The sequence below is a fragment of the Halococcus sediminicola genome, from assembly GCF_000755245.1.
Classification (GTDB): Archaea; Halobacteriota; Halobacteria; order Halobacteriales; family Halococcaceae; genus Halococcus; species Halococcus sediminicola.
On record NZ_BBMP01000007.1, the window covers coordinates 335,191 to 390,629 of the forward strand.

The window sequence follows — 55,439 nt, forward strand, 5'->3', positions numbered from 1 at the left end:
TTCAGTCGCCACCGACATCACCCCGCGGCGTCGGCGGTTGGTCGTCGGGACTCGCCTCCTCGTCGAAGATGACGAGCGCGTAGTCCTCCCACGTGCGGATCGGTTCGACGAGCGATTCCCGATCCCGACCGGTGATGCCGTGGACGTAGAGCGTGTTCGTCTCTTCGTTGTAATCCATCGTCAGCGTGCCTGGCGTGAGCGTGATGGAGTTGGCAATGGTGGTGATGGCAGCATCCGTCTCGACGCGCAGCGGTATCGCCACCACGTCGGGGTCGATGGGCAGCGACGGCGAGAGCACGCGATAGACCACGTCGAGGTTCGCCACGAGGAGTTCCCTGACGAAGACGAGCAGGTAGGCCACCGTCGAGGGAACCACTCGTAGGGTGCCCGCGAACGCGAACTCGCTGGCGTAGAAGCGCCGGAAGACGTAGGCGAGCGGCACGCCGACGGCGAGTCCGATGAGGAACTCCTCGGCGAGGCGCTCGGGCGTGAGTACGACGCCGCGGACGAACAGCCATAACACCGCGAGCACTACCCCGACGACCGGCCAGCGTCTCATCGACTTGCCCCCAGAACCGCATCGACGTAGGCCTGTCTGTCGAGCGTGACCTCGGCGGCGGCCTCGGCCGCGCGCAATACGGGGTCGAAGCCGATTCCGACGACGACCAAGAGAGCCGCGAGCGCGACGACGACCGCCACGAGCGTCGGCGAATAGGTCGCCGTCCGCACGCCCTCGGATTCGGAGCCCCAGAAGCCGCGGTTCCACGCCCGCGAGAAGTACGCGATGGTCAGGATCGCGCCCACAAGCGAGAGACCGACCGCGAGCGCGCCGCCCCGGCCTCCCATCGCGCCGGCGTGAGCCGTCGTCCGGAAGACGAGTAGCTTGCCGAAAAAGCCCGACAGTGGCGGGATGCCGATGAGCGAGAGCGCGCCGAGGAAGAAGGCAATCGAGAGTAGCGGCGTGCGCGCCGCGAGACCGCCGATGCGCTCGAAGCGAATCGAGCCGACGGCCTCTTTGATAGTTCCGCTTGCGAGAAACAGCATCGACTTCGTGAGACCGTGATTCAGCGCGTAGACGAGCGCGGCCGCGACCGCGAGCGCGCGCACCCCCGGCACCGTGGCCGCGACCGCCAAGGGAAGCACGACGAACCCGATCTGCCCGATGGAGGAGTAGGCGAGCACGCCGTCGAGGCCGTTGCGGCTCACCGCACCCACACCCCCGAGCAGGATGCTGCCGGCGGCCATGACGAACATGACGGGACCGAAAAACGAGAGGAAGTCGTCGCCGACGAAGCCCGGCAGTCCGAGTCCGGCGGGCAGGGTCGCGGCGGCGAAGACGGTGAAGTAGAGCCGGATGATGGCGTAGATGCCCACTTTCTTGACGACGCCGGCGAGCATCGCCGTGACGGGCGCGGGCGCGGCGCGGTAGGCGGCCGGCACCCAGAACTGGAACGGGACGATCCCCGCCTTGAGCGCGAACACACAGAACAACAGGACCGTGAGTCCGAGCACCGGCACCGGGTCGACGCCGTACTGGGCGGGATTGGCGAGTCGGCGAGCCATGTCAGCCATGTTCAGGGTACCGACCGTGGCGTAGAGCCCGCCGATGGCGAGCAGCATGAGTGCACTCCCCAAGAGATTGAGTACGGTGTAAGTCAGCGCCGCGCGGGTGTGCTCGGCCCCCGAATAGAACGCGACGAGCACGTAGCTCGACAGGAGCATCACCTCGAACCAGACGAAGAGGTTGAAGATATCGCCCGTGAGGAACGATCCGGTGATGCCGACGACCATCAGGTGATAGAGCGTGTGATAGGAGACCTGCTGGGCGTACTCGCTCATGAAGCGCGTCGAGAACGCGACTGCCGCGAGCGAGACCACACTCGTGAGGCCGAGCATGAACAGCGAGAGCGCGTCGGCGACGAGCGTGATGCCGAAGGGGGCCGGCCACGCCGAGAGCTGGTAGACGAGGATCGACTCCGCGACCACCCTATCGGCGAGCAGCGCCACCGCGCCGATATAGGCGAGCGCACCCACGAGACTCACCGCCTGCTGTGCGCGCGGGAAGCGCCGGAGTGGGAGGGTGGCGATGGCGGTGAACAGAGCGACCAGCAGCGGCGCGATGACCACTTGAGAGGACATTCAGCTCTCGCCCCCCGTCTCGCCGAGTTCGCGCAGGTCGATGGTGCCGTGCTCCTCGTGGATGCGGTAGGTGAGCACGAGCGCGAACGCCGTGGTCCCGAAACTGATGACGATAGCAGTCAACACGAGCGCCTGCACCAGCGGGTCCGTGACCGTGGCGGGGTTGTCGGGTGGACCGTGGCCGAGAATCGGGACAGTACCCGATAGCCCGCCCATCGTGACGAGGTAGAGGTTCGCGGCCTGCGAGATGATGGTCACGCCCCACACAACACGAACGATGTCCCGGCGGAGCACGAGGAAGGTCCCGAGCGCGAACAGGAGTCCGAGCACGCCCGCGAGAACGAACTGCGTCATTCGTCGCCCACCACCGCGAGGATCGTCAGCAGCGCGCCGACGACGACGAGATACACGCCGAGATCGAAGACGAACGCGCTGGCGAGTTCGAGTTCGCCGAACAGGGGAAGGTCATGGACGAAGAGCACGGCCTGCGAGAGGAACGGCCGGTCGAACAGAGTGGCGACGACGCCGCCGCCCGCCGCGAGTGTGAGGCCGGCGGCGAAGACGAGCAGGTAGTCGGCGACGATAGCGGGACCGCTCGCGGTGTCGTCGCCGGTGCGGTCGAGGAGGTCCTCCTGGAGGAATTCGAGCCCGTAGACGATGTAGACGAGCGCGAACGCCGCCGCCGTGAGCACGCCCGCGATGAACCCGCCGCCGGGGAGGTTGTGGCCCTGCAAGAGCAACGCAATCGCCGTCAGCAGGATAAGCGGGAAGACGACCCGGGTGACGGTACGGGTGATGACCGTCATGTCGCGCGTGCTCACGAGGACTCACCCCGCCCACGCATGGCGATGAGCGTCACGATGCCGAGGGCGGCCATCGCCACCACCGAGATCTCGCCCATCGTATCGAACGCACGGAAATCGACCAGAATGACGTTGACGATGTTGCTCCCGCCGCCGTAGTCGGCGAGGACCGAGCCGTGTTCTGCGGGCACCGGCGCGCGCTCGACGAAAAAGCGCGCGATAGCGTCGGGACTGCCGGTGGTCGCCACGAGTACGGTAATCATGACTGTAAGACCAACACCACTGGCGAGCACCGCGTCGCGGGCTGCCTTTTTCCGGTCGGCGTCGCCGTAGAAGGCCGGTAGCTTGTCGAGCACGAGCAGGAAGATGACGAGCACGAGCGTCTCGACGACCAACTGCGTGAGCGCGAGGTCGGGCGCACTGGAGAGCACGTAGAAGAGCGCGACCATGAACCCGAGCACCGACAGCGTGAGCACGCCCGCGACGTGTGAGGGCGCTCGCGCAACCGCCGCAGCCCCGACGACCGCCACCACGAGGACGATAACGACCGGAATTGTCGCCGAGAGTCCGGAAAACGCCGGAATCGAGATGCCGGCGGCGAGATAGCCTGCGAGCGCGAGCAAGCTCGTCGCGCCGAGCATCCACGTGGCGTAGGTGCGAAAGAGACCGCTCTGGATCTCGGGCAGCGCCAGCCCACTCGCGCGTTCGAGACCGTACACCGCGCCGTCGTAGTACCAGTCCGCCGAGAGCGGCCCGCGAGTCAATGCCCTGACGCCGTCACGGAGGCGGTCGTAGAACGGCGAAAGGAGTATTCCAGAGAGGATGGTTATGGCGCTCATCGCGACATAGGGCGTCAGTTCGGTCGGGAGGTGGATGCTCATCGTGTGGGCCTCGCCGGCGACCGAACTTGCGAAGGCCGACTGGACGATCGTGTCGACGGCGAGTTGCGGATCGATGCCGACGATCATGGCGAGACCGGCGAGCACCACAGGAGGAACAAGCAGGGCGGGCGAGGGACGATGGACCTCGCCGAGCGCGGCGGGTTTCTCGCCCATGAACAGCCAGAGGAAACGGATGGAGTAGAGGAAGGTGAAGACGCTGCCGACGACCGCAACGACAGGAAAGAGCCACGCGAGTCCCCCGAGTTCGTGGGCCACTTCGTAGGCCGCCTCGAAGAGGAGTTCTTTCGAGTAGAAGCCATTAAATGGGGGGACGCCGGCCATCCCGAGCGCGGCGATAGCGGTGATTGTTCCTGTGATGGGGAGGTCGTGGCGAAGCCCGCCGAGTTCGTCGATGGCGCGCGTGCCAGCCTCGTGGGCGATGATGCCGGCGACGAGAAAGAGGGTCGCCTTGAAGAGTGCGTGATTCAGGATGTGGAAGACTCCGGTCTCGGCTCCCAGTTGATTGGCAAAGCCAAAGCCCGCCGTGATGAGACCGAGGTGAGAGGCCGTTGAGTAGGCCAACAGCTCCTTGATGTCGCTGGCTCCCACGGCGAGCAGCGCCGTAATCGTCATCGTGACGAGACCGAGCGTGGCGAAGAGCAGCATCCACTCGTCGCCGACGAGCAGCGGGCGAATCCGGCCGACGAGATAGACGCCCGCCTTGACCATCGTCGCCGAGTGGAGGAACGCCGAGACGGGGGTCGGGGCTTCCATCGCGTTCGGCAGCCAGATATGAAGAGGGACCTGTGCCGATTTGGCGGCCGCGCCGATGGCGACGAGGACGAGCACCGGAACGAACAGACCCGCTTCCTCCAGTGCGGCGCGCATCGCGTCGGCGTTCGCGATCATCGAGTCGGGCGTGCCGACGAGGGTGAGCGTCGTGGCACCGAGTGCGTCGCCGGAGACGAACGCGAGCAGGACGAAGCCGACGAGCATGAACAGTCCCCCAGAGACGGTGATGAGCATCGACTTTCTGGCGGCGTAGAGCGAACTCTCGTTCTCGCGGTAGTGGCCGATGAGGCCGAACGAGGTGATGGACGTGAGTTCCCAGAAGACGAAGAGGGCGATGAGGTCCGACGCGAGCGCGACGCCGAGCATCGATCCCATGAACGCGAGCATCGTTCCGTAGTAGCGCGCCTGTCCGGGTTCGCCGTGCATGTAGCCCGCCGAGTAGGTAAAGATCAGGACGCCGACGCCGCTCGCGAGCAGCGATATGAGCAGTGAGAGGCCGTCGAGATAGAGCGTGAGCGAGACGCCGAGGGTCGGGATCCACGGTATCGAGACCGTCCCCGTGGAGCCGTACTGACTCGCCACCAGTCCAAAGGAAGCGAGCGCGACGAGCGCCGCGAACCACGCCGTGCGCTCGCCGAGCGCGCGGTGGACGAGCGGTACCGCGAGCGCGCCCACAAACGGGAGCGCGAGCGCGGCGAACAGCGCCATCTCCATCGGCGCGGTGTTCGTCTGAACGAGCGTGGCGACCCCAGTATCGAGTTGCCCCGCTATCGGGGCCTCGGCGAGCGCTGTCGGGAGCGCCACGAAAGACACGTCCGGAGTCTGCAAGCGACGACCCTTAACCGTTCTCAAATCCGCCGCCGGCGTGTCGGTTCCGAAACCTACGCACGCGGCGGCCGCGCCCGACACGAACCGCAGGCCGCTCGGCCAGCCCGGCACGTAGGTTTATGTACCATCCCGCAGCCAGACCGCCCCAACGCACCGGCCCGTCGAGGGTGAAATCGCGGGACGACCGGCGACTCGCTATCGGCGATGGCTGGTGTGCAGAACACAGGAAACCATGAAGGAGAAAATCAAACAGTTCGTTGCGGACAAACGGGGTGTCAGCCCTGTGATTGGCGTCGTGTTGATGGTTGCAGTGGTCGTGATTCTCGCCGCCGTCATCGGCGCGTTCGTATTAGGCCTCGGTGGCGACCAGAGCCAAGCACCACAGGCGAGTTTCAGTGTCGATAACGGTGATATCATCTACGAGGGCGGTGACCCTCTCGATGGTGGCGATATCGAGGTCACTGGTGCCGGAAATGGCGGTGGCAGTGGCGGTGAGCTCTCGGCCGGCGATACTGTCGGTAGTGTCAGTGGTGATGGTACGGTACGAGTTGTCTACACTGGTGATGGTGGATCGACGACTATCTGGCAAACCCAAGTTAGCGGTGGCGGCGGTACCAACTAACCCAGCTATTCACCATCCGCTTCGGGTGAACTGAGCAGTGCGGCGCGGTTCTATTTTTATACTACAAATAGCCAAGGGTTCGATGATATGATACATCGAAACCAGAATTTTCCCACTACTCGCCGTTGCTCTCGATGATCTCGATCTCGACGGTCTCGTTCGGTTCCAGATCGCTGATGAGCAGTGAGATTTCGCCCTCGATGTTCGTCAGACTCGCGCCCGGTTCGGCCGCGCCGTTGCGGTGACAGACGATTTCGAGTTGCCCGTTCTCGCCGGGAACGGCGGTCGTGCTGGCCATGTGCGGATATGGTAGTCGCACACGGATGAGGACACTCCCGGCACACGCATGGTGTGGGCCGATGACGAATCGAGTGAGTTATCATGGGCGCTCTAGCGGTCTGTCCATCGTTTGGCCGACCACGCAGGCGCTTGGCTCGAATCGGTCCGTCGATGCTGGTCGCCTCCGCCCGGTAACACTCACGTCAGCACCTGATTGAATAGCACCCGCACCCTATCGACGGATGAGCCAATGTCCAACGAACCCACCGCAGACGTCACCGCCGAACCGCCGACCGCTCCCGTGCCGGTCGTCGGCACCGACCACATCACCCTCATCGGGAGCAATCCCGAGGACACCATCGCCTTCTACCGCGATGTTCTTGGAATGCCGCTGGTGCTCAGACAACCGAACCTCGACCAGCCGGAGGTCGAACATCTGTTTTTCGACACCGGCGACGGTCGGATTCTCACATTCTTCGTCACCGACGACCGTCCGTCGAACCCCCGTGGACAGCGAGCGGGCGTCGGGGCCGTCCACCACCTCGCCTTCCGGCTCGACCCGGAGCGATTCGAGGAGGCGAGAGAGGGACTGCGGGAAGCCAACCGGCGATTCAACGAGTTCGACCGCGGGCCCTTCCAGTCGCTTTACACCAGCGATCACAACGGTCTCACCATCGAACTCGCCACCGACAAATACCGGATTCCGGACGACCGTCGCGGCGAGGTCTATGCCGAAGCGCAGGCACAGCGCGTCGCCGACGGCGCGGAGTATGTGGGTGACGAACACCTCGAAGCTGCACTGGAGGAGTTGGGCATCGACGTGCACCGATACGACCTCCCCGATGCTCCCACTGGGGCCGGTGTGTAACTGAGCGAACCCGACTGTGCGGGCGGACCGTCAGGCTTTACCCACGACTGGCTGTACCCGCAGCATGAATCAGCTGGAGGCGTCGTTGCTCGATGCGCCCATCATCGAAAAGGAGGGCTATCACTACTTCGTCCACCCGATCAGCGACGGCGTGCCGATGCTCGAACCCGAACTCCTGCGCGAGATCGTCATTAAGATCATCCGCAAGGCCGATGTCGACGTCGACAAGATCGTCACACCTGCCGCGATGGGCATCCATATCTCCACTGCGGTCTCGCTGATGACAGACATCCCGCTCGTGGTGGTCCGCAAGCGCCAGTACGGACTGGAGGGCGAGGTCGCGCTCTCGCAGGTCACGGGCTACTCGGAGAACGAGATGTACGTCAACGACGTCGATGCCGGCGACCGCGTCCTCCTGCTCGACGACGTGCTCTCGACAGGGGGCACCCTCCGAGGCATCACCGGCGCGCTCGAAGAGATCGGTGCGGAGATCGCCGACATCGTCGCCGTCATCAAAAAGGTCGGCGGCGGCAACGAACTCGAAGAGACGAACTACGACGTGAAGACCCTCATCAACGTCGACGTCGAGGACGGCGAAGTCGTCATCGTCGATTCCGAGGGCGACGGCTGATATCGCCGGAGGACGAGATTCACGACCGCGGTCAAACGGTCGGGCGAGGATCGAGCCAACCACGGAACGATTCCTGGGTTGCTGTCCGACAGCACGAGAACCCGCGGGGCTTTTGCGTGCGACGCCACTACCTCAACCGATGCCAAGCGCACTGTTCGTCGTCAGCGAGGAAGGGTACTGGGGCGAGGAATGTACGACGCCGCTCACGATGCTTTCGGATGCGGACGTCGATATCACCGTGGCGACGCCGAGCGGCGACCCGCCGGAGATCGACGAGCGTTCCGTCGATCCCGACGAGGTGGGCGAGGAGACCGCCGCGGAGGTTCGAGAGATCCACGAATCCGACGAACGCCTGAACGACCCGATGCCGATCGCGACCGCCGACGCCGCCGACTACGACCTCGTGGCCTTCCCCGGCGGCCACGGCACCGAGTGGGACGTCAATCAGGACCACCACGCCCGCGCGTTGCTGGTCGACGCCGTCTCCGGCGACGAGGGCAAGGGCTACGTCGTCTGCCACGCGGCGGGCATCCTCGCCTTCGCCCGCGAGGAGGATGGCTCGCCGTTCGTCGACGGCCGCGATGTGACTGGGTTCCCGAACGAGTGGGAGGAAGGGATCGTCGACGACCACGACCGGATGCCCGACGGCCGAAAACTCCCCTACTGGGTCGAGGACGAGGTCAAAGCCGCCGGCGGTAACTGGGACGCCGAACTCGATGCCGATACGAGTGTGACTGTCGATGGCGACCTCATCACCGCCCGTGGTCCGGGCTCGTCGGCCGCCGGTGGCGAGCAGTTGCTCGAAGAACTGGATATCGAACAGTCCTAAAGCCTGGGCAGATACGACAGCGGACTCACCGGACACAGCATCGGCGTTTCGTTCAGGAGATGTTGGAACACCCGAATGTGGCCGGTACCGACAACCAACAAGATTCGCTCGTCGCCCGGTTCTATCGTCCGCCAGAGGTGGTGAACCATCCGAATGTTGCGGTCGTACCAGTACGTGAGGAGCGCCGGACTACCAAACCCATCTTTCGTTGTTCGTATTCCACGGTCGAACATCAGACTGTGATTGAATCGGAGCTGTGATCTCTGATTTATCCACGTGAGGTATTCCGGAATCGGAGTCGACACGAGTCGGTTTTCGACCTCGTGTTTCCATTCGTCGGGGTCAGGTAGCGAAACCGACGTCTTCCGTGTCGAATCGATGTCACGGTCGGCGAACGGGTCGCTATCGGGTTCTTCGGGATGCTCGTCGACGGGATATACCTGCTCGTGATTCAGTCTGTCGGCCAGTCGAAAGCCGATTTGCACGACTTCGCTTCGGCACTCGCTATCGTCGTCGTTTCGCATCGGGTGTGGAGCCGGGAACGACTCCTCGCGGTTGTAGGCGTACTCACCCGTTCGATACTTCTCGTAGAGCGAGTTCACGGCCTCGACGTTGTCGTACGGGCGTTCGACCGCAATTCGGTCCGGGTTCCACTCCGCGAGGCGCTCGGCGAGGTCTTCGAGTTGCGCTTGGCGCTCGTTCGCGAGCACGTCGTCGGCGTCGACGTTCACTTCATCGAGTTCCGGATTGTCCATGTGATACGTCCCGAGCAGCATGATCCGTACCTGCCCGGATTCACAATTCGGCCAACCCCTCGGCGGAGTTTCGGATCTTCTGGCGTCCGTCATCGATGAGTACAGCCTAAACTGGTGTGTACCTAAGTCTTGCTGCAGTATGTGACGGTGCGGTGCGGTTTGCGGGGGTGATGGATTTTCTACCGTGTGCGAACGAAGTGAGCGGGCCGACGACTGACCGGAGGGAAAGAGGGGGGCTGTTGGTGCAGATTTTGCGAGGGAGCGAGCGACCGTAGCAAAAGGTGCAGTAGCGGGAGGTAGATTTGAACTACCGGTCTGCGGGTTATGAGCCCGCCGGAATCTCCTGGCTATCCCATCCCGCTACCTGTTCGTATCGCCGTCACCCCATTAACGGTTGTGATTCATCCGCCGTCGGCTTTCGTGTGAACACGCCACGTGAACAGGCTCTCGGCGACGTAGTTGACGACCAGTCCGACTGCGATGCCGATGACGTTGGCGGCGAGCAGCCAGAGTTCGATGCCAGCGACCGACAGCGAGACGTCGACCCAGCGAAGCAGCGCCGAGAACACCACCGTGCCGACGAGCACGCCGCCCGCGCGGACGAGATTCGAGGTGAGAAAGCGTCGGATGAGCCAACGGACTCCCGTCCGGCCCGCGTCGGCGAACGTCCAGCGCTCGTTGGCCGCGAACATCACGACGATGGAGGCCTCCGCCCCGACGAGTTTGGCGAGTTCGGGCGTGACGCCGACGCCCTCAACCAGTCCCAACAGGACGACGTTCTCACAGATCGCGCCGAGCACGCCGATGGAGACGAACTGGCCGAAACGCACGGTCGAGGTTATCGCCGCGAAGCGAGCGTAGAGACCGTCGAGTAGCGTCCGCGTGCTCATGGGTCGTCCACGTCGACGAGCGGGTGCTCCTCGCGCTGGGACGCGATCGCGCTGTGCAACCGATTTTCGTGGATGAGCGCCGCCCGGTGGCGTGCGGCGAGCAGCCCACGCGCGAGCGCGAGCGAGGTGCGCACGGGCGAGACCGTCGAATCCGGCTGGTCGTGCCACTCGATGGGCACTTCCGCGATGGGCTGGTCGAGCGCGCCCGCGATGGCGATCAGTTCGATGTCCCACGCGAATCCCGGTTCGTAAAGGTGTTCGCGCACGCCCTCCCATACCGCGCGCGAGATGGCCTTCGCGCCACACTGGTAGTCGAACAGCTGCGGGTCGAGCAGCCGACGGGCGAGCCACGCGAACGTGTCGCCGAGTCGTCGGCGTGCGAACGTTCGGTGACGGGCGATGCGCGCATCGGGATGGCGACGCGAGCCGACCGCGAGGTCCGCCTCTCCATCCAGCACGGAGCGGACGACCGACGCGAGCGAGTCGGCGGGCGTGCTGCCGTCGGCGTCGGCGAATACTAATATATCCGTGTCGAGCGCTTCGAACCCCATCGTGATGGCGCGACCCTTCCCCCGGCGGTAGGGTGCCGTGGCGACGGTCGCCGGGAGCGAAGAGAGCTGCTCGACCACGCCGGGTCGAGGGGCGTCGAGTTCGATACGGATGGCCGTCGGGGCGAGGCGTTCGTCGATGGCGGCGACGTACTCGGTGAGGCGCTCGACATCGGGCCGGTAGGCCGGCACGACGACCCCGACGGCGCGCTGCATGGGGAATCCACCGACGGAGCGGATAAAAGGAGTTCGGAACCCCACTGGTGCGTCCCACAAGAGGCATATGCGCCGGTTCCCCGCATTCTCCATGGAGTACGGTCTCGTCACCCTCTGGCTCGCGGTCTTTCTCGCCATCGGGCTTCTCGGCACGCCGCTCGCCGCCCGCCTCTTTCGCGGGTTTCCCGACCGCGGCGTTGCCCTCTCGCTGCCGCTGTCGTTCGCCGTCGTCGGCGTCGTCGCCTACTGGGTTGGCCACCTCTCGCTCACCGCCGGACTCCTCGCTGGATTCGTCGCTCTCGCCGCCCTCTCTACCCTCTCGCTTCGCCGTCTCGACAGGGATGGGTTCGACGGCCGGGCGATGGCCGTGCCGATTCTCGTCTTCGCGGTCGCCTTCCTGTTCATGATTGCCGTGCGTGCGCTCGACCCGGCAGTGCATCCGGGCGGCGGCGAGAAGTTCCTGGACTTCGGCCTGCTCAAATCGCTCCTCCGCTCCGCACAGCTCCCGCCGGAGGACGTCTGGTTTGCCGGCGAGCCAGTGAAGTATTACTACGGCGGCCACCTTCTCACAGCACTACTTGCGAAAATCACGTTCACGGAGGCGCGCTACGCCTACAACCTCGCGCTCGCGGGATTCTTCGGGATGCTCGTCACCGCGGCCTACGGTCTCGCCGGCGCGGTGGCCGACGCACGCGGGCACTCGGCGCGAACGGCCGGCATCGTCGGGGCTTTCTTCGTGGCTTTCGCCAGCAACCTCGAAACGCCCGGACGGGCCGTTCTGTGGGCGTTACCCGACGGAATCGCCCGCTCGGTCGCCGGCTCGCTCGGGGTGACCATCGAGGGACTCGCGGACTCGCTCGCGGCTTTTTCGTACTGGGGGGCGAGCCGGGTGATTCCCGGGACGGTCAACGAATTTCCGCTGTTCGCGTGGCTCAACGGCGATCTCCACGCTCACATGCTGAGTACCCCGTTCCTCCTGCTCGCGGCGGCGCTCTGGTTCGCCTATTACCGAACGCCAGCCGACGCGCTCGGGCGCCGCCGGTTGCTCGTCTTCGGGGCGTTCCCCCCACTCGTCGGCCTGCTCGCGGTCGTCAACACGTGGAGTTTTCCGACCGCCGTCGGCGTGGGCTGGCTCACGATGACCTTCGCCGACGGCGACCCCCCCGACCTCGTTCCGCGAGTCGGCGCGCGATTCTCGCCGACTCGCTCCGCACTCGGACGAGAACTCCGCCGGACGGCGAGCGCGCTGGCGGTCGCGGCGGGCGTTCTCGTTCTTGGAATCCTCTGGTCGCTACCGTTCTGGCTCGGGTCGGCCAGCGGGCGCGCCATCGACGTCCTGCCCGAGCGCAGCGCGCTCGGACCGCTCGTGGTCGTCTACGGTGCGTTCCTTGCCGTGTTCGTGCCATATCTCCTCGCTCGCTCGCGTGCGCTCACGAAGCGCACACGGCAGGGCGCGCTCGCGGCGATGGGCGGGCTTTTCGTGCTCGCGTGGCTCGTCGACGCCGCCGCGCTCGCGCTGTTCGGCCCACTCTTGCTCGTCGGCTGGCTGGTGCTCGCGGCGCGACGGAACGGCGACCGCTCCGATTCGACGACGGCGAGCGCCACCCGAGGAACGCGACCCGCCGAATCGGATGGCGGCACCGAACGCCGGCCCTCACTATCGTTGCCCGACGTGGGTTTCGAGACCGTACTGCTGGTCGCCGGTGTCGGTCTCGTGCTCCTCGTGGAGTTCGTGTATATTCAGGAAGACGCGGGCCCGGGCCGATTCAACACCGTCTTCAAGACCTACGCGCAGGTGTGGGTGCTCTTCGGAACGGCGGCGGGCGCGATGGCCGCGTGGCTCGTCGGTGCGGGGAAATCGGCCGCCACGCTCTCGGGCAGCACTCGCACCGCGGGCCGCGTGCTGCTCGCCGTGCTCGTACTCTCGACGTCGATCTACGGGGGACTCGCGCTCACCGACCAGCTGACGAGCGAGGCGAGCGTGGCCGCCACCGAGAACCCCACACTCGACGCGCGCGCGTTCGTTGCGACCACCCACCCCGAGGAGGCTCCGGCCATCGCGTGGCTCGACGAGCGCGACGGCCAGCCATATATCGTCTCGACGCCGGGCTGTTACTGCAACGCAAATGATGGATTGACGAGCTACAACTGGGTGAACGCGCCGTCGAGTCTCACGGGGCTGCCGACGGTCGTCGGCTGGGACCACGAGATCGGCTATCGCGGCGAGGGACCGTACTTGGAGCGCGTCGCGGACGTCGAGACCATCTATCGGGGAACGTCCGAAGAGCGCGTGCAACTCCTCGATGAATACAATGTCCGCTACGTTTACGTCGGTCCGAACGAGCGCGCGGCCTACGGCCCGACCGACTTCGACGACCTCCGCGGCGTCAGCATCGCCAAAGAGTGGGATGCGGTGACAATCTACCGGGTGGACCAGCGGCGACTGTCGGCCTGATTGGGCATCGGTTACGGCCGACCGAGAAACGCGCCCGTATCAGCGTTCGCGCTCTTCGAGCGGGCCGTAGCGCTCCTCGACCAGTTGCTGATACTGGGCGAGAAACGTCTCCTGTGAGCACCGTCCGGTCTCGGCGTGGAGTTCGACCAGCAGCGCTTCGAGTTCGTCGCGTGGCTGGTGACAGAGGTCGCGGTGACAGCCCTTGCAGAGGTGTTCGAACTCCTTGCCCCGGCGTTCCCAGCGGTCGCCGTGCTTGTCGTATTCGCGCGCCGCAGAGCGTCGCACGTCCTCCCCGCAGGCGATACAGGTGATGCGCTTTGCCCCCCGGTTTCGCCGGGACCCCCACATGCTCGTGGCTTACGCGGCCGAGCACTTACCTCTTCGCGTCACCCAACGCACGATTTATGCCCAATGGCCGAGAGGATAGTCTATGCAGGTCAAATCCCGTCATCACCTCCGCAGCGACGCGGTGGCCGACATCGAGGAGACGCTCTCGGCGGCGCTCGGCATCGACCTCGCTGGCGACAGCTACGAGCGCGTCGAGTTCGCCGACAGCGAGCGCGACCTCGTACTGGTCGATGGCGACCCCACGGTCTGCTACTTCGACGACGAGCCGTTCGTCACCGTACGTGGCGCGAACGACTTCCCGCCTGAGAGCCACGTCGTCACCGTCGATACGGGCGCGATATCGTTCGTTTCGGATGGGGCGGACGTGATGCGACCGGGCATCACCGAGGCCGACCCCGACATCCAATCTGGCGACCTCGTGACCATCGCCGAGGAGAACCATCGAAAAGTGCTCGCCATCGGGCGCGCGCTGGCCGACGGAAGCGAGATGGTCGGCGAGTCGGGCAAGGTCGTCGAGTCGCTACACCACGTCGGCGACGACCTCTACGAGTTCTCGATCTGAGTTTCGTGTCCAACGACCCCGTCGCCGATTCGAGGCGTCGAGTATGACTCGGGAGAGCGTCGTGTGCGAATCGCTGCTCGAAAACCACGAAGAACTGTTGACGGCAACGCTCGCGTGTGCCGATGGCGTCGCCGAATCGTGGGATGGTGACGCGACGACCGATCGAAAGCGTGTGGTCGAGCCGTTCGAGCGCGCACTCGGCGGGGCGGGCATCGTCGCCCGTCTTCCCGCTCTGCTCGTCGATGCCGTCGATGCGCTCGGCGAAGACCTTCCGGCGGAACCGGTCGCCGCACCGCCCTATCTCGTGGTGACGACCGTCGGGCCGGTGTTGCGCGCGACGCTTTCGAGCGCGCGACTCGTGGTCACGATTCGGGCCTTCGCCATCGAGCGCGACCCGACGCGGTACGTCCGTGGAGCCGCCACCCCTGCCGCGGCGCTCGCCGTCGCGCTCAAAAGCCGCTGAACTTGTCGCGCCGGTAGAGGTCGAGTTCGCTCACCGTCGAGTTCTCCTGTCGGGCGGCGAAGGCGACGGCTTCGGCGATCTCGACTGGCTCGGTGACCTCGCCCTCCGCGAAGCGCTCGTTGAAACTCTCGTCGTCGCCGAACTCCGTGCGCACTTCGGATGGATTGATCACCGAAACGGCGACGCCTTCCTCGCCCACGGCGGCCGCCACGCTGAGCGCGAACCCGCGCACCCACCACTTCGTCGCGGCGTAGACGGGGTTCGATGGACGGGGGTACTGGCCCGCGAAGCTCCCGATACAGACGAGGTTCCCCTCGGATTCTTCGAGAAGCGGCAACGCCGCCCGCGTCGCGAGGAAGGTCCCGTCGACGTTCACGTCCATCATCGCCCGATACTCCTCGGTCGAGAGTTTCGCGACGTCGCCGCCGCGGGCGAGACCCGCGTTGTTCACGAGCACGTCGAGTTCCCCGAACGCCTCGACGGTCTCCGTGAGGAGTTCCCCGACCACTCCCTCGTCTGTCACGTCGGTCGGCACGGCGAGCGTCTCGACCCCGTGATCGTGCTCTACCTCGTCGGCGATTTCTTCTAACCTGTCTTCCCGGCGTGCGGCGAGCGCGACGTTCGCGCCGTCGCGGGCGAGCGCGCGGACCGTTTCGCTGCCGATGCCCGAACTCGCGCCGGTGACGATCGCGCTCTTGCCGTCGAGTGGTTTGGCTGCCATACCGGGCGGTGGAGGGCGACGATGTTCGCTCTTTCGGCGGCGTGCCCTCGTACTGCGGGTCGGTTTTATCTACTCGGCGCATGAGAGATTCGCCATGCAACTGGAGGGAAAAACGGTGTTCATCACGGGCGCAGGGGCAGGCATCGGCCGGGCGAGCGCCGAGCGGTGTGCCGCGGAGGACGCACGGGTCGTCGTCACCGACGTCGATAGCGATGGTGGCGCGGAGACCGTCGAGCGAATCGAGGACGTGGGCGGCGAAGCTACTTTCTACGAACTCGACGTGCGCGACGCAGACGCCTTCGATCGACTCGTCGAGACCACGGCGGAGGAATTCGGTCTCGACGTGCTCGTGAACAACGCGGGCATCGGCCATCCGCCGGCGGTCGTCGAGGAGACGGATCGTGATACGTTCGAGCGGGTGCTCGACATCAACCTCAGAGGGGTCTGGAACGGCTGTCACGCCGCCCTGCCGGTGTTGAAGGGGCAGGGGTCGGGCGCAATCGTCAACGTCGGCTCGCTCGCCAGCATCCTTGGACTGCCGAAACAGTCGGTCTATTCGCTCACGAAGGGCGCGGTGCTCAACTTCACCCGCGCGGTCGCCGCCGAAGCCGGCCCGCACGGCGTGCGCGCCAACGCCGTCTGTCCAGGGTTTATCGACACCGAACTCGGTCGGCAGTATTTCGAATCACAGGACGACCCCGAGACCGTCCGCGAGCGCATGACCGCCCAGTACCCGCTGCGCCGACTCGGCGATCCCGACGAGATCGCCGCCTGCATCGCCTTCCTCGCCAGCGACGACTCCTCGTACGTCACCGGCCACGGACTGGTCGCCGACGGCGGCTACTCGGCGTGGTGACCACAGTCGGACGGGTCCCGAAAACCGCTCACAGCCAGCGGCGGGCGGCCTCACGGGCAATCGTCCACGGAACGAACACGGCGAGTAACACCGACATCGCCATCCCTGGCGTGGGCGACCCTGTCGTGAGCCCCGCATAGAAGGCCACCGCGCCGGTTGCGAGCACACCGACGACCCCGCCCACGTAGTCCGGGTCGTGCCACGAACGCGGGAACTGCTCTGTCATACGACACGACACGTGTACCCGGAAAATAACGATTGCGACACCGTTCGGGGCGGACTATCGGGTTTCGTCGTCCATCGCCGCCACGCAGTCGTCCACTTCTCCGGGCGTCACCACGGGCATCGGTTCGTGGATGGTGCGCGCGAGCGCCCCACAGGCGACTCCGGCGGCGAGCGCTTCGTCCACCCGCTCGCCGTCGAGTCGTCGGGCGAGAAAGCCGCCACAGAGCGCGTCGAACGCGCCGCGCTCGTCGATTACTTCTGTTTCCGGAGGACGGTGCTCGTGGACCGTTCGCTCGTGCCAGACGAGCGCACCGCCGCCCTCGCGGGCGAGCACCACGGTGTCGAGGTCGTGGGCGGCCGCGAGCGCGTGAGCGGTTTCGGGTGGCGAGCCACGTTCGCCGAGCGCCGCCGCACCCGCCTCGCTCGTCAGCAGCACATCGATCGCCGGCAGCAGCGACGCGGTTCGCTCGCACGCCGCCGACGATTCGACCGCTCGCGAACGATCGAGGGCGAGCGCGGTCCGCCCGTCGAAGGCTCTGAACAGTTCTTCGACCGTTCCGGCGAGCGTTTCCGAGAGCGCGAGCGTCGCGGCGCTCGTATAGAGCATCCCAGCCCCGCAAACGTCCCCCGTGGGCAGTTCGTCGGTCGTCAGCGAGGCGACCGCCGCCCCCGCTCGATCGTCGATACGAACGTCCGCCCGCGGTGGCTTCGCCCGCTCGGCGAAGGTCAGTCCCTGTCGGTCCCCGCCCCAGCACACCGCCGTCTCGACGCCGTGGCGTTCGAGTTCGCCGGCCACGCGCCGTCCGAGCGGGCTTTCGGGCAGTTTCGAGAGCCACGCGCTCTCGACACCGAGGCGACTCGCCGCGACCGCGGCGTTCGATTCGGGACCCGTGACCGCGACGCCCAGTCGAGGGGCCGTTTCGAGGCGTGCGCTTCCGTCGGGTGTGAGTTCCAGAGCGGTTGCACCGATGGCGAGGAGATCGGTCATGATTTCGCCACTCGATCGGCGTATATTATTCGCCCGGTCGAGTCACGAATCGTGGCTCGCCCGGCGACCGGCGTGACCGGGGTAGTCGCGCTCGAAGCGCTCGTCGAGTGCGCGCCCGCTCAACTCGACGACGACCGGCCGGCCGTGGGGGCAGGCATACGGGTTCTCGCAGGCGTCGAGCGCGCCCAGGAGGTCAGTCACCGACCCCTCCGACAGCGACGTGTTGGCCGTGACCGAGGGGTAGCACGCGAGGTCCGCGAGCAGCGCGTCGCCGACCTGCGCCACCGTGTCGCCAGGGTCGCGCTCGCCGACGAACGCCGACAGGGCGTCCCGCAGCAGTTCGGGGTCGGCCGCGCCCGAGAGCACCGCCGGCACCGCCCGCACCTCGATTTTCCCCTGTCCGCTCCGAGCGGCTCGGAAGCCGAGGTCCGCGAGCGCGTCGGTGAACTCCGCAAAGAGTGCGTCCTCGGCCGCTGTCAGTTCGACCTCCACCGGATCGGCGAGTTCCTGTATCTCCGTGTCGCCGCCGACGCGCTCGCGCAGGCGTTCGTAGTTGACCCGCTCGTGGGCCGCGTGCTGGTCGACGAGCACGAGTCCGTCGGGCGATTCACAGACGAGATACGTGTCGTGGAGCTGGCCCAGCACGCGCAGGCGCGGCAGCCGCTCGAAGGCCGGTTCGTCGACGACCGCCTCGCCGTCGAGGGTCGCCTGCGCGGGCGTTGCGGTGAACTTCCGCCCCTCCTCGACCGCCCCGTTCTCCACACCGGCCATCGACGGTTTCGACCGCTTCGACGGCTCGGACCGCTGCTCGTCACCCGTTTCGTCCGCCGAGGCTGGGCTCGTCGCCGAGGTTTCCCCGACGGGTTCGCTCGCCGGTTCGTGGCCGGTCGTTTGCGTCTCGTCGGTTTTCGTCTCCTCTGCTCGTACGCCATCTGTCCCCTCATCGGTCGCCGCTGCCGACCGGTCGACGGTATCGCTTTCGCCGGTCGAGTCGGCGGATTCCGGCTCGATGACCGTCTGTTCGGGGGCCGACCGCCCGCGCGGCGCGCCCGAGCGAACGAGACCGGCGTCCAAGAGCGCGCTCTCGACGGCGGCTTTCACCTGCTCCCGAATTTTGTCTTCCTCGGCGAAGCGCACCTCCTGTTTTCGGGGATGGACGTTCACGTCCACGGTGTCGGCCGGCAGCGAGAGAAAGACGACCGCGAAGGGATAGCGGTCGGGCGCGAGTTGTCCTCCATAAGCCTCGACGATGGCGTCCCGAACGGTGCCCGCGCGGACGTACCGACCGTTGACGAACACCGAGCAGTGTGTCGGACTCGCCCGCGTCGTCTCGGGGTGGCTGACGACGCCCTCGACCGATTCGAGCGGTCCCTCCTCGCCTCCCCCATCGAGGGGAACCATCGCCTCGGCGACCTCGCGGCCATACACTGACAAAATCGTGCTTTCGAGGTTTCCCTGCCCGGTCGTCGAGAACACCTCGCGGTCGTCGTGTGTGAGCGCGAGCGAGAGGTCCGGGTTCGAGAGGGCGTAGCCCGTCACCACCCGATTGACGTGTGAAAACTCCGTCGCGTCCTGTTTCAGGTACTTCCGGCGGGCGGGCACGTTGTAAAAGAGGTCGGTAACCTCGACGGTGGTGCCTTCGGGACAGCCGGCCGGTGCGACACTTTCGACCTCGCCGCCGATCATCACGAGTTCGGTGCCGCGACTCGCCCCGCGGGCTTTGGTGCGAACCGTGAGCCGCGAGACCGCGCCGATGGCCGCGAGCGCCTCGCCCCGGAACCCCAGACTCTCCACGCCCGCTTCGAGATCCGTGATGTCGCCGATCTTGCTCGTGGTGTGTTTCTCGACGGCCTTTTCGACACTCGATTCGCTCATCCCGACCCCGTCGTCGGTGACACGAATCCCCTCTTTGCCGCCGCGCTCGACGGCGATGCGCACCCGCGAGGCGTCGGCATCGAGGCTGTTCTCGACGAGTTCCTTTACCACTGACGCGGGCCGCTCGACCACCTCGCCGGCGGCGATGCGCTCGATGGTGGACTGATCGAGTCGCCGAATCTCGCCCGGACCACCCTCTTCGCTAGTTTCCATCGTCGAGTTCCTCCTGCCAGCGTTCGACCTTCGCCATCAGTTCGACCGGCGAGAGTTCGTCGATGTTCGTCGCCCGCAGCCCCTCAACGACCGACTCAGCCGTGGGATCGATCCCGTCCGCCGCATCGTCACTCGATTCGTGTTCGCCGTCGGCTGTTCGCCCGCCATCGGCGCTGGCCGAGCCACGGAACGCTTCGGCCCCGAGGTCGAACACCGCTTGAACGGTCTCGCCCGACGACCCACGCGCCTCGATGGCCTTCTCGGCTCGGAGTTTCGAGAGCACGTCGCGCGAGCGCTCGACGACGGGTTCTGGAACACCCGCGAGGTCGGCGACGTGTACGCCATACGAGCGGTCAGTTGCGCCCTCTTCGATGGTCCGGAGGAAAGTCACCTCGCCGTCCCGCTCGTCGACCGCGACGTGGACGTTCGCCACCCGGTCGAGATGCTCGGCCAGCCCCGTGAGTTCGTGGTAGTGGGTGGCAAACAGCGTCTTCGCGCGCACCTCGTTGTGGAGATACTCGGTCGCGGCCCACGCGATGGAGATGCCGTCGTAGGTCGCCGTCCCGCGCCCCACCTCGTCGAGAATCACCAACGAGTCTTCGGTGGCCGAGTGCAGGATGTTCGCCAACTCGCTCATCTCGACCATGAACGTCGACCGCCCCTGTGCGAGTTCGTCGAGCGCCCCAACCCGAGTATAGATGCCGTCCACGGGCGAAATCCGTGCGCGCTCGGCGGGCACGAAGCTCCCGATTTGGGCCAAAAGGGTGATGAGCGCGTTCTGGCGCATATAGGTCGATTTCCCGCTCATGTTCGGACCGGTGATGACGAGAAACCCCCGCTCGTCGGCAAGCGCGAGGTCGTTCGGGACGAACTCGACTTCCCGTTCGACCACCGGGTGCCGACCCGCTGCGATGTCGATACCCGACTCCACCAACTCTGGTCGGGTCCACCCGTTCTCGACGGCGTGCACCGCGAGACTCGCCAGACAGTCACATTCGGCGAGCGCCCGACCCACGTCCTGAAGCAACTCGGCACGCTCGGCGACGCGCTCTCTGAGATCGACGAACAGTTCGTGTTCGAGGTCGCTCCGGCGTTCCTCGAAGCGGAATATTTCGCGTTCGCGCTCGGCTAACTCCTCAGTGGTGTAGCGTTTCGCGTTCTTCAGCGACTTTATCTCGTCGTACTCGTCGGGCACTTCATCGGTCTCGGAGTTACCCACCTGAATGTAGTAGCCATCGGTCTTGTTCCGGCCCGTGCTCAGGTGGGTAATATCCAGTCGGGACTGCTCGCGCGCGGCAAGCTCGTCCATCCAGTCGAGCGCCTCCTCGTGACCCTCGATGAGGTCGTCCAGTTCCTCGTGATAGCCCCGACGGATGATGTTACCCTCGCGGATGCTCGCGGGCGGGTCCTCGGCGAGCGCGGTGTCGAGTTCGTCGGCCAATCGATCCGCAGCGGTCCCGTCCGGCCGCTCGACGACGCCGGCGAGCGGCGAGTCGCCCAACTCCGAGGAGTCGACTGTCTCGGCGACTGCTTCGAGCACCGCGAGCGTATCGCGCACCCGGAGCAGGTCGCGCGCGTCGGCGCTGCCCGAGACTGCCTTGCTCGCCAGCCGCGCCACGTCGTAACCGTCGCCGAGCGTCTCGCGGAGGCGTTCGCGAGCGAGCGCCGCACCCGTGAGTGCCTCGACGCAGTCCGCCCGTCGTGCGAGTTCGTTTTCCTCTTGAATCGGCCGGCAGAGTCGTTCGCGGAGGGTCCGGCCGCCGGCACTCGTCACGGTGTGGTCGACGACGTCGAGAAGGGAGCGTCCGCCCCCGCCCATCGTCTCCGTGAGTTCGAGGTTGCGCTGGGTGGTCGCGTCGAGCGCGACGCTCCCGCCCGTGTCGTAGGGCTGGAGGCGCGTCATCGACGCTAACACACCGATTCCCGTCTCGTCGACATAGGAGAGCACCGCACCCGCCGCCCGAATCGCGCCCGTGGAGTCGTCGAGACCCACACTCGAAACCGTCGCTTCGCCGAACTGCTCGTTCACCGCGTGCCGTGCCCGCCCCGGCGCGAACGCCTCGGTCGCGTGCAGCGAGAGGGTCGCGTCGGTCGCGCGCAGGCGTTCGAGCAGGTCGTCGTCCGATCGCACGTCGGGGCCGGGCAGTATCTCGGCGGGGTCGAATCGGTAGAGTTCGGTGAGCAGTTCGTCACTATCGAGTTCGGTAGCGTGGAAGCGGCCCGTGGTGACGTCCGCGACCGCGAACCCGTATCCCTCGTCCACTTCGACGACGGCAGCGAGATATCGCGCGTCGGCGTTCGTGCGTTCGAGGAGCGTTCCCGGCGTGACGACGCGTTCGATGGCCCGCTCGTGGCCGCCATCGACCTCGTACTGGTCGGCGACGGCGACGCGATAGCCGCGCTCGACGAGTAGCTTCAGGTAGGCCGTGAGTTCGCTGAGGGGCACGCCGGCCATCGGATACGAGGAGCCATGCGAGGACTTCTTCGACACCTTGAGGTCGAGTTCCCGTCCCACGAACTCGGCGTCGTCGGCGAAGAACTCGTAGAAATCGCCACACTGCATCGCCAGCAGGTCGGCCTCCGTTTCCTCCTTGAGTGCGAGGAACTCCCCGACGATTCCCTCGGTCATGGCCTCGTTCGGGGCACATCGCGCTAAAGCCTGTGGGTTCCGACCTCGTGATCGGAAAACGCGAGGTCCGATGCCACCACACCGGGGACGGCGAACGTGGTCGCCCGTGCGCTCGCCGGCATCGAGGCGTTGCTCGGGTCGCTACTGATGGCGCTCCTGTTGTTCGTGCTCACTCGCCGGGTTCGATAGAGATTCTCAGCCTTCGACGAGCCGTTGGAGGTGTTCGGGCGGGACGGCCCCGCGGGCGGCGTAGCCCTCGTAGGCGAACGTCGGCACGCCCGTGATGCCCACCTGTTTGGCCTCGGTGAAACGCTCTTCGAGGGCCGCCTCGCGCTCGTCGTCGTCGATGGCCGCTCGAACGTCGTCGGCGTCGATGCCCACCTCCGTGGCGATGTCGGCCAGCACGTCGGGGTCGCCGATGTCGCGTTCGTCCTGCCAGAGCGCGTCGAACACCCGCTCGTGAAAGCCCTCGAACTGCTCGGGGTGTTCGTCACGAACGTAGAGGGCGGCCTGCTGGGCGTTCTTCGAATCTACGTCCGTGGCGATCGACAGCGACATCTCGACGTCGTACTCCTCCTGGAGGCGCTCGACGTTCTCCCTCGCCTGCGCGTAGTATTCTTCGTCCTTACCGTTGTCGACGGTCGAATCGATGTCGCCGTCGGGACCGCGCTGGCCGCCACGGAGGTCGAACGGTTGCCACTCGACGGCGAGCGGTTCGTCCCTGTTCTCCCGATACTGCTCCAGCGACGCCTCGCCGAGATAGCAAAAGGGACAGACGTAATCGGCGTACATCGTGAGCGATTCTTCGTTCGTCTCGCTCGCAGCGGTGTCGTGACTCATCACTCGGGATAGGCGCTCGAATCGGAAGAAGGACCCGTTACTTCCCGCGACCGCGGTCGCCGTTGACGCTCGGGCGAGTGTGTTCGGCTCCCTTGCCCTTCGTGTCGAGTCCGCGCCCGCTCGTGCCGGCGCTCGTGAGACCGCGGAACGCCCGACCACGGTGGGAGTCGTCACAGATCCAGTTCAGATCGTCGTCGTTCTCGATGGCCGGATGCTCGGGATCGACGAGGATCACTTCGAACCACTTTTGATTGCCGTCCTCCCCGACGGGATAGGAGTTCAGCACTCTGAGATTCGTGAACTTCCGGCTGGAGCGCTCCTCGGCGATGCGCTGGATGGATTTGCGTCGGGTGACGCGGTTGACGCCCTGCCGTTTCGTCCGCCGGCCGGCCTTGTGGCGCACCTTGCGCGCGGTTCCCTTGCGGACCGCGACGCGGGCGAGGACGACGCCCTGTTTTGCCTTGTAGCCGAGCGAGCGCGCCCGGTCGAGGCGAGTCGGTCTCTCGATGCGCTCGATGGCCCCCTGTTCGCGCCACTCCTGAAGCCGCCGCCATTGGAGCTCGGCGTGCATTTCGTTGTCCGCATCGTGCCACGCGTCGCCGACGTGTGCGTAGAAGCTTCGTGCCATGGTTATCTGCGGGCGTTGGTGGTTCAGCCCTCGGGCGACGACCGCCGCACGGTCGCGCCACAGGCCACATACCGGCCCGCTGTGTGGCGTTCACACGAGCAGGTGCCCGCCGGTGCCCGGTCCCCAGCGAGTTGTCGTCCGTTTCGGCGGTTCGCTGTTAAGCGCTTCGAAACCGTTCGTCCGGTCGCCCGTTTCGATCGATTCGTTCCGTCTACAGTTCTCACTCTCGCCCTCTCGATGGCGGACTAGAGCCAGCCCTCCCGGCGGAAGTAAACGACGAGCACGAGCGCGATCGCCGCCATCCCGGCGAGAACCGCCGGATAGGCGAACGGCCAGCCGAGTTCGGGCATGGCGACCGCCCCGCCTTTGAAGTTCATTCCGTAGATGCCGGCCACGAGCGAGAGCGGCAGCACGATCGAGGCCACCACGGTAAGCACTCGCATCACCTCGTTGGTCGACGCCGAGAGGGCATTCAGATACAGTTCCCGCGAGCCGATGAGGAGGTCGCGGTAGGTCTCGGTCAGCGCCACGAGCTGGGTGAGATGGTCGTAGGCATCGCGGTAGTACTTCTCGGTCGTCTCGGCGACCCACTCCGCACCGCCGCCGGCGAGCGTGCCGACCGCCCGCTGAGTGGGCCAGAGCAGTCTCCGCACGGCCAGCAGGTCGCGGCGTACCTCGTTGATATCGTTCAGATCCTCGACCGACGGGGCGCTGAGTAACTCCTCCTCGATGCGTTCGATGCGAGACTCGATCTCGTCGAGGGTGGCGAAGTAGTCTTCGACCGTCCCGTCGACGATGCGATAGGCAACGAAATCCGGGCCGCGCCCGAGCGCCCGACCGTGATCGCGCGTCGCCGCCCAGACCCGCTCGACGGCCGGTATCGATGACGGCGTGAAACTGACGAGCCAGTCCGGCCCGACGAACAGTCCGACCGGTTCGTCGGATATCTCCTCGGCGAACGTGGTGGCGTCCCCGCGGAGTTCGACGGTTCGCATCAGCACGAACGTGTAGCCGTCGAACGACTCGGTCTTCGGGCGGACGCCGTTCAGCACGTCCTCGACGGAGAGTCGGTGGATGTCGAACACCGCCGCGACGCGCGTCAGTTCGGTCCCATCGCCGGTGACGTGTACCCACGCCGTCCCGGATGTGTCCCGTGCGGCCTCAAAGTCCTCGTGAAGCCGTACCCCCTCGGAACCCGCCGACAGCGCAGCGACGGTCACGATCGATCCTCCGAATCGGACTCGCCGACCGTCAGCAGCGTGAGCCCCACCATCACGCCGGGAAGCGAGAGTTCCCGCCCCGGATACGGTGTCGCAACGCCAACCACGTAGCCGGCCGTTCCGCCGACCGTGAGGAGGACACCGACGGTGAACGTGCGATTCATAGCCGGTCGAGACCCGCTCACGAAAAAACCGTTTCCCCAAATTTCCGTAACCCGTCGACGGGCCATCGACCCCGCGGCCGGCCGATGGCGATACCGGGCGCGAGCGTGGGCCAGTATATAACGCCGGCAAGTGCAAGCCCTACCGTCAATACTGGTGTAGGCAGTGGCTGTAAACGATGTTTCGAACATCTCTCACAGCCGATAGCGTTCGGAAACGATCGATCGCCCTCGCGGGGGTAGCTCACCGATGAACGCCCTCGCCCTCGCCGGCACGGCGCTCCAGTTCTCGGGTGACTTCCTCTACCTGGCGGTGGTCTTCATCGTCCTCGCCATCGTCGCCTACCTCGCCGGCGCGCAGGGCATCGCGGGTCTCTCCGCTGGAATCGCTCGCATTCTCATCATCGTCTTCGTTGTCCTCGCCATCGTCTCGCTCATCCTCTAAAGCGGGATTCAGTCGTCGGCACCGACGTTTTGCGTACTTTCGAGACACGGCGGGTCGGGTTCGATGGTCGCGTACTCGACCGCCCGCCGGCCGAGCGTCGCCACGCGTTCGCGGGAACTCTCGTCGAGAAGTTCGCCGTGCTCGAACTTTTCACTGACCTGCGGAACGGCGGCCTGATGGGGAATGACCCACGCGTTGAGCGCCCGCGCCACGGAGCGAAGGTGATCGAGCGGCGTGATGGGAAAGGCCCCGCCGGAGACCGACAGCAGGCCCACAGTAGTGTGTTCGAACTCGTCGAACCCGCAGTAATCGAGCGCGGTCTTCAGCACCGACGAGTACGACCCGTGATAAGTGGGTGTCCCGAGGAGAACGCTGTCGGCCGCCCGAACTCGCTCTTTGAGCACGGCCACGTCGCCAGTGTCGCGCGCGTCGGCGTCGAACACCGACAGGTCGAGGTCACGGAGGTCGATGCAGTCGGTGGTCGCGCCCATCGCCTCGCTTTCGGCCAGCGTGATTTCGAGCGCGAGGCGTGTATAGCTCTCGTCCCGGAGGCTGCCGGCGAGCGCCACGACGTGTGGACGGTCAGTCATGGCCACGATGAGAGAGTGAAGGATAAAGCACCGACGGTCGGCGCGCCTCAGCGCCGCAGCCGGGCCGACGTCTCGCCGTCGGTATCGAGCGCGACCAGCCCGTCGTCTTCGAGGTCGGCGAGCAATCCCCGGAGCCAGTCGCGGCCGTGCTCGCCCTCCGGCGTGTAATCGACACGCACTCTCGGACCGAGTTCCGAGAGCGCCAGTTCGTCGTACTCGCCGAGCACGCGGACGACGCGACCCCGGAACTGCCGGCGACTCCCCTCGAAGGGCGATTGGGTGGGTACGTCGGGCGCGCTGAAATCCCCCGTCGCGTAGGCCCCACACCAGCCGCGCCACGGGCAGGATTCTTCGTCGCAGGCGGGCGTTTTCGTACACGCCACACCGCCGAGTTCCATGATCGCGTTGTTCCAGACGCGCGATTCGTCGTCGGGCAGCAACTCCCCAGCGGCGTCCTCGAAGGCCGCATCGTCGTCGGGCATGTCGAACGCCCGGTAGAGCACGCGCTTCACGTTGGTGTCGACCACCGCGTTGCCGTTGTCGAAGGCGAAACTCGCCACCGCGTTCGCGGTGTAGGGACCGACGCCCTGTAGTTCCTGTAAGTCGTCGGGGTTTTCGGGAAACTCGCCATCGAACTCCGCGACGACCTGCCCGGCCGCCTCGTGGAGATAGCGCGCCCGATTGTTGTAGCCCAGGCTGTGGTCGCTCCAGAATCCCACTACGGCGGAGCGGTCGGCGGCTGCGAGGCGCTCGACATCGGGCCACCGCTCGACGAAGTCCGCGAACGCAGCCACCACGCGGTCGAGTTGGGTCTGCTGGCTCATCACCTCCGAGACGAGGATCTCGTAGGGGTTGGTCGTCTCGCGCCACGGGAATTTTCGATGGTCCCCCTCGTACCACTCGACGAGCGCACGGCGCACGCTATCGAGGTCGTCCGGCAACGAGGACGCGGACTCGCTCATCGGTTCGCGTACGACGAGACGGGTCATACGCGTGGCGGTCCCGAACGCGCCGACCCGAAAGCGGTTTGCAGTCAGCGGGTCGAAACCGGCCATGAGCCTCGACGACCTCTCCGACGACGTCGAATCACGCTACACCGACCTCGGCGACGAGATAACCACGGGTCTCGACCGCGAGACGCGCAACGAACTCGCGCTCTTGACGGCTGCACTCGGTCCCGACGAGACCGACGAACTGCTCCGGCGGGCGGTCCACACCCTGTTTCAGACCACCGTCGAGACCGGCCGGCTCGATTTCCACCTCCGCAGCAGTTACGACGTGACCTACGACGAGTACCTCTCGGGGATGACCTACGACGAGATGGCCGGCGGAATGGACATGCAGAGCCAGACCCAGAGCCAAGACGACGTCCATCGGTATCAGTACTGATTTTCCCCGATTCGACAATCATCACCATCGATTGGAAACGAACACCATCGAACGCCGCTAGCCGTCAACCCTATTGCCGTCGCGGCCGTATCTTGAATCGATGACGCCCTCCGACATCCATCCGCCGGACAGCGGCGCGCCGCGCAAGGCGGTGCTCTACTGTCCCGCGTGCGGCCACGACAGCCCCGTCGATGGCGACTGGCGTGTCGAACGCGACGAGAGCGACCCCGAACGGGTCGATTATCGCTGTCCCCACTGTGAGTTCGCCATCACGAACCGTCCCCGCAAACTCGTCTGTCCGTGACGACTAATCACCTCTCGACGACTGCCATCGCGCCTCAGCGCATACCCTCGTCGGTGATGACCGAATCGACGAGGCGCAGCGGCGTCGCGTCGTAGGCCGGGTTCTCGATCCAAAATCCCTCGGCGGGTTCGCGCATCACCTCGCTGCTCGCCCGGAACTCGTTTTCGAAGACGAACCCCTCGTCGATCACCTTCGCGCCGGAGCCGATCACGGTGACGGGCGTGTCGGTCTCGGCGGCGGTCGCGGCGATCGGTAGGCTGCCGATGCGGTTGTAGAGGGTTTCGCCGACGATGCAGTCCATTCCCATCAGTACCCTGTCGCACTCGGGCAGGAAGTGGCCGCAGGCGCTGTCGACGACGAGGTGTGTCTCGACGGGGTCGATGGCCGCGAGCGTGCGCGCGCTCTTGCGCCCGAGATAGCGTGGCCTGGCCTCGGTTACATATACTGTGAGTTCGGCTCCCTCGCGCCCGGCAAGTTCGATGGCCTCCAGCACCGTCGAGGAGTAGTCGTGCGTCAACACCGTCATTCCGTCCTCAAGCGCCATCGCGCCGTACTCGGCGGCCCGGCGTTTGGCCATCTCGACGCGCTCGACGACCTCCCGGACCGCCTCCCGGGTGCGCGCTTTGGCCGCCTCGATATCCGGGAAGTCCTCGTCGAGTGCGTCGACGATCTCGCGCTGGGTGTTCTGCAGCGAGGCGTGTGAGGGGTTGGCCTGTCGCAGTGCCGTCGAGTTGCGCTCGACGTCCCTGAGATAGTCGTCGAGGCTCCGGAACTCGCGCTCGGTGAGCGACGCGAGTGCGTGGGCGGCTTTGACGGCGACCACCGAGGAGCTGTGGGTCTGCATCTCGCGTATCTCCTCGACCGTCTCGTCGATCATACGCCTACCCTCTCGCGTCTCGGTAAAAGTCGTTCCGGCCCGCCGTTTCGGTCGTTTCGAGCACGCCCGGAACCCGTCGCATCGGCGTGGCTCGTCACTTTCACCCTGCTTTGCCCAGATTTATGTCCCGTCGCGTGGCGAGTTCCTGTATCGTGTCGATCCGTTCGATTCCCCACTCGTCCCGTTCGACCGGTCGAACAGCGCGTGAGGGGTGGTGACGTGCGGCTGGCACACGCCGCCGACATCCACCTCGGCCACAGACAGTACGACCTCTCACAGCGCGAATCCGACGTCAGGCTTGCTTTCGAGCATTTCCTGAAGAAGACCCGTGAACACGACGTGACGGCCATCCTGATTCCGGGCGACCTCTTCGATTCGCGCGACGTGAGTCCGAAGACCCTCAAGCGAGCCGAGTCGCTGCTCGCCGACGTCGAGGTGCCCGTACTCGTCTCGCCGGGCAACCACGACCAGAGCATGAGTACCCGGCGGGAGTTGACGTGGCTGCAGTATCTCAACGACAGCGGTCTCGTCACGCTGCTGTCGGGAACTCCGCGGGACGAACCAGCGTTCGTCCGGACCGATCTCGCCGAACCACGGCAGGGCGGCGGCGGGTTCGTCGATATCGAGTCGGACGGCGAGACGGTGCGCTGTTTCGGCGTGCCGTATCGCGGCGCGTACATCGACACCGACCTCCCGAAGGTCGCCGACGGCATCCGAGCGGTCGAAGAGCGCGAAGGGCCGGCCGATACGACCGTGTTGCTCGCCCACTTCGGCGTCGACGACGCGGTGCCGGACCTCGGCGCGACCGTCAAGCGCGCGTGGCTGACGCCGATCGAGGAGCGGGTGGACTACCTCGCGCTCGGCCACATCCACAAACAGTACGAGACCGGAACCGTCGGCCGAAATCCGGGCAGTCTCGAAGCGCTCGACATCCAGGAAGGCCGGTGGGACGAGGCCCACGGCTACTATGTCTTCGACACCGAGGACGGGACCGCCGAGCACCGCCTCTCGCATCGCCGGCCGTACCACACCATGAGTTTCGACGTGTCGGACTATCGCACCTTCGAAGACCTCCGCGTCGAGTTCGCGGCGGCGCTCGACGACGAGCGCCCGTCGGTCGAACGCACCTGCGAGCGCGAGATTCATTGCGACGGAAACGGCAACCGCCGCGCACCGGTCGTGAACGTGCGCTTCGTCGGTACGCTCCTGCTCGATCACGGGAGCTTCGACGTCGAGGCGCTGCGCGACCTCGCCGCCGACCGGCTCGATGCCATCCATGTGCAGCCGACGAACAACACCGAGCGCAAGGCCATCGCGGAGCTGCTCGGCGACGTCGAGCGTGACGAGGCCTTCGACGCCGACGGCACCGTCAATACCGACGTCCTTCAGGAACGGGTTTTCACCACCATCGCGGGCGAATCACGCTACAGCGCCGAGACCGAGGCCGTAGCGCGGACGCTCGACGAACTCGAAGGACTCGTGACCAACGAGGGCGAGGGCGTGAGCGAGGTCGCCGACTACCTCGGCGAGCGCCGGCGCGAGCTGTTCCCCGACGGTGCGGCCGAGTCCGGCGACGAGCCGGCGGGTGCGGATGTGGAGACCGGTGATGGCGCGGAGACTGGTGAGACGGCGAGCGACGACGCTGCGAGCGAGGGACGGACGAGCCAGCAGACCCTCGACGCGCGGGGAAGCGAATGAGCATCGTCATCGAGCGGGTGACTCTCGATGGAATCAAGAGCTACGGCGAGGAGACGACCATCGACCTCGGGGCGGGCGTGACGGCCATCCTCGGCGACAACGGGGCCGGCAAGAGCACGATCCAGGAGGCCGTCGGTTACGCGTTGTTCGACAGCCATCCGTTCAGCAATCAGGAACGGCTCGTGCGCGACGGGGAGTCGGCGGGCGAGATCACCGTGACGTTCACCAACCGCGCGACCGACGAGGAGTACACGGTGCGTCGGTGGGCCGGCCGGTCGACGTACGAGGTCGAGAACGCCGACGGCGACCGTCTCTCGCTCGACGGGACGAGCGAGATCAAGGGCTGGCTCTGCGAGCAACTCGGCGTCGGCGACCCCGACGACCTCTCTCAGGTCTGGGAGCGAAGCGTCGGCGTCGCCCAGACCGACTTCCTCGCGGACTTCACGAAGACCGAGACCGAGCGCATCGACACGTTCGACCCACTGTTCGACATCGAGCGCTACCGCGAAGCCTACAAATCCCTCGGCGGACTCGACGAGGAGTTCGACGACGACATTCAGGACCACCGCGACGAGATCATCGGTCTCGCGACCAGACTGGAGGACCTTCCGGAGATCAAAGCGCGCGTCGAGGAGTACGAAGCGAGCATCGAGGAACTGGCCGACGAGATCGAGACGCTGGAAGCGGACATCGAGGAACTGGACGACGAGCGCGAACGCCTCGAAGGAGTCGAGGAGGACCTCGACGAGGCCGAACGGGAGTTGGCGACGCTCGACGACACGAAGATTCCGGCACAGGAGAAGAGCCTCGACTCCGCGAAGGAGCGCCGCGACGAGGCCAGGAAAGCCGGCGAGACGCTCGCATCGGTTCGTGAGGGCTACGAGCGCCACGAGGCGGCACAGGACCGTCTCGACGAGTTGCAGGAGCGCCGAAGCGAGCGCGAGGACCTCGACGACGAGCGCAACGAGGCCGGAAACGAGATCGACTTGCTCAAGCATCGGGTCGCGGAGGCCAAAGACGACCTCTGCGCGGCCGAGCGGGCACGCGAGCGGGTGCGCGAACTCGAACCCGAAAAGGAGCGCCACGAGGAGCTCCGGGAGGCGGTGTCGCAGTTGGAGGACGACGCCGAGCGCCTCGACGAGATCGAGGATGAACTGGCGGACGTCGACGACGACATCGAGGAGCGACGGGCCGAGGCCGCGGAACGCGAATCGTCCATCGAAGAAGCCGAAGCGCAGCGCGAGGAGGCCGAAACGCTCGCCGCGCGACAGGACGACCGCCAGGACCTGCTCGCCGAGCGCAAGTCCTTGGAAGCCGAACGCGAGGAACTGCGTGCACAGAACGAGGAGTTGCGAGCCATCGACATCGACGATACCGAGGTCTCGTGTCCGACCTGCGACCAGCCCGTGACCGCAGACCACCGCGAGAGCGTCATCGAGCGCAATCGCGAGCGTATCGAGATGCTCACCGAGGAGCGACTGTCGACCATCGAGGCGGAGATCGAAACCATCGAAGAGCGCATCGAGGCGGCGCGAGAGGCGAAGGAGGCGACCGACCGGATTCCACAGCTCGAACGCGAACTGGATACCATCGAGGACGACGTCGCCGAACTGGAGGCCGAAAAGAAGGAGTTCGAAGCCGAGCGCGACGCCCTCGAAACGCGCGTCGAGGAACTGCCCGACAAGCGCGAGGCGATGGCCGACCGCGAGGGCGTGGCAGACGAGTACCACACCGCGAAGGCGGCCATCGAGAGCGCCGATGGAGCCGCCGAAACGCTCCACGATGCGCGCGATGACCTCGGCGAGCGACTCGTCGCCTATCGGGAATTCGGCGACGAACTCGCCGACTTCGACGGTCTCGACGACGATATCGAGGCGGCGAAGGAGACCATCGACGAAACCGAGGCCGCCCATCGAACCTACATCCAGAACGAACCCGTCGCCGAGAGCCTCGACGAGCGACAGGAAACCGTCGAGGAGGAGGGTGAGGCGCTGGCGCGGTTGCGCGCCGAGCGAAAATCGGTCCACGAACGCGTCGCGGAACTCGACGAGAAATTCGATGCAGCACAACTCGACGACATCAAGGAGGAATTGAGTGAGCGGCGTGAGACCCGCGCCAAGCGCGAGCAGCAGCGCGAGGACAGGGAAGAGGACCTCGCGGAGGCACGCAAGCGCCTCGACGACCTCGAAGAAAAGCGCGAGCGGAAGGGTGAGTTGGAGGCGGAGATGAGCGAACTCGAACGCGATAGAGAATTTGCCCGGTGGGCGCGAACCAGCCTCCAGCAGGGAGCCGAGGACCTCCGCGACCTCACGACCAGCGAGATCGGCGACCGGGCGAACGCCATCTATCAGGAACTGCGTGCCGCCCCGACCGAGACGCTGGTCTGGGACAAGACGTACAACCTCCGGGTTCGCGTGCGCGGGCAGAACAAGCCGTTCGATACGCTCTCGGGCGGCGAGAAGATGGCCGCGGCACTGTCGGTTCGGCTCGCGGTTCTCGAACGCCTCGCCTCGGTCGGAATGGCGTTTCTCGACGAGCCGACCGCGAACCTCGACCGGGGCAAGCGCGAGAACCTCGTGAGCCAACTGGAGCGCTTCGATCAGTTGAACCAGCTGCTCGTCGTCAGCCACGACCGGACCTTCGAGTCGATGACCGAGCGGGCGGTCGAACTCGAAAAAGACGAGGATCGGGAGCTGACGCGGGTGGTGAGTGACTGATGCCGTTCTATCCCGGTGTGGTGGCGAACGATCTCCAGAACTACACTGAGGAGATCAAAGAATACACTGACGACGAACGGGTCGTGGCGAAATATCGTGATGCATTCGACGATGCGCTCGCGGAATATGATGCGGACCGTCTCCGCGAGCGGTTCGACACGAACGCCTATCCCGGCGCGCTGCCGACCGCGGACTGGGACGAGCACGACCGACCGGTCGACCCGTTCGACATCTCTGCCTCGTGGGAGAACCACGAAGCGATCAATCGGTTCGCGAAAGATGTCCTGGAAGGTGTCACGACTATCGCCGCCGATGGTTCCGAACTCGGGCCGACGACGGAGTTCACTGTTCCGCTCGGTCTCGTACAGGTCGCGTGGACCGCAAACCATCACGATCCCGATGGTGATTACGACGGTGACGTGGAGCCCCGAATCCTCGGGCCCGAAGCAGTCACCGAATCATCCGGCGATGGCGACGGTGTCCGGTACCCCGATAAACAGGCCCCGAGCCACGAGCGTTACTACGATGAAGGAGCGACGGTCGTCGGGTGTATCAAGAAGTTCGCCGATTACGAGCCGACACCGGTCATCGTCTACGACGGAGCGCTCGTCCCGTCGTTCGCGGATACGTATGCGCCGGACGTGCGCGAGAACTACCACGAAACGATGGCGGAGATCCTCGCGGTGAGTGAACATCACGAGGTCCCCGTCGTCGGCTACGTCGCAGGAACGAAACGAAAGAACATCGCGAAGATGCTGCAGCAGACGTATCCCGAACTGCTCTCCGACGAGCCGACCGTTGCTGACGCACGCATTCTCGATGGGTTTACCGAGAACTGGGGCGACCGATCGCTGGTGTTCGTCAACAGGTGGGACAGTACGGTCGACGAACTCGAATACGTCTACGAGAACACCGAATACGGCTACGAGGAGGAGGTGCTGTTCACGTACCTCGACGTGCCGGGCGGCAGCGCGATGGACTACCTCGAATTCCCCGAGTGGGTCCAGCGCGACGGCTGGACCGAGCACGTCCTCGACGTCGTTCGCGCTGAGACCGGCGTCGGGCGCGGCTATCCGGAGATCCTCCAGCAGGCCGACGCCAACGCCGTCTTGGACATGGGCGCGAAAGAGCGGTTCCTCTCGCTCGTCCAGGAATTCGCCGACCAAGAGGATCTGCCGATCGAATGGGACGCGAAGACGCTCAGTAAGGAGCGACGACGCCGATGAGCAGCGAATTCGGCCACAAAGATCAGACAGCTATGACAGTCGACGAACCGGTCATCGGTGACGATGACCTCACGATTGCCAGTATCGTCCAGTCGAACGGCCAGATGGACTACGTCGCAGAGGTGTACCGCGACCACGAGCGCGAGCGGGTCCCCGAAAAACAGGACTACGAGTTCGGCCAGCCTGTGTACGCCAAAACGACGGTGCACGGCGAGGAGCGCGCGCTCGTCGGCGTCGTCTACGAGTCGCTGCTCGTCAATCCCGACCAAGGCCGCGACGGGCCGCGGCTCTCGACCCCGGATCAGGAACTGTTCGTGCCGGGTTACGTCGACGAGAAGCAGACGCTGCTCGGCATCGCGCTGCTCGGGTCCGCCGAACTGACGCCGGTCGAGGGTGGGCAGGGATTCGCGTCGGTGTCCCAGGAGCTGCCGCGGTGGACGCTCGATATCGACGATTCGGTGTCGAAGCTCTCCGACGCCGGCTTCCGACGATTTCACCGGCCCGACGGGCAGTTCGCGCTGCGATACTACGACCGGCTCGTCGCCACCGCCGAGCGGTTCGGTGCGGAGGTGACGCTCTCGCTGATCGAACGACTGCGCGCGGAGACCGAGCAGGAAGCGATGCTCGACGTCATCGAGCGGAAGGTCCGCTGGGAGACCAGTTCCGATAGAGGGGTGATTCGGTGAGCGACGTGCCCGAACCACCCACGAGTCGCGGGATGGACGCCGCCTCCGAGACCGTGGTCGGCACGGTGGCCGAACCCGGCGAGGGCGCCGACGAGTTCGTGTTCGTCGCGCCGAACACGGTCGAGGTTCGAACCGGCGAGTTCGTCGTCTACGAGACGACCGTCGAGGGTGAATCCCGCGACGTGCTCGCCCGCGTCACGAACGCCGAGCAGGAGCGCGGGCTACCCGGCGAGTTCCTCGCCGATCCGGGTGTGGAGCCGGAGACCGTCGCGGACGCGCTCGGCGTGCCGAACGGTAACGTCGAGATCGACCGCGTGACCGCGCGCGTCGTCGGTTACTTCGATGCGGAGATGGCGACCTTCGCCAACCCGCGCTCGCTGCCCGACCCCGGTTCGCGCGTCGCGCTCGCAAACGACGAGTTTCTGGAGGCGGTGCTCCCGGCCGCGGACTGGGAAGATGAGAGCGCCACCGCCCACGTCGGCTGGCTGCTCAACCGCGAGACGAAGGCTGCGAACGTCTTCATGCCCATCGATTCGTTCGCCGCGACACACCTCGCGGTGCTCGCCTCGACGGGGAGCGGGAAGTCCTACACCGCGAGCGTCGTCATCGAGGAGATGCTGCGCCCGCAGTCGCGGGCCGCGATGTGCGTCTTCGACCCGCACGGCGAGTACGACACCCTCGACGGGATGCGAAAGGACGGGCATGCCTCGGTGTTTCAGGACGGGGCGTACACGCCCGAGGTCAACGTCGTCACGCCCGACGAGATCACCGTTGCGATCCCCGACCTGAACTACGGCGACCTGCTGTCGTTCCTCGACAAGCCGAGCGACAAGATGAAGTATCTCCTCCAGCAGGCGTGGCGTGCGCTCCAGCGCGATAGCAACCAGATCAGCGTTCGTGACATCACCTCCAAATGCTACGAGATCGACGGACAGGATAGCGACACGGCCGGAGCACTCGAATGGCGGCTCAATCGTGCGCTCGATCGCGATCTGTTCGCCAGCGCGGCGCGCAACGATCTCACCGATCTCGTCGCGCCGGGACAGGTGACGATCCTCCAGTTGAACCGCCTCTCGGAGGACGACCAGCAGATGCTTGCGGCCGCGCTGCTCCGGAAACTCTACGAGGCGCGCAAGGACGCGATGCGTGGCGACGGCGACGATCTCGACTTCCCGCTGTTCACGCTGCTGGAGGAGGGCCATCGCTTCGCGCCGGACGGCAGCGCCCGCTCGCTGCCGATTCTGCGGACCATCCTCTCGGAGGGTCGAAAATTCGGGTTCGGTGTGGGCATCATCTCACAGCGGCCCTCGAAGCTCGACGCCGACGTGCTCTCGCAGTGTGGCACGCAGATCATCATGCAGATCCAGAACCCGAACGACCAGCAGGCGATCCGCCAATCGGTCGAGAGCGCTGGCGAGGACGTGCTTGACGAACTTCCGGGGCTGACGCCCGGACAGGCCGTCATCGCCGGTGACGCGATGAACACACCAGTACTGACCCGGATTCGTGAGCGCCACACGCGCCACGGGGCCGAGAGTCTCGATGCAACCAGCGAGTGGCGCGATAGCTGGGAATCCTGGCACGCGGAGCGCAATCGTGGCGTGGTCGATCCGTACGAATCCGACGAGGAAGTGGACGAGACGCCGCTGTGAGTCGTGGCTTTCCAAACAATGATTTAAATCGTATGCGGTAGTTTTCGGGAACAAGAATGGATGAGAGCGACGTAGCGGCGTACGTCGAACGGTCGGAGCCACTCATCGAATCATCGCCGCAGATGGATGAGCAGAACACGAAGGCGAAACTCATCAGACCACTGATCGAACTGCTTGGCTGGGACGTGTATTCTTCGGAAGTCGAACTCGAATATTCGATGCAGATCGGCCGTGGGAACACGCGGGCGGACTACGCCCTCATACTGGAAGGAGCACCGGTCGTATTCATCGAAGCCAAAGGATGTGATAGCGCGCTGACTGATTCCGACAGGAAACAGTTGGCGAGTTACATGCGACAGACCGGTGTCGATTGGGGACTGCTGACGAACGGAACCACCTTCGAGATACTGAAACGGCGAACGGACAGCAATCGTCCGGAGGAAATCCTGTTGGGTTCGTTCACGCTTACGGAACTCGCCGAGAATCGAGAGCTACTCGAACTTCTCTCGAAAGAACTCGTCGAATCGGGTGAAGCGAACAGTATCGCCGAACGCATGGAAACGACGAGAAACGCCGTCCGAACACTTCGGAGCGAAAAGGAACGCATCGCTGAGCGAGTGACGCAAGTCGTCACGGATGAAATAGGCGACATTCCAGCACAGGAGATTCAGGCTGTATCGAAGGAATATATCGACGAGCTGGCTAATACGCTTGAAAGTGCGAGCGATGTGCAGGGAGAGCACAAGCACGACGGCGGAGAGCGACACGACGAGGCCGAAAGCGAATCGCAGTACATGATTACACTCGTCGATAACGAGACAGTTGTCGAAACGTTTAGTGAACCAAATCAAAGTGCGGTGATGGCTGCTGCTGTCGATCATCTCATTTCTGAACGGGCGTTGCTGGACGAGATCGAGTCGCTTCCATACGTTCCAGGCGAAAAGAACGCACTTCTCAATACTGAACCGCGTCATCCATCTGGACGTGAAATGAATACATACAGACCGGTTTCTGACGACTACTACGTCTTCACGAGTTTGAATCGCGAGGCGAAACAGCGCTATGTTGAGCAGTTTGCAGAGCGCTGTGGACTCACCGCTGAATTTGATGGACTCTGGTGAAAGGCACCTATTTACGTTCACAGCTCGCAATAATCGGGGAATTATGGTTCTATAAGGACATAATCTGCTGCGGTTGTGTCAGCGCTCCGACCGCGAGCGAACGCAGTAAGCGGGCGGACCGACGACCGACCAACGGGAGGGAGGAGGCTTTTGGTCCAGATTTTGCGAGGGAGCGAGCGCAGCGAGCAACCGCAGCAAAAGGTGGATGGGTCGGGGCGGATTTGAACCGCCGACTTCCTCCGTGTGAAGGAGGTATCATAACCAGCCTAGATCACCGACCCCTCACAGGCGATTTCCGACCGCGAAAGATAAACGTTGCCTTCAGTAGTCGGGCGCTTCCTCGCTCACTCCATCGCGCTGGTTCACCACACGTGCGAGGGTGAACAGGGCGTCCGAGAGCCGATTCAGGTAGGTCACGGTTTGCTCGTTGATCGCTTCCTCACCAGCGAGCGCGACCGCGCGGCGCTCGGCCCGCCGACAGACCGCTCTGGCGTGGTGGAGGCGCGCACCGCTGTCGCTGCCTCCCGGGAGGATGAACGAGCGCAGGGGTTCGAGTTCTTCATCGTACGAGTCTATCCACTCCTCCAACTGCTCGACGCGCTCGGCGGTCATTTGGGGGTCGTCCTCGTCGGGGTCGGGGTTGGCGAGGTCGGCCTGCACGATGTGGAGGTGGTTCTGTATCGCGCGCAGCTGCTCGTCCACGTCCTCGTGACCCGTCGGGCGGACCCGTCCTACGGTCGCGTTCACCTCGTCAACGGTGCCATAGGCCTCGATTCGGGGATTGGCCTTCGAGACGCGGTCCATCGTCCGGAGATCCGTCTCGCCGGCGTCGCCACGACCTGTGTAGATGGTCATGACGCTTCCACAGCCGCCGATGACTTATATCCGGCCGTCGCAGCGTCCCCGAGCGATTCGGCGAGGAGAGCGCCGGTATCCTCATGCATCGAGGGTGCGAACGGGCACGAATGACGCTGTACGAGCACGTCGCCGACCTGCCGCTTCGCGTCGAAGAGCACGGTCTCGAACGCCACGAGCGCGAGACGTCGAGCGGGTTCGCGCGGGCGACCACCGTCGTGTCGCTTCGGGGCGATAGCCACACCGGCCGCGGCGAGGACGTGACCTACGACACCGCAGAGCACGACGCCCTCCGCGAGACGGACCCCGACTGGGACCTCGCTGGCGACTATACACTCCGGTCGTTCTCGGCGGCGCTCGACGACGTGGACCTTTTTTTCGGACGCGACCCGGACCGCGAGGAGTTCCACAGCTATCGCCGGTGGGCGCTCGAAAGCGCCGCGCTCGATCTGGCGCTCCGCCAGTCCGAAACCACCCTCGGGAGCGCGCTCGACAGACGATACGATCCCGTCCGCTTCGTCATCAGCACGCGCCTCGGCGACACGCCCACGACCGACCGCGTCGACGACTGGCTCGCCATCCAGCCCGAAAGCGAGTTCAAACTCGACCCGACGCCCGAGTGGACCGACGAACTGGTCGCGGACCTCGCGGCCACCGGCGCGGTGCGAATCCTCGATCTGAAGGGGACCTACGAGGGCACCGAGGTGGACAACCCCGCCGACGTCGACCTCTACCGGCGCGTCCTCGCCGGCTTTCCCGATGCGATCGTCGAGGACCCGCGACTCACCAACGAGACCCGCGAACTGTTCGTCAACGAAGAGGACCGAGTCAGTTGGGACCACCCGATCACCAGCGTCGAGAGCATTGAGTCATTGCCTTTCGAGCCGCGCTGGCTCAACGTCAAGCCCTCCCGATTCGGTACCGTCGAGAGCCTGCTCGACAGCATCGAACACTGCCTCGAACGCGACATCCGCCTCTACGGCGGCGGCCAGTTCGAACTCGGCGTCGGCCGCGAGCACATCCAGACGCTCGCCTCGCTGTTTTACCCCGACGGACCGAACGACGTCGCGCCCGGCGGGTACAACGACCCCGAACCCCAGGAGGGACTCCCCGAAAGCCCGCTCGTCGCGCCCGCCGCCCCGGCCGGACTCGGGTTCGTCGACGAGGGTGCGTAGCGGGTCGACAGAATGCCGACGGACGTTTATTCGTCGGCCGGGATGGTCCAGTCAGTGCTCCCCCCGTTGCAGTTCGCCGCCCCGCTCGACAGTCCGGTGGCGCACATCGCCCTCGCCGGCGCGCTCGGGTTGTTCCTGGGACTCGAACGCGAGTGGTCGGACAAACCGGCTGGCGTTCGCACCTTCTCGCTCATCAGCCTGCTTGGGGCGGTCTTCACTATTCTCGGTTACGAGGAGTTGCTGGCGGTCGGCGGCGTGCTCGTCATCGTGCAGGGCACCGTGTTGGCGATACAGGGACTGGGCGACGAGGACCTCGGTCTGTCGCTCACTACATCAGTTTCGATGCTGGTCGCCTACGGTGTCGGCGCGCTCACCGCCTCGGGGTTCGTCATCGAGAGCGTCACCGTCGCCGTCCTCTCCTCGCTCCTATTGGTGCTCAAGCGCGAACTCCACACGTTCGCGGGTGGTCTCTCCCGAGAGGAACTCCGCTCGACGACCGAGTTCGCCATCCTCGCGTTCGTCATCTACCCCCTCTTGCCGACCGGCGACGTCACGATCGGCTCCGGCCGACTGGGAGTCGAGATCGAACCGCGCGTCGTCTGGCTGATGGTGGTCGCGGTCGCCGCCATCGGTATCGTCAACTACGCCATCGTCAGGAACTACGGCGGCCGGGGCATCGCCGTCACGGGCTTCTTCGGGGGACTGGCCTCCTCGACGGCCGTCGTGGGCACGATGTTGGAGTCGGTGCGCCAGCACCCCTCGACGACCTCGTATGCGGTTGCGGCCGTGTTGCTCGCCGACGCGGCGATGGCGCTTCGCAACCTCGCTATCGTGCTCGCGTTCACCCTGCCGAACGTGCTCGTTGGCGCGCTCGTCCCGCTCGCGGTGGTCGTCGTCGGCAGCGTCGCCGTCGCCGCCGTCACCGCCGATTGGGATACACCCGTCGAGATGGACCTCGATAGCCCCTTCTCGCTGCGCAACGTGCTCGCCTTCGGCGCGATGTTCGCGGTCGTGGTGCTCGCGGGCGGGGTCGCCCAATCCGAACTCGGCGCGGTGGGGTTCTACGTGACCGCGGTCATCTCGGGGCTCGTATCGAGCGCCGGCGCGACCGCGTCGGCCGTGTCGCTCTATCGCACGGGGAGTCTGGCCGGCGAGACCGCCGTCGTCGCCGTGTTGCTCGCCACCGCGTCGAGCATCGTCGTCAAGGCCGCGCTCACCATCGTCGGGCCGAGCCGTCGGTTCGCCACCCGTGTCGCGCTCTGGAGTGCCGTCCTCCTGGTCGCCTCGCTCGTGTCGGCGGTGCTCGTGACGCTGTGAGTGAAAATACCGAAACCGCTTTGCGCGCGTCGCGTGCATCGTGGGCCATGCAGGCAGTCCAACTCACCGAACACGGCGACCGCGACGTCATCGAGTACGGCGATTTCCCCGACCCCGAGCCGGGAAAGGACGAGGCGCTCATCGACGTGAAGGCCGGTGCGTTGAACCACCTCGATATCTTCACGCGTCGTGGGCTACCGGGCGTCGATTTGGAGATGCCCCACATTCCGGGGAGTGACGCCGCGGGCGTCGTCGAGGAAGTGGGCGAGGACGTCACGCGCGTCGAACCCGGCGACCGCGTGGCGGTCACGGCGGGCATCTCGTGTGGCGAGTGCGAGTTCTGTCGCCACGGCGAGCACTCGCTCTGTGAGAGCTATCACCTCATCGGCGAGCACGTTCGGGGAGTACACGCAGAGCAGGCGGCCGTGCCCGCGGCGAATCTCGTCCCCGTTCCCGACGACGTGGACTGGGAGACCGCGGCGGCCGCGCCCCTGACCTTCCAGACCGCGTGGCGCATGCTGATGACCCGCGCCGACCTCGAAGCCGGCGAATCCGTCCTGGTACTGGGTGCCTCCGGGGGAGTGGGGCAGGCCGCAGTACAAATCGCCGACTACGCCGGTGCGGAGGTCTACGCGACCGCGAGCACCGACGAGAAGTTGGAATACGCCGCCGAGTGCGGGGCCGACCACACCATCAACTACGCCGAAAACGACTTCGCAAGCGAGATGCGCGAGGCCACCGACGGCCGCGGCGTCGACGTCGTGGTCGACTATGTGGGGCCGGCGACGTGGGAGGACTCCATCAAATGTCTCGCCAAGGGCGGGCGGCTCGTGACCTGCGGGGCGACCACCGGACCGAAAGCCGAGACCAACATCAACCGCGTCTTCTGGAAACAGGTCGACATTCTCGGGTCGACGATGGCTACCCTCGGCGAGGTTGACGACGTGCTCTCGCTCGTGTGGGATGGGACTTTCGAGCCACGCATCCGCGAAACGCTGCCGATGAGCGAGGCCGCCCGTGCCCACGAGATGCTCGAAGAGCGCGAGGGCTTCGGCAAGGTCGTCGTGGTGCCCGACAGCGAGCGCTGACCTTACTGTTCGGCGGCGAAATCGGCCGTGGTCAGCACGTCCAGTCCCCGCGACTCGACCCTGTCGAGCAGACGGCGGAAGTCGGACGCCGGCAGTCGGGAGCCACCGAGACCGTGGGCCATCAGCACGCAGACGGTATCAGTCTTGTAGGCGTGGTCGATTGCGTCCAGCGCGTTCTCGACGTCGTCGGTGTTGACGCGCGGCACCCAACTCGCCTCGGTGAGAGTCCCATTGGAAACGGACGAGCCGCCGCCGAACGAGAGGTCGAAGTAGTCGCCGGCGATGTTCAGCGCATCCGCGTCGAAATCGCCGAACGGCCAGACGAGCGTGTTGGCTCCCCGGCCGCTGGTGTTGTCGAGGAGCCACTGTTTCGTCTCGCGCATCTCCCGTTCGGCCTCGTCGGCGGGAATCGACCCGAGACCGCCCGAGACCGACTCGCGCTGTGGGTGCGCTGCCCACGCCCAGCCCGCACTATCCATCTCGTCGATCTGGCTCTGTGTGAGTTTGTTCGAGTCGCCATCGACCACGCGAGGGATGATGGCGCTCGTCCCGGCCATGCCGCGATCGCTCATCATGTCGTACGCGACCGTGTAATCGGAGCGATTGGCGTCGTCGAAGACGAACAGGACGGCCCCGGAATCGCGTTTCGGGGTCGTTCTGATGTCGTCGACGTCGATTTCACACTCCTTGGCCCCGGTATAACAGGAGATGGAGAACTCGTTGATGTCGGCCATGTCGGGTGTTCCAGACCACGCCGACGGACCGAGACCGATGCGAACCCAGCCGTGTTTTTCCGAGAGATAGCGGGTCGTGGTCTGGAACTCCGAGCCGTCGCCGGCAGCGAGTTCGACGCGCAGCGTCTCGTTCGAGACGTCCCGGAGCCTGACGGCCATCGAGAGGTCGCGGTACGCGAAGTTGTCGCTCGACGTCCGCGTGGTCATCTCCACCCGATCGTTGTCGCCCTCCGAGATCAGCGTCGCGGAACCGGAATCGTTCGGCGGGTCCTGCCAGTCCGCTCCGCTCTCGACGCGGCCGGAGACGGCCTCCCAGCCCCTCGAACCGTCTTCGAAGTTCTCGTAGGTGGTTCCCTTCTCGTGACTGCGAGCGCGGGCGTTGTAGCCGAGTTCGAGGTCGGCGTTCGAAGCAGCACCGTCGCCACCATCACCGCCGCCGGAGCCGCCACCGTTGGAATAGCGGAACTCGCTCTCAGGGCGGCGACCGACGTGTGCCGGTTGGCCATTGAGATAGGCGTTGATACGCCCATCCAGCGAGAACGCTTCGAGGTCGCCGTCGAACAGGTATGCGTCTCGACCATCCCCGCTGATTGCACCTTCGGCGTGTGTCCCGTCGATGCGATCCTTTCCGCCGATACCTTCGTGAGCAGCGAGGTTGCTCCCCACGTCGAACGCATACCGAGTGTAGGGTCCGGTGGCAAGAATCTCGAACAGATAATCCGGCCGCCGGCCGACGTGCGCGGGGCCGCCGTCGAGGTCGACGTCGATACGGCCGTCGAACGTGAACGCAATGAGGTCGCCCGTAAACGTGTAGACGTCGGTCCCGCCGTCGGCGACCGCGCCGTGGGCGTAGTGGCCGTCGGCTTCGTCGATGCCCCCGATGCCGCGCTCGGGACGCACTTCGCCCGAGACGGCGAACGAGTAGGAGGTGTAGTTGGCAACGCCGACGATTTCGAGCGTGTGTCGTGCTGCTGTCGCCGTTCCAACCGAGCCGAGACCGACGACCGTGGCACCAGCGGCGGCGAGATACGTGCGCCGGGAGAGTTTTCTCCTCCGACCATCCGGCGACTGATGGTCGTTCGTCCTGATATTGTCCTCGGCTAAATCATTCGATAGGGCATCAGATGTCCCCTTCTTCGAAGTATCATCGTCTTCAGCGAACGAATTGTCAGACACAATATAAAACACGTCCACCGTCCGGTTATAAATGTACACTAGTTGTTTAACCTAACCGCTCAAGACGGGCCATCGAACGGGCTATCAGTAGTATGGGGTTGTCGGGTGGATCGAATCGGTGCTCCGACCGCCGTGGGATTTCGTCCGATCGGGACGTGCGGTGATGACGAACCGTCGGCCACTCGGACGGGAGTCGTCTATCCGTTCGGAACGGCCGAAAGATCGCCTCGTGTTCGTGTCATCTAGTAGACTTTTCGAGCCGTTCTCGTGTCTGAAATCACTACTTGGTAGTAAGTTTCATGGTGCCGGTGGTCGCGCTTTTGCTCGATGTCCGAGAAACCAACGACGAAGGGAACGAGCGGCACCGACGAGGAGATCGAAGGACCGAACACGACGCGCCGAACCTTCCTCAAGGGGTCGAGCGCGGCGGCCGGCATCGCGGCGCTCGGAATGGAGGGAACGAAACCGGCGAACGCGAACGACACGGACGAAACCGACGACGAAAACGATGGGGACGACGGGCCGACGAACGTCATCCTGTTCATCGGCGACGGACAGGGCCGTGCACAGCTCGATCTGGGACGGTATCTGAAGGCCTATCGAGAGGGCTCCGAGACGTTCCCGCTGAACGTCGCCGACGCCACGTACAACGTCGATCGCCACGACGCCCACGGCTCGGCGACCACCTTCCCGGACGACCCCGAGGAGTTCGTCGCCGACTCGGCCTCGACCGCGACGGCGATCGCGACCGGCCACAAGACCTACAACGGTGCGATCGGCGGCGTCGAGAACGATGCAGGCGAGTTCGTGCCCAAGAAGACGGTGTTGGAGGGGGCCCGCGACATGGGCTACGCCGTCGGCCTGGTCACCACGGCGCGGATGACACACGCGACGCCGGCGTCGTTCGCCAGCCACGTCCCCGACAGGGGCGAAGAAGAGGAGATCGCCAAACAGTACGTCCGCGACGGCGGCGTGGACGTCCTCTTCGGCGGCGCGCGCTCGTACTTCCTGCCCGACGGCCGCGAGACCGACGATGCGGACCTCGTCGCCGAAGCCAAGCGCAACGGCTACCAATATCTCACGACCGAAAGCGACCTCGAATCGCTCGACAGCGCCCCGGCGCTCGGGCTGTTCAGCGAGTCCGACCACCTGAACTACACGCTCGACAGACAGGACAGCGACGACACGACCCAGCCCGGACTCGGCGCGATGGCCGAGAAGGCGATCGACCTTCTCGAAGCCCGTGGCGGCCGGAAGGGCTTCTTCCTCATGGTCGAGGCCGGTCGCATCGACCACGCGGGCCACGCGAACTACCCGGTCGTCGCCCACGAACAGCTCGAAGCCGACGACGTGGTCGGCCGACTGCTCGATTACGCCGCAGACTCCCACGGCGAGACGTCGGTCATCACGACCGCCGACCACGAGACGGGCGGTCTCTCGCTCGGCTCCGGGGGACCCTACGACGTGAACTTCGACGTCTTAGATGGACTGGAGGCGAGCACCGACGCGCTCGTACCGCTGGTCGAGGAGGCCGAATCGCGCGATGAGGTGGCATCCATCATGCAAGAGGAGGCGGGCATCGACCTGCTCGACACCGAACTCGACGAACTGCGGGCGTACAACACGCCAGTCGCCGAAATCCTTAACCACCGGATACGCCTCGGCTGGACGTCGACCGGCCACACCGCCGAGAACGTTCCGACCTTCGCCACCGGCCCGAACGCCGAGTTCTTCGACGGCACCGTCGACAACACCGACATCGCCGGCGCGATACGCGAGCGGCTGAACGGGGACTGATCCGCTCTTCTTGTTCGGTGGCTCTGTTTAAACTATAGAAAATCGATAGATACGCCGTGCGAGATACAGAGCGTGCATCCATCACACTGGGTTCAATCCTACCGACCTCTGGTAGCTCCCCCCCCCCTCATCGATAGTAGTTTATGTGTTCTGAGAGAATACCTGGGTATGGCCCAAGAGCAGGCCGAAGCCGCAGGGCCCATCGACGCGTTCCGGCAGTTTTTCGCCCTCCAGCGGGACGTGCTGGTGCTCTCGTTGGCGATGTTTGCGTTCAGCCTCGGCTTTCAGATGACGAGTCGATACCTCCCAGAGTACATAGTTGCGCTCGGGGCATCGGGTTTCGTCGTCGGTCTGTTCGGAACCTTCGGGAATCTCATCTCTGCGGTCTATCCGTATCCTGGTGGGGCGGTCTCTGACCGAATCGGCTCGCGGTACGCCCTCACGGTCTTCGGAGTGCTTTCGACCGTCGGGTTTGCCTTCTGGTTGCTTGCCCCCGAGCTTGGAACGATCACGATCGCCGGGATGGCGATCCGACCGTGGGTATGGATTTTCGTCGGCCTGTTTCTCGCACAGGCCTGGAAGTCCTTCGGACTCGGGGCCACCTTCGCGGTCGTCAAACAGGCGACCGATCCCTCGCGGCTGGCTGCGGGCTTTGCAAGCACCGAGACGTTCCGACGGGTCGCGTTCCTCATCGGACCGGTTCTGGCAGCCATCATGATTGGATTTCATCCCGAGTTTACGGTGAGTTTCCAGTACGTCCTCGGTGTAGCAGTCGTGTTCGGTGTTCTGGGAACGGTCGTCCAGCATTTTCTCTACGACGCGAGCGAGGATACAATCGGTAACTCCTTTGCGGGGATCGAGCAGATTCGACGGGACCTCCGCGAGATGCCTGAGGAACTTCGCCCGCTGTTGGTGGGTGATACACTCGTTCGCTTCGCCAACGGGATGGTCTACGTGTTCTTCGTGCTCGTGGTCACTCGGTTCCTTCAGGTCGGCTGGGAAACCACCATCTCACTCGGCGGGTTCTCCTACGGTGTTGATCTGTCGCCGGAGGCATTTTTCGGCTACCTGCTGGGCGTGGAGATGGTGGTCGCACTGTTGGTGATGGCTCCTGCGGCCAAGATTGCCGAGTACGTGGGACTCAAGCCCGTCGTAGCGCTCGGGTTTGCCGTCTACGCAATCGTCCCGGTCATCTTGATCAACGCGCCCGCGAATGCGGCAGCCTTGATCGTGGTATTCGCGTTTTCTGGTCTGCGGTTTGCAGGGCTCCCTTCACACAAGGCATTGATCGTCGGTCCCGCAGAACAGGGAGCCGGCGGACGTGTGGCCGGGTCGTACTACTTGCTGCGAAACACGGTCGTCATTCCGAGTGCTGCCCTTGGAGGCTATCTCTGGGAATTCGTCAATCCAGAGGTCGCCTTCACGATTGCAGCCGGGATTGGTGTAGTTGGGACTGGCTACTTCCTCGTATTCGGGAAAGAATTTGACGCATACCGGTAGAACGAGCACTATGAGATATATATGAATAGAGACATTTCATGCTGCAAGATACGCGCCCTATATTCAGCAGAGTTTGTACGAACTGCCGACTTTCTGGCGGGAGCGGCGTGCTGGATCGAGAGGATGTATCCAGCACGGGCAGCAGCTGTCTCTTGCGCCCAAATCGAACTTCATGAGGCTTACCTGCCAGCTCTCCGGTCCCGAAAGGGCGGTTAGGGTTCACAAAGATGTTTATGCAGAGATGGAGAGATTGACCGCTCAACAGGACGATCAGATCAAGCATAAGCGATAGGCACGCCCTTACGATTATTACACTTGAAATTCAGTTGGGAGCATATGGACACACTGCGCCGAACTGCACGAAACCGGCCGGTTTTGAGCTTCCTTCTATTGAGTATCGGAATCTCGTGGCCGCTGTGGGGTGCACAGCTCGTCATACCACCTCAGAGGCTCGTTTCAGCTGGTTTGGGATTCGTCCCATTTTTCCTTGGATTTGTTCCCTATTTCGGCCCATTGATCGCTGCGGCAGCTCTCATCTGGCTTACTGGTGGTGATCTCCGATCATGGGCGAGTCAGATCTGGCGATGGCGAGTCGCTCCACACTGGTATGGTTTCGCGCTGTTACTCCCAATGCTCTGCAGTGTCGGCATTGTAATCGCTTCGGCGTTATTCATCAACGCACCGTGGCGTATTCCATTTCGCGCCCCGCTAACCAATGGTCGATACATATTCGTCCTCGTCACTTTCGTTATCAACGCCATCGGTCTTGAGGCAGGGCTCCGTGGGTTCGCGCTTCCATGGGTCCTGCGGCGATTCAACGCGCTGGTCGCTAGCGTCATTCTCGGTGTCGCGTGGGCGGTCTGGAGTCTGCCGCAGTTGTTGTTCCCAGGTTCAATCCTCTCGGCATTGTCGATAGTCGTATACATCCCGGCGTTGGTCATTTTCTCGGTTCTCCTCACGTATATCTACAACAGCACGAATGGGAGCGTCTTGGCTGCCGCCGTACTCAGTGGCGGTATCCAAACCGGAGTCACCACATTGGGTGCTCCTACTCTCGCTATGCAACTCATCACACTGGCTGTCTGGGCGATTCCAGCACTTGCGATTGCTAATCTCTACGGAGAGGAACGACTCGCGGAGCGACTTCCACCGACTGAAAATCTCGTCAATCCACTTGACGAATAGGATCTTTCCAAGTCAGTATTATACAGCTGGCAGAGTGACCTCCTCGCATGGTTGATATCGTCAAGCTACGCGCCGCGACATTCATCCCACTGACCTGGCTTGATTCGCCACGCAGAGGGGAAGAAACCATTCAGTTCCAAGGGGACGACCGTGGCTTCACACCATATGCCGTCAACACTGGTCGCTCCCGTATCGAACAGGAAGTGGTGATCGACCTTTCTCGCCAGAAATGTCTAGAATACACGAATACTGGGCACTCAAAAGAGCGAATTGAGCAAGCAGATGGCAGTACAAAAGTCCGAACAGGGAAGGCTGACACATCCGCAATCACTGTAACTGATATCGATTGGAACAATGGATGTGAACTCGTCATGAGCACAGAAGCAGCGAATCCATTAGTTGAGCACGCCCATCCAGTCAGCTACGAAGCACAGGCTACAGTCAATGCAGACGGCAGTATCCGTCTTACAGGTAGCCATGATTCATTCCCTTGTTTCGAGTTCTACTCACAGACTGATTTTGGCTCTTTCAGTATACTCCACACGTACGACTATCGTGAAGAAGGTGGATCACCATTTGATCTCGAAGGACCTCCTGACTACGAGTTTGACGTACGGCTGAACGAAAGTTGACTATCTCCTATTTCAAAGTCGTCTTCTTCCGGACTGGCGTATCGATGCTTGTTGCTTCGTTCCTGAACCTTCCCACAAACCGGATATCTGGAGACCCGGAGAGTTATACTCGCTGCTCAAGAAGCAACTAGCGATGATTATTGCTGAAACCGGCGACAAGTACCAGTTCGTCACGCAGCCTGACCACGCGACCCTCTCAGGACGACTAGCAGCCCACTGGGGTAACGGCGTGTTTGATCAGCCTGCTCCCCGTTCGGCGGTCCGTATCGCAGCTGACCATCACGACCACGGCTGGCAGAGCTACGATCTGCGCCCACATCTCACTGACGAGGGGACGCCACGAGGCTTCACGAACGTTCCCGACGACGAGTGGGTAGAGTTTTACACCCGTGGTATTGAGAGGGTTACCGACGTTGATGCCTATGCCGGACTGTTGACGTCGATGCACGCGACAGGTCTGCGTCGCGGCGGCTACGGAGTCCGCTCATCGATTCCCGACCAATCGGATGATCCGCCGTACGAATCGTTCGTTACCGAACAAGAGCAGTTCCAGCGTGAGATCCTCGCCGACCTACAGGAGGGCCGCTACAGCACGTACGCAGGACCGAACGAACAGGAGTTCCTTGCAGACCTGCACGAGACAGGTGACGCTGAAGCAACGAATGTGTCCCCAACGGAGAGTCGACTCTGGACGAACTATCTCCTGCTCCAAACGTTCGACGTGCTCTCGTTGTATCTCTGTGGAGCGCTGTCGTTTGATCGGACCGAGATCGGACCAGTGCCTCCATCGACAGCCGACGAACCGATTTCGCTGACAGTCGAACCGATCGGCCTGTCGTCAGTGGCTGTGGAGCCATCCCCGTTCGACACCACTCCGCTCACACTCTCAGTAGCAACACGAACCGTGCAAGGAATCGAGTGCGAGGGGACAGAGACGGATGTCGTTGAGGCGTACTACAATGCGGAGCAACGACAGACTGCGTTCACGCTGTACTGAGCGAACTGCGAGTCACACGGCCGGGTTCGTACGGTTCACCGATTCTTCATGGTACCTACTGGGCGTGTAGAGAGCGCGCACTCCCACCACCCCGTTTTATGTGAAGGAACCATATGAAACCGCGATGACGCACGATACACTGTTTGAGTCGTTCGATATCAATGGATTGTCGCTTGACAACCGAGTTGGCCTCGCACCAATGACTCGAACGAGCGCAACGGAAGAAGGGCATCCCACAAGAGAGATGGCCCGCTACTATACCTCATTTGCTCGTGGTGGCTTTCCGTTTCTTGTTTCTGAGGGTATTTACACAGACACAGCTCATAGCCAAGGCTATCCAAACCAACCGGGGTTGGCAACTGACGCACAAGCCGATGAATGGGAAGAAGTCGTCGACGCAGTCCATGAGGAGGGAAGCGTCTTTTTTGCCCAACTCATGCATGCTGGCCCACAGGCACAAGGCAATCGTTACGTTGACGACACTGTAGCGCCGTCTCCGTACCAGCCTCCGGGCGAGATGGCGGAGGTATACGGCGGTTCTGGAGCCTACCAAACGGCCATTGAGCTAGACGAGAGTGGACTCAGCGAGGTGAAAACTGGCTTTGTTGAGTCTGCAGAACGTGCCGCAAAAGCCGGCTTCGAGGGGGTAGAAATCCACGCTGCAAACGGTTACCTCTTGCACGCATTTATCGACCCTCTGGTAAACGAGCGTAATGACAAATATGGTGGCAGCCCAGAAGCCCGCGCACGCTTTCCCGCAGAAATCATTGCAGCCATCCAAGAGACGACACCTGAAGAGTTCGTTGTTGGCGTCCGCACTTCCCAAACTGCCGTCACTGACGAAGAACGGACATGGCCCGATGAAGAAGACACTGCGAAAGCGGTCTTTGAGTCGTTCACCAACGCTGGTGCGGACTACATCCATGTGACTGAACCAGAAGTCACCGAACCCGCATTCGGCGAAACCGGTCGCACGCTCACCGAATTGGCTGACCAATACAGCGAAACAGTGATAATCACGAATGGAGGACTCGGCGACCCGGAAAAAGCGCGCACAGCACTGGCTGATGGCGCTGATCTCGTGACACAGGCGACAGCTGCACTAGCCAATCACGATTGGCCGAACCGCGTCCGACAGGGTGACGAACTCGCCAACCTTGATCCGAGCGTTGTTTTCGAGCCGGATGCATCAATCAGTGCTGCAGAGATTCCAAACGACGACTAGCTCATATCATGGACATCGGGTTCGTTGCGATGACGCCGATAATCGTGGGCATCACCGGGATCGATTCGCCGCTAACGATGGCCGGTCTCTGCGCGCTTGGCTACGCAACAGGGTGGTCATGCGCTACAATATCCGGTATCTCGAGCCAGTTTCTACCGAGAAATGAATTCTACGCGACTTGTCAAATGCTTCCCGGGGAGCATTGATCGCAGCGTCCGTCGTGAACGTTGCATATTATCTACATCTACTGGGTGGTGTCACCGTTTTCATTATCGTCGGCTCCTTTAATTTCGATGGTGGCGCGCTGTCCGGATCGGGAATTGCTGTCGCGGTACTCGTCGCTCTCGGTCTGATCGGCTTTCCTCCGCGGTCTGGACAAATTCAATGAGTTAAGTGAGCGGACGACGGCCTTCAACCTCGCGGCCGTCTCGGCGATTATCATTGGATTCGACGCGTACAACATACAAGTAGCTCTAACAGGGAACTGGGTGCTCCCCGACTACAACCCGCCGCTGACCACCCAAGGCGCACGACAGATCCTCGGGTTCTTCGCCCTCGTCCAAGGTTTCGAGGCCTCGCGGTACATCGGTCGAGAGTACAGTGCGGAACGTGGTCGCTTTTCATGTCTTAAACTGGATTCCGGAGGCGGTCGGGACAGCGACATTTCCGCGTGGAGACCGTTGCAGTGACACGAACGAGCCGAAAGGTAGGCTGGTTCAGTCGGGCGTGGTCGTATCGCTGTTCGCGGATTCGATCCCCATCGGTTCGATATCAGGTTGCTCTTTTCCCTCAGATCTGCCGAGATACAACGCAGAGTTGATGAGACCGATATGGCTGAATGCCTGTGGGAAGTTGCCCAGTTGTATCCCGGTTTCGGCGTCGATCTCCTCGGCCAGCAGTCCGAGTGGACTCACGTATTCCAGAATGTTCTCGAAACGCTCACGCGCTTCGTTGACCCGGCCTGAGAGTACGAGTGCGTCGATTAGCCAGAACGAACACAGCACGAACGCTCCTTCCTCGCCAGGGAGCCCATCGTCGCCATCGTAGCGATGGACCAACCCGTCGTCGGTCGCCAGTCGGTCGTCGATGGCGTCAATAGTGCCCTGCACGCGCGGATCGTCGAACGGCAGGAACCCAACTATCGGAATCAACAATCCGGTTGCGTCGAGCGTGTCAGTCCCGTCGAAGGACTGGACGAAGCTATTCAGGTCCTCGTCGAACCCACGCTCGATGACGGTCTCTTTGATCTCCTCGCGAGTCTGTCGCCATTCTTCGATTGGAGCCTCGAAGCCTCTTTGGTCGGCGAGCGCCAGCCCGCGATCGAGCGCAGCCCAGCACATCACTTTCGAGTAGACGAAGTGGCGGGCGTCGCCGCGGACTTCCCAGATGCCCGCGTCTTTTTCGTCCCAGACCTTCCGGACGTACTCAATGATTTCCCGGAGTGACTCCCACTCCTCCGTATCTAAGCGATTGTCTCCACGTGAGGTATCATACGCCGCGAGTACGATCTCGCCGTAGATGTCGAGTTGGCGCTGGCCAGCCGCGTCGTTGCCGATCCGTACTGGCTGGGAGTTGCGATACCCAGAGAACTCTTCGATCTCCTCTTCGGTGAGGTCGCTTTCGCCGTGAAGCCCGTACAGTGGCTGGATGTCTTTCGGGTTTTCGACTTGGCAGAGATCGAGAAACCACTCGAAATACGATCCAGCCTCCTCAGTGTGACCGAGGTTCGCCAGTGCTTGGAGGGTAAAGGCGGTGTCGCGCAACCACGAGAATCGGTAATCCCAGTTACGAATGCCGCCGATCTCCTCGGGCAGTGAGGTGGTCGGGGCGGCGGCGATGGCGCCCGTTTCGACGTGGGTCATCAGCTTGAGAACTAATCCCGAGCGCACCGCGAGGTCGTGCCACGGCCCGCCGAAAACACATTCGGAGTCCTCTGGGCACGTATGCGCCCAGTCGCGCCAGAACTCGACGGTTTGACTCAGCGCCGCTGCTGGATCGGTGTCGGCGTCCTCAGTTCCAGTACACCGCAGGAGGAACCACGCGGTCTCATCCGCTTCCAGCGCAACCGTCCCGGTTGCGTGATCGTCGTGGATGTCGAGCGAAATTGGGCCTTCAAGTACCGCCCGTTCATCCGCACCCTCGGCGCGAACTCCCTTATCGGTTGGTTCGAGTGTGATTTCGGCGCGGTCGTAATCGAACCGGGGTTCGAGGTTCACCTCAAGCTCAATCGTTCCGTCGGTGCAGTCCACCTTCCGGTAGAGCACTTTCTTGGGGTGGTCGGTCTCCCCGGCCGGCGGCATGAAGTCAGTTATCGTCGCTGTTCCGGTAGACGTTTGAAAGGTGGTCTCCAAGACGTTCGTTCGGCCAACGTACTGCTGGATGCTGTCGAATGAGTTAGTAGGATTGATTTGGAATCGTCCGCCTCGGTCGGGGTCGAGTATTGCGGCGAACATACTCGGCGACTCGAGGTGCGGGAAGGGGAACCAGTCAATCGACCCACTCGGATCGATGAGTGCACACGTTTCGAGATTGCCGATGAGACCATAGTGTTCGAGTGGGGTGAAGTCGCTCATAAGTATCAAGTTCCTATTGGATACTCATGATTACTCGCAGCAAATCGGTTGGCCTCATTCCGTCTTTCAGGGGGACGGGAATCGATTCAGCATCTTTCATACGTTCAAAGACCGAACCACTAGCAGTTGTATCTGCCGCCCTCATTCAAGAATCTCGAATTCCGTGTGAACAAGTTTATAGCTGTCATTCTTTTGTCTTAATGGCCATATCATCTACTGATTCTGGTTTTGATGCTGGGATGAGCCAAGCGGGCACCATCCGAATGAGAACGACCATTCCAGCTAACTCAACGAGCGTTTGTGTCACCACTACCGCCGGTGTGAGCTCATAGCCAGTTGGTAAGACCAGAGTCAGTGGAAGAATGACCAGTGAGTTTCGAGTGACTGACGTGAACACGAGAGCACGACTTTTCCCCACTTCCATCGGTAAAAGACAGGTCGCTCCCTATCCGAGTAGAGGCATGATGATGATGAGAAAGGCCACGTAAACGGGGACTACTACAGCAACCTGATTGATCGAATTCTCGACACGCGATAGCTGGGAGGTGATAATTACGAACAGCGTGACACTCATTATCGGAGCTGGCAACCACCCCATCGTGTCTTTCAATCGTTTTCCAATCTCGGCACGCTCTGCTCCTGCCTCAGTGAGCCACGCAAGCGTCAATGGAAGAGCGATGATGAGCAAAAACGTCTCAATGAATGGACCCGCCTGTATGAATTCTGCCACCCGTTCGCCCATGAACACCCAGAGGTATCCGGGGAGAAGCAACAACTGGACGAGCAACAGTACTGGTGCCGCAGCCGTGATCTGCTCTGAGTTACCGCCCGCCAGTTCCGTGAACGAGATCACGTAGTCGATACACGGTGTGAGCAAGACCATGAATACCCCCACGAGAATAGCTGGGTTTTGTGGAAGAAATCGAGCGAGAATGAAGACAATAACTGGGATTACGAGGAAGTTCATCCCTAGCGCAGCAAGCATGAATCGGGTGTTTGTGAACGCATTTCGGAGTTCAGTAAAAGGCACTTCGAGAAACGTCACATATAGCAGCACTACGAGAACAGGATTGATGAGTTGTTCCAGAGTAGAACTTAGCTCCGACCGAGCAGTATTCACAAAAATCGCGAGAAGGACACCGACCGCGTAGACGAGAATTTGATGGCGCTGAATCCACTCCTTTATGACCATTCCCATTGAGTATCTTCTGTTCT

Annotated in this window: 54 protein-coding genes, 2 tRNA genes and 1 pseudogene (1 of these 57 running past the window's edge); 26 read left to right on the forward strand and 31 right to left on the reverse strand. The window is 63.7% G+C overall.

Going from position 1 to position 55,439, the window contains the following annotated elements; genetic code table 11:
- The 6 genes in view from ACP97_RS05880 to mbhE are tightly spaced (at most 11 nt apart) and all read right to left on the reverse strand, a layout consistent with a single transcriptional unit that may run on beyond the window.
- Positions 1-18 carry the start of a monovalent cation/H+ antiporter complex subunit F gene (locus ACP97_RS05880; protein ID WP_049996900.1) on the reverse strand. The gene continues 279 nt to the left of window position 1, outside the view, so 18 of the gene's 297 nt are visible here — the first part of the coding sequence; it begins with the start codon at positions 16-18; its stop codon lies beyond the left edge, outside the window.
- Positions 2-559 (reverse strand): Na+/H+ antiporter subunit E, encoded by a 558-nt coding sequence (locus ACP97_RS05885; RefSeq protein WP_049996901.1) that lies wholly within the window; start codon positions 557-559, stop codon positions 2-4. Before ACP97_RS05885 ends, ACP97_RS05880 begins: the two co-directional genes overlap by 17 nt.
- Positions 556-2,139, reverse strand: coding sequence for a complex I subunit 5 family protein (locus ACP97_RS05890; RefSeq protein WP_049996902.1), 1,584 nt, complete (start codon positions 2,137-2,139; stop codon positions 556-558). Before ACP97_RS05890 ends, ACP97_RS05885 begins: the two co-directional genes overlap by 4 nt.
- Positions 2,140-2,493, reverse strand: a complete 354-nt coding sequence (locus tag ACP97_RS05895) for a sodium:proton antiporter (protein WP_049996903.1) — start codon at positions 2,491-2,493, stop codon at positions 2,140-2,142.
- Positions 2,490-2,945: an MnhB domain-containing protein gene (locus ACP97_RS05900; protein ID WP_049996984.1), complete on the reverse strand. Its 456-nt coding sequence runs from the start codon at positions 2,943-2,945 to the stop codon at positions 2,490-2,492. The genes ACP97_RS05895 and ACP97_RS05900 overlap by 4 nt, the downstream gene beginning before the upstream one ends.
- A gap of 11 nt (positions 2,946-2,956) precedes the next feature.
- Positions 2,957-5,329 (reverse strand): hydrogen gas-evolving membrane-bound hydrogenase subunit E, encoded by a 2,373-nt coding sequence (gene mbhE, locus ACP97_RS05905; RefSeq protein ID WP_394297699.1) that lies wholly within the window; start codon positions 5,327-5,329, stop codon positions 2,957-2,959.
- Between the two features lie 346 nt (positions 5,330-5,675).
- Between mbhE and ACP97_RS05910 the strand changes: the two genes are divergently transcribed.
- Entirely contained in the window at positions 5,676-6,065 is a 390-nt protein-coding gene (locus tag ACP97_RS05910) for a type IV pilin (protein WP_049996905.1), read from the forward strand.
- 115 nt (positions 6,066-6,180) lie between these two features.
- Here ACP97_RS05910 and ACP97_RS05915 read toward each other — a convergent pair whose 3' ends face one another.
- Positions 6,181-6,363, reverse strand: coding sequence for a hypothetical protein (locus ACP97_RS05915; RefSeq protein ID WP_049996906.1), 183 nt, complete (start codon positions 6,361-6,363; stop codon positions 6,181-6,183).
- A gap of 231 nt (positions 6,364-6,594) precedes the next feature.
- Here ACP97_RS05915 and ACP97_RS05920 point away from each other — a divergent pair, with 231 nt between their 5' ends.
- The 3 genes from ACP97_RS05920 (at position 6,595) to ACP97_RS05930 (ending at position 8,672) form a co-directional block, all read left to right on the forward strand.
- A complete protein-coding gene (locus tag ACP97_RS05920; protein ID WP_049996907.1) occupies positions 6,595-7,212 on the forward strand; it encodes a VOC family protein in 618 nt (205 codons plus the stop codon).
- Positions 7,213-7,276: 64 nt separating this feature from the next.
- A complete protein-coding gene (gene hpt, locus ACP97_RS05925) occupies positions 7,277-7,843 on the forward strand; it encodes a hypoxanthine/guanine phosphoribosyltransferase (RefSeq protein WP_049996908.1) in 567 nt (188 codons plus the stop codon).
- Between the two features lie 139 nt (positions 7,844-7,982).
- Positions 7,983-8,672, forward strand: coding sequence for a type 1 glutamine amidotransferase family protein (locus ACP97_RS05930; protein ID WP_049996909.1), 690 nt, complete (start codon positions 7,983-7,985; stop codon positions 8,670-8,672).
- On the opposite strand, the gene ACP97_RS05935 is transcribed toward ACP97_RS05930, so the two are convergent.
- The 4 genes from ACP97_RS05935 to ACP97_RS05950 all read right to left on the reverse strand — a co-directional run bounded on the left by ACP97_RS05935 (position 8,669) and on the right by ACP97_RS05950 (position 11,081).
- Complete coding sequence (locus ACP97_RS05935) at positions 8,669-9,427, reverse strand: DUF5694 domain-containing protein (RefSeq protein ID WP_237561104.1); 759 nt, start codon at positions 9,425-9,427, stop codon at positions 8,669-8,671. The two genes, ACP97_RS05930 and ACP97_RS05935, sit on opposite strands and share 4 nt — an antisense overlap.
- Before the next feature lie 287 nt (positions 9,428-9,714).
- Positions 9,715-9,789, reverse strand: a tRNA-Met gene (locus ACP97_RS05940).
- A 39-nt stretch (positions 9,790-9,828) separates the two neighbouring features.
- Positions 9,829-10,317, reverse strand: a complete 489-nt coding sequence (locus ACP97_RS05945) for a GtrA family protein (RefSeq protein ID WP_049996911.1) — start codon at positions 10,315-10,317, stop codon at positions 9,829-9,831.
- Positions 10,314-11,081 (reverse strand): glycosyltransferase, encoded by a 768-nt coding sequence (locus tag ACP97_RS05950; protein WP_049996912.1) that lies wholly within the window; start codon positions 11,079-11,081, stop codon positions 10,314-10,316. The genes ACP97_RS05945 and ACP97_RS05950 overlap by 4 nt, the downstream gene beginning before the upstream one ends.
- Before the next feature lie 91 nt (positions 11,082-11,172).
- Between ACP97_RS05950 and ACP97_RS05955 the strand changes: the two genes are divergently transcribed.
- Positions 11,173-13,536 carry a DUF2298 domain-containing protein gene (locus tag ACP97_RS05955; protein ID WP_049996913.1) on the forward strand — a complete coding sequence of 788 codons (2,364 nt, stop codon included), beginning with the start codon at positions 11,173-11,175 and terminating at the stop codon, positions 13,534-13,536.
- A gap of 39 nt (positions 13,537-13,575) precedes the next feature.
- Here the strand turns inward: ACP97_RS05955 and ACP97_RS05960 are convergent, their stop codons facing one another.
- Entirely contained in the window at positions 13,576-13,884 is a 309-nt protein-coding gene (locus ACP97_RS05960) for a DUF7562 family protein (RefSeq protein WP_049996914.1), read from the reverse strand.
- Positions 13,885-13,966: 82 nt separating this feature from the next.
- Between ACP97_RS05960 and ACP97_RS05965 the strand changes: the two genes are divergently transcribed.
- Positions 13,967-14,446, forward strand: coding sequence for an RNA-binding protein (locus ACP97_RS05965; protein ID WP_049996915.1), 480 nt, complete (start codon positions 13,967-13,969; stop codon positions 14,444-14,446).
- A 43-nt stretch (positions 14,447-14,489) separates the two neighbouring features.
- The gene (locus tag ACP97_RS05970) at positions 14,490-14,909 is read left to right on the forward strand and encodes a hypothetical protein (protein ID WP_049996916.1); all 420 of its coding nucleotides are present in this window, start codon (positions 14,490-14,492) and stop codon (positions 14,907-14,909) included.
- Here ACP97_RS05970 and ACP97_RS05975 read toward each other — a convergent pair.
- Entirely contained in the window at positions 14,896-15,630 is a 735-nt protein-coding gene (locus tag ACP97_RS05975) for an SDR family oxidoreductase (RefSeq protein WP_049996917.1), read from the reverse strand. The two genes, ACP97_RS05970 and ACP97_RS05975, sit on opposite strands and share 14 nt — an antisense overlap.
- Positions 15,631-15,724: 94 nt before the next feature.
- On the opposite strand from ACP97_RS05975, the gene ACP97_RS05980 reads away from it, so the two are divergent.
- A complete protein-coding gene (locus ACP97_RS05980) occupies positions 15,725-16,486 on the forward strand; it encodes an SDR family NAD(P)-dependent oxidoreductase (RefSeq protein WP_049996918.1) in 762 nt (253 codons plus the stop codon).
- Between the two features lie 28 nt (positions 16,487-16,514).
- On the opposite strand, the gene ACP97_RS05985 is transcribed toward ACP97_RS05980, so the two are convergent.
- The 9 genes from ACP97_RS05985 to ACP97_RS20350 form a co-directional block, all read right to left on the reverse strand.
- Positions 16,515-16,712 (reverse strand): hypothetical protein, encoded by a 198-nt coding sequence (locus ACP97_RS05985; protein ID WP_049996919.1) that lies wholly within the window; start codon positions 16,710-16,712, stop codon positions 16,515-16,517.
- A 54-nt stretch (positions 16,713-16,766) separates the two neighbouring features.
- Positions 16,767-17,699, reverse strand: a complete 933-nt coding sequence (locus ACP97_RS05990) for a PfkB family carbohydrate kinase (protein WP_049996920.1) — start codon at positions 17,697-17,699, stop codon at positions 16,767-16,769.
- A gap of 42 nt (positions 17,700-17,741) precedes the next feature.
- A complete protein-coding gene (gene mutL, locus ACP97_RS05995; RefSeq protein WP_049996921.1) occupies positions 17,742-19,787 on the reverse strand; it encodes a DNA mismatch repair endonuclease MutL in 2,046 nt (681 codons plus the stop codon).
- Complete coding sequence (gene mutS / locus ACP97_RS06000; RefSeq protein WP_049996922.1) at positions 19,777-22,416, reverse strand: DNA mismatch repair protein MutS; 2,640 nt, start codon at positions 22,414-22,416, stop codon at positions 19,777-19,779. The genes mutL and mutS overlap by 11 nt, the downstream gene beginning before the upstream one ends.
- Before the next feature lie 23 nt (positions 22,417-22,439).
- On the reverse strand, positions 22,440-22,589 hold the full coding sequence (locus ACP97_RS20345; RefSeq protein WP_202593565.1) for a hypothetical protein: 150 nt from the start codon (positions 22,587-22,589) through the stop codon (positions 22,440-22,442).
- Positions 22,590-22,611: 22 nt separating this feature from the next.
- Positions 22,612-23,256, reverse strand: a complete 645-nt coding sequence (locus tag ACP97_RS06005; RefSeq protein ID WP_049996923.1) for a DsbA family oxidoreductase — start codon at positions 23,254-23,256, stop codon at positions 22,612-22,614.
- 37 nt (positions 23,257-23,293) lie between these two features.
- On the reverse strand, positions 23,294-23,884 hold the full coding sequence (locus ACP97_RS06010; protein WP_049996924.1) for a 50S ribosomal protein L15e: 591 nt from the start codon (positions 23,882-23,884) through the stop codon (positions 23,294-23,296).
- 245 nt (positions 23,885-24,129) lie between these two features.
- A complete protein-coding gene (gene corA, locus ACP97_RS06015) occupies positions 24,130-25,104 on the reverse strand; it encodes a magnesium/cobalt transporter CorA (RefSeq protein ID WP_049996925.1) in 975 nt (324 codons plus the stop codon).
- The gene (locus ACP97_RS20350) at positions 25,101-25,268 is read right to left on the reverse strand and encodes a hypothetical protein (protein ID WP_202593566.1); all 168 of its coding nucleotides are present in this window, start codon (positions 25,266-25,268) and stop codon (positions 25,101-25,103) included. The genes corA and ACP97_RS20350 overlap by 4 nt, the downstream gene beginning before the upstream one ends.
- Before the next feature lie 247 nt (positions 25,269-25,515).
- On the opposite strand from ACP97_RS20350, the gene ACP97_RS06020 reads away from it, so the two are divergent.
- Positions 25,516-25,710 (forward strand): DUF1328 domain-containing protein, encoded by a 195-nt coding sequence (locus ACP97_RS06020; RefSeq protein ID WP_049996926.1) that lies wholly within the window; start codon positions 25,516-25,518, stop codon positions 25,708-25,710.
- A gap of 8 nt (positions 25,711-25,718) precedes the next feature.
- Here ACP97_RS06020 and ACP97_RS06025 read toward each other — a convergent pair whose 3' ends face one another.
- Both ACP97_RS06025 and ACP97_RS06030 read right to left on the reverse strand, forming a co-directional pair.
- Positions 25,719-26,300: an NADPH-dependent FMN reductase gene (locus tag ACP97_RS06025; protein ID WP_049996927.1), complete on the reverse strand. Its 582-nt coding sequence runs from the start codon at positions 26,298-26,300 to the stop codon at positions 25,719-25,721.
- Positions 26,301-26,347: 47 nt separating this feature from the next.
- A complete protein-coding gene (locus tag ACP97_RS06030; RefSeq protein WP_049996985.1) occupies positions 26,348-27,262 on the reverse strand; it encodes an HhH-GPD family protein in 915 nt (304 codons plus the stop codon).
- A 91-nt stretch (positions 27,263-27,353) separates the two neighbouring features.
- Between ACP97_RS06030 and ACP97_RS06035 the strand changes: the two genes are divergently transcribed.
- Together ACP97_RS06035 and ACP97_RS06040 are read left to right on the forward strand one after the other, a co-directional pair.
- A complete protein-coding gene (locus ACP97_RS06035) occupies positions 27,354-27,689 on the forward strand; it encodes a hypothetical protein (protein WP_049996928.1) in 336 nt (111 codons plus the stop codon).
- A gap of 100 nt (positions 27,690-27,789) precedes the next feature.
- Complete coding sequence (locus ACP97_RS06040; RefSeq protein WP_049996929.1) at positions 27,790-27,993, forward strand: hypothetical protein; 204 nt, start codon at positions 27,790-27,792, stop codon at positions 27,991-27,993.
- 34 nt (positions 27,994-28,027) lie between these two features.
- Here ACP97_RS06040 and ACP97_RS06045 read toward each other — a convergent pair whose 3' ends face one another.
- Positions 28,028-28,870: a translation initiation factor eIF-2B gene (locus tag ACP97_RS06045; RefSeq protein WP_049996930.1), complete on the reverse strand. Its 843-nt coding sequence runs from the start codon at positions 28,868-28,870 to the stop codon at positions 28,028-28,030.
- A 219-nt stretch (positions 28,871-29,089) separates the two neighbouring features.
- Here ACP97_RS06045 and ACP97_RS06050 point away from each other — a divergent pair, with 219 nt between their 5' ends.
- From ACP97_RS06050 to ACP97_RS06075, 6 genes are read left to right on the forward strand one after another with little or no spacing between them, the layout of a single operon-like run.
- Complete coding sequence (locus ACP97_RS06050) at positions 29,090-30,568, forward strand: metallophosphoesterase family protein (protein WP_049996931.1); 1,479 nt, start codon at positions 29,090-29,092, stop codon at positions 30,566-30,568.
- Positions 30,565-33,285, forward strand: coding sequence for an AAA family ATPase (locus ACP97_RS06055; RefSeq protein ID WP_049996932.1), 2,721 nt, complete (start codon positions 30,565-30,567; stop codon positions 33,283-33,285). The genes ACP97_RS06050 and ACP97_RS06055 overlap by 4 nt, the downstream gene beginning before the upstream one ends.
- Positions 33,285-34,511 (forward strand): DNA double-strand break repair nuclease NurA, encoded by a 1,227-nt coding sequence (locus ACP97_RS06060; protein WP_049996933.1) that lies wholly within the window; start codon positions 33,285-33,287, stop codon positions 34,509-34,511. The genes ACP97_RS06055 and ACP97_RS06060 overlap by 1 nt, the downstream gene beginning before the upstream one ends.
- Positions 34,508-35,197: a hypothetical protein gene (locus ACP97_RS06065; protein ID WP_237561105.1), complete on the forward strand. Its 690-nt coding sequence runs from the start codon at positions 34,508-34,510 to the stop codon at positions 35,195-35,197. The genes ACP97_RS06060 and ACP97_RS06065 overlap by 4 nt, the downstream gene beginning before the upstream one ends.
- On the forward strand, positions 35,194-36,849 hold the full coding sequence (locus tag ACP97_RS06070; RefSeq protein WP_049996934.1) for an ATP-binding protein: 1,656 nt from the start codon (positions 35,194-35,196) through the stop codon (positions 36,847-36,849). Before ACP97_RS06065 ends, ACP97_RS06070 begins: the two co-directional genes overlap by 4 nt.
- 56 nt (positions 36,850-36,905) lie before the next feature.
- A complete protein-coding gene (locus tag ACP97_RS06075; RefSeq protein WP_049996935.1) occupies positions 36,906-37,970 on the forward strand; it encodes a type I restriction enzyme HsdR N-terminal domain-containing protein in 1,065 nt (354 codons plus the stop codon).
- A 206-nt stretch (positions 37,971-38,176) separates the two neighbouring features.
- Here ACP97_RS06075 and ACP97_RS06080 read toward each other — a convergent pair.
- Both ACP97_RS06080 and ACP97_RS06085 read right to left on the reverse strand, forming a co-directional pair.
- Positions 38,177-38,251: transfer RNA gene (locus ACP97_RS06080), tRNA-Val, on the reverse strand.
- Positions 38,252-38,291: 40 nt separating this feature from the next.
- The gene (locus ACP97_RS06085; RefSeq protein ID WP_049996936.1) at positions 38,292-38,825 is read right to left on the reverse strand and encodes a cob(I)yrinic acid a,c-diamide adenosyltransferase; all 534 of its coding nucleotides are present in this window, start codon (positions 38,823-38,825) and stop codon (positions 38,292-38,294) included.
- Positions 38,826-38,935: 110 nt separating this feature from the next.
- On the opposite strand from ACP97_RS06085, the gene ACP97_RS06090 reads away from it, so the two are divergent.
- From ACP97_RS06090 to ACP97_RS06100, 3 genes are read left to right on the forward strand one after another with little or no spacing between them, the layout of a single operon-like run.
- Positions 38,936-40,000, forward strand: a complete 1,065-nt coding sequence (locus tag ACP97_RS06090) for an enolase-like domain-containing protein (RefSeq protein WP_049996937.1) — start codon at positions 38,936-38,938, stop codon at positions 39,998-40,000.
- A 42-nt stretch (positions 40,001-40,042) separates the two neighbouring features.
- Complete coding sequence (locus tag ACP97_RS06095) at positions 40,043-41,317, forward strand: MgtC/SapB family protein (RefSeq protein ID WP_202593571.1); 1,275 nt, start codon at positions 40,043-40,045, stop codon at positions 41,315-41,317.
- Between the two features lie 47 nt (positions 41,318-41,364).
- On the forward strand, positions 41,365-42,405 hold the full coding sequence (locus ACP97_RS06100; RefSeq protein ID WP_049996938.1) for a zinc-binding dehydrogenase: 1,041 nt from the start codon (positions 41,365-41,367) through the stop codon (positions 42,403-42,405).
- 2 nt (positions 42,406-42,407) lie between these two features.
- Here the strand turns inward: ACP97_RS06100 and ACP97_RS06105 are convergent, their stop codons facing one another.
- A complete protein-coding gene (locus ACP97_RS06105; protein ID WP_049996939.1) occupies positions 42,408-44,315 on the reverse strand; it encodes a polysaccharide deacetylase family protein in 1,908 nt (635 codons plus the stop codon).
- A gap of 327 nt (positions 44,316-44,642) precedes the next feature.
- Between ACP97_RS06105 and ACP97_RS06110 the strand changes: the two genes are divergently transcribed.
- From ACP97_RS06110 to ACP97_RS06130, 6 genes are all read left to right on the forward strand, one after another.
- The gene (locus tag ACP97_RS06110; RefSeq protein WP_049996940.1) at positions 44,643-46,112 is read left to right on the forward strand and encodes an alkaline phosphatase; all 1,470 of its coding nucleotides are present in this window, start codon (positions 44,643-44,645) and stop codon (positions 46,110-46,112) included.
- A 168-nt stretch (positions 46,113-46,280) separates the two neighbouring features.
- Positions 46,281-47,612 carry an MFS transporter gene (locus tag ACP97_RS06115; RefSeq protein ID WP_049996941.1) on the forward strand — a complete coding sequence of 444 codons (1,332 nt, stop codon included), beginning with the start codon at positions 46,281-46,283 and terminating at the stop codon, positions 47,610-47,612.
- Positions 47,613-47,948: 336 nt separating this feature from the next.
- Positions 47,949-48,797: a CPBP family glutamic-type intramembrane protease gene (locus ACP97_RS06120; protein ID WP_079977557.1), complete on the forward strand. Its 849-nt coding sequence runs from the start codon at positions 47,949-47,951 to the stop codon at positions 48,795-48,797.
- 47 nt (positions 48,798-48,844) lie between these two features.
- A complete protein-coding gene (locus ACP97_RS18960) occupies positions 48,845-49,429 on the forward strand; it encodes a DUF3238 domain-containing protein (protein ID WP_079977558.1) in 585 nt (194 codons plus the stop codon).
- Positions 49,430-49,562: 133 nt separating this feature from the next.
- Complete coding sequence (locus ACP97_RS06125; RefSeq protein WP_049996943.1) at positions 49,563-50,426, forward strand: DUF3891 family protein; 864 nt, start codon at positions 49,563-49,565, stop codon at positions 50,424-50,426.
- Between the two features lie 124 nt (positions 50,427-50,550).
- Positions 50,551-51,651 (forward strand): oxidoreductase, encoded by a 1,101-nt coding sequence (locus tag ACP97_RS06130; protein ID WP_049996944.1) that lies wholly within the window; start codon positions 50,551-50,553, stop codon positions 51,649-51,651.
- Positions 51,652-51,895: 244 nt separating this feature from the next.
- Here ACP97_RS06130 and ACP97_RS06135 read toward each other — a convergent pair whose 3' ends face one another.
- From ACP97_RS06135 to ACP97_RS06145, 3 genes and pseudogenes are all read right to left on the reverse strand, one after another.
- Entirely contained in the window at positions 51,896-52,093 is a 198-nt protein-coding gene (locus ACP97_RS06135) for a hypothetical protein (RefSeq protein WP_049996945.1), read from the reverse strand.
- 274 nt (positions 52,094-52,367) lie between these two features.
- On the reverse strand, positions 52,368-54,224 hold the full coding sequence (locus ACP97_RS06140; protein WP_049996946.1) for a glycoside hydrolase family 15 protein: 1,857 nt from the start codon (positions 54,222-54,224) through the stop codon (positions 52,368-52,370).
- 184 nt (positions 54,225-54,408) lie between these two features.
- Positions 54,409-55,416, reverse strand: a pseudogene (locus ACP97_RS06145) (arsenic resistance protein).
- Positions 55,417-55,439 lie beyond the last annotated feature (23 nt).

What these genes read in the sequence shown, in the direction of transcription:
- ACP97_RS05885 (WP_049996901.1), bottom strand. Translation starts at nt 559, where the DNA reads ATGAGACGCTGGCCGGTCGTCGGGGTAGTGCTCGCGGTGTTATGGCTG.
- ACP97_RS05890 (WP_049996902.1), bottom strand. Translation starts at nt 2,139, where the DNA reads ATGTCCTCTCAAGTGGTCATCGCGCCGCTGCTGGTCGCTCTGTTCACC.
- ACP97_RS05895 (WP_049996903.1), bottom strand. Translation starts at nt 2,493, where the DNA reads ATGACGCAGTTCGTTCTCGCGGGCGTGCTCGGACTCCTGTTCGCGCTC.
- ACP97_RS05900 (WP_049996984.1), bottom strand. Translation starts at nt 2,945, where the DNA reads ATGACGGTCATCACCCGTACCGTCACCCGGGTCGTCTTCCCGCTTATC.
- mbhE (WP_394297699.1), bottom strand. Translation starts at nt 5,329, where the DNA reads ATGGAGATGGCGCTGTTCGCCGCGCTCGCGCTCCCGTTTGTGGGCGCG.
- ACP97_RS05910 (WP_049996905.1), top strand. Translation starts at nt 5,676, where the DNA reads ATGAAGGAGAAAATCAAACAGTTCGTTGCGGACAAACGGGGTGTCAGC.
- ACP97_RS05915 (WP_049996906.1), bottom strand. Translation starts at nt 6,363, where the DNA reads ATGGCCAGCACGACCGCCGTTCCCGGCGAGAACGGGCAACTCGAAATC.
- ACP97_RS05920 (WP_049996907.1), top strand. Translation starts at nt 6,595, where the DNA reads ATGTCCAACGAACCCACCGCAGACGTCACCGCCGAACCGCCGACCGCT.
- hpt (WP_049996908.1), top strand. Translation starts at nt 7,277, where the DNA reads ATGAATCAGCTGGAGGCGTCGTTGCTCGATGCGCCCATCATCGAAAAG.
- ACP97_RS05930 (WP_049996909.1), top strand. Translation starts at nt 7,983, where the DNA reads ATGCCAAGCGCACTGTTCGTCGTCAGCGAGGAAGGGTACTGGGGCGAG.
- ACP97_RS05935 (WP_237561104.1), bottom strand. Translation starts at nt 9,427, where the DNA reads ATGGACAATCCGGAACTCGATGAAGTGAACGTCGACGCCGACGACGTG.
- ACP97_RS05945 (WP_049996911.1), bottom strand. Translation starts at nt 10,317, where the DNA reads ATGAGCACGCGGACGCTACTCGACGGTCTCTACGCTCGCTTCGCGGCG.
- ACP97_RS05950 (WP_049996912.1), bottom strand. Translation starts at nt 11,081, where the DNA reads ATGCAGCGCGCCGTCGGGGTCGTCGTGCCGGCCTACCGGCCCGATGTC.
- ACP97_RS05955 (WP_049996913.1), top strand. Translation starts at nt 11,173, where the DNA reads ATGGAGTACGGTCTCGTCACCCTCTGGCTCGCGGTCTTTCTCGCCATC.
- ACP97_RS05960 (WP_049996914.1), bottom strand. Translation starts at nt 13,884, where the DNA reads ATGTGGGGGTCCCGGCGAAACCGGGGGGCAAAGCGCATCACCTGTATC.
- ACP97_RS05965 (WP_049996915.1), top strand. Translation starts at nt 13,967, where the DNA reads ATGCAGGTCAAATCCCGTCATCACCTCCGCAGCGACGCGGTGGCCGAC.
- ACP97_RS05970 (WP_049996916.1), top strand. Translation starts at nt 14,490, where the DNA reads ATGACTCGGGAGAGCGTCGTGTGCGAATCGCTGCTCGAAAACCACGAA.
- ACP97_RS05975 (WP_049996917.1), bottom strand. Translation starts at nt 15,630, where the DNA reads ATGGCAGCCAAACCACTCGACGGCAAGAGCGCGATCGTCACCGGCGCG.
- ACP97_RS05980 (WP_049996918.1), top strand. Translation starts at nt 15,725, where the DNA reads ATGCAACTGGAGGGAAAAACGGTGTTCATCACGGGCGCAGGGGCAGGC.
- ACP97_RS05985 (WP_049996919.1), bottom strand. Translation starts at nt 16,712, where the DNA reads ATGACAGAGCAGTTCCCGCGTTCGTGGCACGACCCGGACTACGTGGGC.
- ACP97_RS05990 (WP_049996920.1), bottom strand. Translation starts at nt 17,699, where the DNA reads ATGACCGATCTCCTCGCCATCGGTGCAACCGCTCTGGAACTCACACCC.
- mutL (WP_049996921.1), bottom strand. Translation starts at nt 19,787, where the DNA reads ATGGAAACTAGCGAAGAGGGTGGTCCGGGCGAGATTCGGCGACTCGAT.
- mutS (WP_049996922.1), bottom strand. Translation starts at nt 22,416, where the DNA reads ATGACCGAGGGAATCGTCGGGGAGTTCCTCGCACTCAAGGAGGAAACG.
- ACP97_RS06005 (WP_049996923.1), bottom strand. Translation starts at nt 23,256, where the DNA reads ATGAGTCACGACACCGCTGCGAGCGAGACGAACGAAGAATCGCTCACG.
- ACP97_RS06010 (WP_049996924.1), bottom strand. Translation starts at nt 23,884, where the DNA reads ATGGCACGAAGCTTCTACGCACACGTCGGCGACGCGTGGCACGATGCG.
- ACP97_RS20350 (WP_202593566.1), bottom strand. Translation starts at nt 25,268, where the DNA reads ATGAATCGCACGTTCACCGTCGGTGTCCTCCTCACGGTCGGCGGAACG.
- ACP97_RS06020 (WP_049996926.1), top strand. Translation starts at nt 25,516, where the DNA reads ATGAACGCCCTCGCCCTCGCCGGCACGGCGCTCCAGTTCTCGGGTGAC.
- ACP97_RS06025 (WP_049996927.1), bottom strand. Translation starts at nt 26,300, where the DNA reads ATGACTGACCGTCCACACGTCGTGGCGCTCGCCGGCAGCCTCCGGGAC.
- ACP97_RS06030 (WP_049996985.1), bottom strand. Translation starts at nt 27,262, where the DNA reads ATGAGCGAGTCCGCGTCCTCGTTGCCGGACGACCTCGATAGCGTGCGC.
- ACP97_RS06035 (WP_049996928.1), top strand. Translation starts at nt 27,354, where the DNA reads ATGAGCCTCGACGACCTCTCCGACGACGTCGAATCACGCTACACCGAC.
- ACP97_RS06040 (WP_049996929.1), top strand. Translation starts at nt 27,790, where the DNA reads ATGACGCCCTCCGACATCCATCCGCCGGACAGCGGCGCGCCGCGCAAG.
- ACP97_RS06045 (WP_049996930.1), bottom strand. Translation starts at nt 28,870, where the DNA reads ATGATCGACGAGACGGTCGAGGAGATACGCGAGATGCAGACCCACAGC.
- ACP97_RS06055 (WP_049996932.1), top strand. Translation starts at nt 30,565, where the DNA reads ATGAGCATCGTCATCGAGCGGGTGACTCTCGATGGAATCAAGAGCTAC.
- ACP97_RS06060 (WP_049996933.1), top strand. Translation starts at nt 33,285, where the DNA reads ATGCCGTTCTATCCCGGTGTGGTGGCGAACGATCTCCAGAACTACACT.
- ACP97_RS06065 (WP_237561105.1), top strand. Translation starts at nt 34,508, where the DNA reads ATGAGCAGCGAATTCGGCCACAAAGATCAGACAGCTATGACAGTCGAC.
- ACP97_RS06075 (WP_049996935.1), top strand. Translation starts at nt 36,906, where the DNA reads ATGGATGAGAGCGACGTAGCGGCGTACGTCGAACGGTCGGAGCCACTC.
- ACP97_RS06085 (WP_049996936.1), bottom strand. Translation starts at nt 38,825, where the DNA reads ATGACCATCTACACAGGTCGTGGCGACGCCGGCGAGACGGATCTCCGG.
- ACP97_RS06090 (WP_049996937.1), top strand. Translation starts at nt 38,936, where the DNA reads ATGACGCTGTACGAGCACGTCGCCGACCTGCCGCTTCGCGTCGAAGAG.
- ACP97_RS06095 (WP_202593571.1), top strand. Translation starts at nt 40,043, where the DNA reads ATGGTCCAGTCAGTGCTCCCCCCGTTGCAGTTCGCCGCCCCGCTCGAC.
- ACP97_RS06100 (WP_049996938.1), top strand. Translation starts at nt 41,365, where the DNA reads ATGCAGGCAGTCCAACTCACCGAACACGGCGACCGCGACGTCATCGAG.
- ACP97_RS06110 (WP_049996940.1), top strand. Translation starts at nt 44,643, where the DNA reads ATGTCCGAGAAACCAACGACGAAGGGAACGAGCGGCACCGACGAGGAG.
- ACP97_RS06115 (WP_049996941.1), top strand. Translation starts at nt 46,281, where the DNA reads ATGGCCCAAGAGCAGGCCGAAGCCGCAGGGCCCATCGACGCGTTCCGG.
- ACP97_RS06120 (WP_079977557.1), top strand. Translation starts at nt 47,949, where the DNA reads ATGGACACACTGCGCCGAACTGCACGAAACCGGCCGGTTTTGAGCTTC.
- ACP97_RS18960 (WP_079977558.1), top strand. Translation starts at nt 48,845, where the DNA reads ATGGTTGATATCGTCAAGCTACGCGCCGCGACATTCATCCCACTGACC.
- ACP97_RS06125 (WP_049996943.1), top strand. Translation starts at nt 49,563, where the DNA reads ATGATTATTGCTGAAACCGGCGACAAGTACCAGTTCGTCACGCAGCCT.
- ACP97_RS06130 (WP_049996944.1), top strand. Translation starts at nt 50,551, where the DNA reads ATGACGCACGATACACTGTTTGAGTCGTTCGATATCAATGGATTGTCG.
- ACP97_RS06135 (WP_049996945.1), bottom strand. Translation starts at nt 52,093, where the DNA reads ATGATAATCGCCGAGACGGCCGCGAGGTTGAAGGCCGTCGTCCGCTCA.
- ACP97_RS06140 (WP_049996946.1), bottom strand. Translation starts at nt 54,224, where the DNA reads ATGAGCGACTTCACCCCACTCGAACACTATGGTCTCATCGGCAATCTC.